Consider the following 57,193-nt stretch of genomic DNA (forward strand, 5'->3'; position numbering starts at 1 on the left):
TGCGTGTTGCTGAGCGAAGGTGGGCAGGAGTCGGCGCCGGCGCAATTGGGCGGCGAGCCGCAGGCTCGGGATTTTTCTGACCTGGTTTTCTCTCAGGGCAAACTCTTCACTCTGGAACGCCTGGGGCACCGCATCTGCCGTCGTCAGTCGGACAGTGGCGAGGTTGAGCGCTGCTGGTCGTTCGCCGCGGAGGCGTTGACCGAGGCGCGTCGCTACGACAGTCCGTTCGGCGTTGCCGAAGCCCTGGTGATCGATAAGGACGGCGCCTGGGTCGGCCTCGATAATGGTCGGCGTGCGCGCGGCGATGGCGAGCAGCGGCCGCTGGTCTGGCGTTTCGCCGCGCCCAAGGGTGGCTGGGGTAATACCCGGTGAGTGCGCAAACCCCTGGGCGGCGCGCCGGGCGGGTGATGCTGGTGCTGGCCTGGGGCGCCGGTCTGTTGCTGGCTACGCGGTTTTTCGGCGACTGGCAGGAAAGCCAGCGCAACCCTAATCGTGCGCCCGAGTCGGTACACGGTAGCGACTTCGTCGAGGTGCGCCTGGCCAGTAGCCGCCAGGGACATTATCGTGCCGACGGTCAGATCAACGGCGAGCCGGTGACCTTCCTGCTCGACACCGGCGCCACCCAGGTCGCGGTGCCGATCGAGCTGGCCCGGCGACTCGGCTTGCAGCCCGGCGCGCCAATCATCATCAGCACCGCCAACGGTCGCGCCACGGCCCATCGCACCGAGCTCAACCGCTTGCAGTTGGGCGATATCGTTCTCAAGGACGTGGCTGCCCTGATCGCCCCAGGCATGGGCGGCGATGAGGTGCTGCTGGGCATGAGCGCCCTGAAACAACTCGAATTTACCCAGCGCGACGGCAGCTTGATGTTGCGCCAATCCACTTTGCAATGAGGCCCGCATGAGCGAATCCCTCGATTTGAGCCTGGAGGGCGTTGAGCGCCGCTCCCTTGCCGACTTTACCGAGCAGGCTTATCTCAACTACTCCATGTACGTGATCATGGATCGCGCCCTGCCGCATATCGGCGATGGTCTCAAACCGGTACAGCGGCGCATCGTCTATGCCATGAGCGAACTGGGGCTGGACGCCGACTCCAAGCACAAGAAGTCGGCGCGCACCGTCGGCGACGTGCTCGGCAAGTTCCACCCGCACGGCGACTCGGCCTGCTATGAAGCCATGGTGTTGATGGCGCAGCCGTTCAGCTACCGCTACACCCTGGTCGACGGGCAGGGTAACTGGGGGGCGCCGGATGACCCGAAGTCCTTCGCCGCCATGCGCTACACCGAGGCGCGTCTGTCGCGCTACTCCGAGGTGTTGCTGACCGAACTGGGTCAGGGCACCGCCGATTGGGTGCCGAACTTCGATGGCACCCTCAACGAGCCGGCCGTGCTACCGGCGCGCCTGCCCAATCTGTTGTTGAACGGTACCACCGGCATCGCCGTGGGTATGGCTACCGACGTGCCGCCGCACAACCTGCGTGAAGTCGCCAGTGCCTGTGTGCGCCTGCTGGATGAGCCGAACGCTACGGTCGAGCAGCTTTGCGAGCATGTGCTCGGTCCCGACTATCCGACCGAAGCGGAGATCATCACCCCGCGTGCCGACCTGCTGAAAATCTATCAGACCGGCCGTGGCTCGGTGCGCATGCGCGCGGTCTATCGCATCGAAGACGGTGACATCGTGGTCACCGCGCTGCCGCACCAGGTCTCCGGGGCCAAGGTGCTGGAGCAGATCGCCGGGCAGATGCAGGCGAAGAAGCTACCGATGGTCGCCGACCTGCGCGACGAGTCGGACCACGAACACCCGTGCCGCATCGTCATCATCCCGCGCTCCAATCGGGTCGACGCGGCAGAGCTGATGCAGCACCTGTTCGCCACCACCGAGCTGGAGAGCTCGTACCGGGTGAACGTCAATATCATCGGTCTGGATGGCAAGCCGCAGGTGAAAGACCTGCGTACCCTGCTGGCCGAGTGGCTGACCTTCCGTATCGGTACCGTACGCCGACGTCTGCAGTTCCGCCTGGACAAGGTCGAGCGACGCCTGCATCTGTTGGAAGGCTTGCTGATCGCCTTCCTCAATCTGGATGAAGTGATCCATATCATCCGCACCGAGGAGCAGCCGAAAGCCGTGCTGATGGCGCGTTTCGGTCTCACTGACGACCAGGCCGACTACATACTCGATACCCGCTTGCGCCAGCTGGCGCGCCTGGAGGAAATGAAGATCCGCGGCGAGCAGGATGAGCTGGCCAAGGAGCAGGCACGACTGCAGGCACTGCTTGGCAGTGAGAGTAAGCTGCGCAAGCTGGTGCGTAGCGAAATTCTCGCCGATGCCGAGACCTACGGCGATGCCCGGCGCTCGCCGATAGTCGCGCGTGTCGAGGCGCGGGCACTCTCGGAAACCGAGTTACTGCCGACCGAGCCGGTTACTGTGGTGATTTCCGAGAAGGGCTGGGCGCGCTGCGCCAAGGGCCATGACATCGATGCCACGGGGCTGTCCTATAAAGCCGGTGACGGCTTCAAGGCTGCCGCTCCGGGGCGCTCCAACCAGTACGCGGTATTCATCGACTCGAGCGGGCGCAGTTACTCCCTGGCGGCTCACTCGCTACCTTCTGCGCGCGGGCAGGGCGAGCCGCTCAGCGGTCGCCTGACCCCGCCACCAGGTGCGACTTTCGAGTGCGTATTACTGCCGGATGATCAGGCATTGTTTGTTATCGCCTCCGACGCGGGCTATGGCTTCGTGGTCAAGGGCGAGGATTTGCAAGCCAAGAACAAGGCCGGCAAAGCGCTGCTGAGCCTGCCGGCGGGGGCCAAGGTGGTGCCGCCGAAGCCCTTGAACAATCGTGCCGAGGACTGGCTGGCGGCGGTAACCACCGAGGGGCGTCTGTTGCTGTTCAAAGTGGCCGATCTGCCGCAACTGAGCAAAGGCAAGGGCAACAAGATCATCGGCATTCCCGGTGAGCGGGTCGCCAATCGTGAGGAATACCTCAGCGACTTGGCGGTGTTGCCGGTCGGCGCGACCCTGGTGCTGCAAGCAGGTAAGCGCACGTTGTCGCTCAAGGCCGATGACCTGGAGCATTACAAAGGCGAGCGCGGTCGGCGTGGTAACAAGCTGCCGCGCGGCTTCCAGCGGGTCGACGGTCTGCTGGTCGAGCCGCTGGCATGAGGCTTGGCGCGTGCGTTGGTGCCTACAAGGCTGGAGTCCTAAGGCGGTTTGGCGGATGATAGTCGGCCGCGGGATGCGCCAGTGCGGCTGAGTGCGTCTGCTAACCCAGGTTTTACTGCCGGCAGTTAATGTCGGCTGGATGAGAGTAATGATTGCAGTGCGTCTTCCCTTGATTTTGTTGGCCGGCTTACTTGGTCTGGTCGGTTGTGCGCAGTACCAACCGGTACCGCTGTATCAGCTGGACAGTGGCAATTCAGAGGTGCCAGCTGATAAAGACGGGGTGGCGGTACTGCTGGGGCCGGTGACGGTGGCCGATTATCTGCAGCGTGAAGCCCTGCTGCAGCGTCAGGAAGATGGCCGTCTGACGACCACTACCGAGGCGCGCTGGGCTGGCAGTCTGGCCGCGGATATCGATCAGCAATTACTGCGCCAGCTGGCTTCGCGGCTGAACAGTCAACGCCTGCTGCTGGCTCCCGCCAGCCCAGGCTTCGTTCCGCAGATACAGGTTCAGCTGTCTATCACTCGTTTGGATTCTGGGCCACAGTTACCCGCAGTGCTCGAGGCGCAATGGCGTCTGCTGGGTAAAGGGGGGCAATTGCTCGACGGCCGGCTGGTGCGCAAGGAGGAGGCGCACCAGGGCACTATCACCGATCAAGTGCGAGCGCAGAGCCTGGTGATGCAGCAGCTGGTCGAGGAATTGGCGCTGGCGGTGGAAGAGTTCGGTAATGCCACCCCGGCGGTTGCAGCGGAACCGCGCAAGAAAGCGCCTGCTGCGCCGGTGCGGAAACCAGAAGCGCCGAAGATTCCGGTGGCGGAGCCGATCAGAATAGATGCCGAGGTTTTTCGCTTCTGATCGAGGCGTTCCGGCCTCGGTAGGGGCTAGCGCTGCTTACGACTGGCGTGAGCGCCGCGGCTGTTACCGCTTGTTGTTGGGAAGCCCGCCTGGTGCGGGCTTTTTCATGGGCGTCGAACTAAGGCGCAACGCAGGCGCTAAAAAGCCATCGATAAAGGGTTGAGGCTTCAATAGGGCGCCAGGGCATGAAGAAACGCTGAGGGCTCCACGGCCACAATCAGGCGACACCCAGGCCGCCATTGGTCAGGGCGTCCAGCAGGCTGTGGAAAGGGGGGGGCAGGTTGATCCGCGGGGCGGAAGTGAGCGGGCTGCAGCCGGGCGGGAGGCCGCTCGGCGCCGCGAGTAGTCCGCTCATGTCGACGAGCAGTCGCGAGTGACTGAAGCCTCGGCTGCCGAGCGCTAGCCCTAGGGCAGGCGCGGCAGTGGGTGGTTGATCAGTGTGGTCAAGACCGTGCGCGGTTATCGTGCATGCGCGCCAGTTGGCGCTCCAGCAGCGAGGGGTAGGGCTCTAGAAGACGTTCCACGCAGCTGGCGCCTTCCGGACTGGCAATGGCACGAATCCGGCTGCGCTGACGGACCAGAGGGTCCTCGCCGACGCCTCGGTCGAGCAGCAGCAGGTTACGGCTGTGCTGTGACAAGGCTAGGGCGCTCTGGGCGGTGTCGCTGAGCAGCAGGTCGCCCTGGCTCAGGTCGAGCAGTGCTTCGCCCTGAGTCAGGCCCAGTTGCAGCTGGAGAGTGATGCCGCTGTCGGCGACCTCGATTTGCAGGGCGTGGCCGAGTGCGCGCATCAGCTCGCCGCAGCAAATGGCGTGAGTCAGGTAATCCGCGCCGCTGTCCTGGCTATGGAACAGCATCAGGCTGCTGCCGTCACTCAGGGTGTGCAGTTCGCCTTGATACAGTGCTGCGGCCTGGTTCAGGCAGTCGCGGTAGCGCTGCAGCAAGTCCAGCAGGCGTGCCCGCGGCAGGCGGCGTAATTGCTCCTGAGCGCCGAGCTGGATGGCCAGTACGGCGCTGAACTGGGGGGCGATAGGGGCGTGCGGGGTGTCAGGCAGCGCCGTTGCATCATCGCGCAAGTCGGCGAATGGATCGTCGTCCTGCTCTTCGCTCATATGTGCTAGAGGTCGACGGGCCGGGCTGTCCTGCTCGGATTCATCGCTCAGGTCGTCGAGGTGTTCGTCGTGCAGGCCGCGGACCCTGAAGTCGGGCTCATCATCGTCCTGGCCTTGCAGATAGTCAGGTTCATCGTCGCCATAGTCCTCTTCGTCGTGGAAGTCTTCAGGCTCAGGTTCGATCTCGGGCTCGGGCTTTTCCGGCACCAGACGCGCTTGCAGTTGGCGCGCCAGGTCACCGATCTCGTCATGGCGTCCGGCGCCTGGGGCAGGGTCGTCCGGGTCGCGCAGCCATATGCGCAGCTGCATCAGCGGGGTGGAAATGTGTCGACCCAGGCGTAGGCTCAGGCTCAGTGTCAGTGCCAGCAAAATCAGGCTGAGAATACCCATGCTCTGCAGGCTGATGGTCATCGGCTGCTGAAACTGGCGCATGTCCAGGCTGATCCGCAACTGACCGGCGATGACCTCTTGAAAGGTGATCGGGATCGAGTACAACCCTTCGGTCTCTCCGAGCATGCTCTGGCTTGGGCGCGAGCCAGCTTCTGCGAGGATGCGGTTGTCCACGCTGTAAATCGCCGCATGGGCCACCAGCGGATTTTTCACCAGATTATTCAACAGCACATTCAGGCTGAGGATGTCGTTGGACACCAGCAGCTCGGTGGTCGAGGCGGCGGTCTGGGTTATCAGGCTGGTGCCGAGGGCTTCGGCTTGTTGCTGCATGGCTTGCTTGAACTGCATGCCAATCACCCAGGCGTAGATCACCAAAGCCATGGCAACCAGCAACAGACTATGGCTGGCGATGCGCAAAGCCAGTGGTACGCGGCGCTGGCGCAGGGCCTGAAACAGCAGGAGGAAGAAGTTGTCGGGCTTTACGGGGGTGGGCCGGTTCACAGAGCGCGGCTCATGTCGAGGAGTTGCCGCGCAGTATAGCGATCACCCTGCACAGGGCAAAGCGCTGTGCGTGCTCGTATAGCGGCGGAAATGGGTAGAATGTGCATCTTTTTACGGGTTCTGCTGAGTTCACTCGGCGGCGGAAAACAACTGAGGGTTCTGCACGGGCTGCGGCGTTGCAATTCGCTGCGCGACGGGTGGTCAATCCGCTGATTGATCACTAGCCAGAAACCGACTCCTGGAGGCTACGCATTGCGCGAAATTGTCCTGATCAACATCACCGGTGAAGACCGCCCGGGTCTGACTGCCGCCATCACGGGGGTGCTGGCCCAAGGTGGGGTGAATATCCTCGACATTGGCCAGGCCGTGATTCATGACACTCTGTCGTTCGGCATTCTGGTCGAGATTCCGGATACCGAGCGGGCTTCTTCGGTGCTCAAGGAGGTGCTGTTTACAGCCTACAAGCTGGACCAGCAGGTGCGCTTCACCCCGGTTGCCGAAGCGGATTACCAGCAATGGGTCAGTGCTCAGGGCAAGGCTCGGCATATCGTCACCCTGTTGACGCGTAAGGTAACCGCCGAGCAGTTGCAGCGAGTCAGCGCGATTACCGCCAAATATGCATTGAATATCGATCATATCGACCGTCTGTCCGGGCGTATGCCGCTGGATATGCCGGCGGAGCAGGGCAAGGGTTGTATCGAGTTTTCCGTGCGCGGGGAGCCCGCCGATCCGGCGGCGTTGCGCGCCGAATTCCTCAGCGTGGCCCAGGAGTTGAGCGTCGATATTGCCTTTCAGCGCGACTCGTTGTTTCGGCGTAATCGCCGCCTGGCGGTGTTCGACATGGACTCGACTCTGATCGAGGCCGAAGTGATCGATGAGTTGGCCAAGGCCGCTGGAGTGGGTGAGCAGGTTGCGGCCATCACCGAGCGGGCCATGCGTGGCGAATTGGACTTTGCGGCCAGCTTCAAAGAGCGTCTGGCCCTGCTCAAGGGGTTACCAGAAACGGTGCTGGCCGAGATCGGTGCGTCACTGAGGCTGACCGAAGGAGCGCAAACCCTGTTCAGCGAACTGCGACGCCTGGGCTATAAGACGGCGATCCTGTCGGGTGGCTTCACTTATTTTGCCAAGCAGTTGCAAGCCAGCCTGGGTATCGACTACGTATTTGCCAATGAACTGCAAATCGTCGACGGGCTGGTTACCGGTGTGGCAGTCGAGCCGATCGTCGACGCGCAGCGTAAGGCCGACCTGCTGTGCGAGTTGGCAGAAAAAGAAGGGCTGCGTCTGGAGCAGACCATTGCCGTCGGTGATGGCGCCAATGACCTGCCGATGCTGGCGATTGCAGGGTTGGGGGTGGCGTTCCGGGCCAAGCCCCTGGTCAAGCAGTCGGCGAAGCAGGCCATCTCGACCCTGGGCCTGGATGGCATCCTCTATCTGCTCGGTTTTCGTGATCGCGACGGCATGGAGTAACGAAGCATCGCACCAGTCGGTGTGACAGCTTGAGGTGTGCCCATGCAGCTTGCTCGGCTGGTAGTTAAGCCGGGCAGCGACATCCATTCGTTTCGCGCGCTATGCGCTACCCGCTAGGGCTTGATGGCCACCTTCAGCACACCGTCGCGCTGATTGGCGAATAGCTCATAAGCCGCACCAATATCCTCCAGTGGGTAGTGATGGGTGACCAGCGATCTCAGGTCGACACGCTGTGACTCGACCATATTCATCAGTCGGCGCATGCGTTCCTTGCCGCCGGGGCACAGCGAGGTCACGATTCTTTTGTCGCCCAGGCCGGCGTTGAAGGCGTCCAGAGGGATGCGCAGATCGGTAGAGTAGACGCCCAGGCTGGAAAGGGTGCCGCCCGGTTTGAGTACCCGCAGTGCGCTTTCGAAGGTGGTTTGCAGGCCGAGCGCCTCGATCGAGGCGTCCACGCCGCGGCCGCCGGTCAGGCGCATGACTTCATCCACCACGTCTACCTGTTCGAAGTTGAGGGCGACGTCGGCGCCCAACTGGCGGGCGATCTCAAGGCGCGCATCGACGCGGTCCACCACGATGATGCTGCTGGCGCCACGCAACTTGGCGCCTGCGGTGGCGCAGAGGCCGATCGGGCCTTGGGCGAAGACCACCACGATATCGCCGATCTTGATGTTGGCGGCCTCGGCACCGGCGAAGCCGGTGGACATGATGTCCGGACACATCAACACCTGTTCGTCGCTGAGTCCGTCCGGTACTGGTGCCAGATTAGCCTGAGCATCGGGCACCAGTACGTACTCCGCCTGAGTGCCGTCGATGCTGTTACCGAAGCGCCAGCCACCCATGGCTTTGTAGCCATGGCAGGAGCAGCCGCCATCCTGCGCCGCATGACCGTCCTGGCTGGCATAGGAGCTGAAGTTCGGGCAGATGGCGCCGGCGATCACTCGTTGCCCTTCGCGATAGCCTTGCACGTTACGCCCGATTTTCTCGATGATGCCCACCGGCTCGTGGCCGATGGTCAGGCCTGTGGCTACCGGATATTCACCTTTGAGAATGTGCACGTCGGTGCCGCAGATGGTGGTGGTCGTGATGCGTAGCAATGCGTCGTTCGGGCCGATCTCCGGGATGGGTTTGTCCTGTAATTCGATGCGACCGGGTTCGACGAATACAGCAGCTTTCATCATGCTCATGAGGAGTCTCCTGCTAGCTAGAGCGTCGAAATACTCTAACTCTGGCGTTCGTCAGGAGGATGACCTGGATCAAGGAAGGGTGGCGCTGGCTGGACGGTGCGATAAGAGGTAAGTGCGGCTGAGTGCACGGCATCCACGGTCAGCACCAGCCCGTTGACTGGCGCGAGGATGCAGGCCGGCTATTCGTCGCCGGTAGAGAAGTCGTAGTCCATCGACTGGCTGGGACCTTGCAGGTAGTGGCCCTGGATGTAATTGACCCCGGCTTGCCAGAGTGTAGCCAGCACGCTGGCGCTCTCGACAAAGGGCACGATAGTCAGTTTGGCCTGGGCGTGCAGGCTGGAGAGCAGGGTCTTCAAGGCTTCCTGGCTATCCGGCTGGGACAGGTCCTGGGAGAACGACGGGTCAATTTTGACGAAGTCGATCTCCAGGTGTTTCAAGGTGTTGAACGGATTAAGCGCGCAGCCGAACTGGGTGAGCGCCACCTTGCAGTGCAGCTCGTTCAAGCCTTGGGTCAGTGCCTTGGCCTGCTTCAGGTAGGTCAGGGCATCCTGCTCGCTGAACTGGAAGCCCAGTGAGTCGGAAGGTAGGCGTGCGGCCTTCAAGGCTACGCTGAGCCAGGGCAGCAGGGTTTGGTCCTGAAGGCTGACGCTGGAAAGGTGGACGAACAGCCGGGTGTTGTGGCCCTTGCTGCGATGATCGGCCAGCAGCTTGATCGAGTTGAGAATTACCCAGCGGTCGATCTTCTCGCCCAGCCCGGCTTCTTTGGCGGCGTGGAGGAACTCGTCTGGCGGCACCTCCTGGCCTTGCGGGTTGAGCAGGCGTAGCAGCACTTCGTAATGCTCATAGCTGTCGCCGCGCAAGCTGATGATCGGCTGGAATAGCAGGCGGAAGCTGTTGTGCTCGAGCGCCTGCTGCACCATGGCGACTATATTGCCGCGATTGGCGGCGGCAGCCAGTTCTTCGGCCGGATTGAACAGCTTCAGGGCATTACCCTCGCTGAGTTCGTCGGCGCTGCGCTGGGCGCGGTTGACCACTTCCTGGGCTTTCGCGGTCTTTTCGTTGAGGCCGGCGACGCCGATCGACAAGGTGGTCTGTGCCGTGCGGCCATTGATGTCGAACAGATGGCTGTCGACCTTCTTCAGCAGAGCGGCCAGGCTTGCCTCGGATTGTTCAGGCGTTTGCCCGGGCTGCAGCACGCAGAAGACATCGTCGCCGAAGCGGGCCAGTTGTGCATCGGCGGGGAAATGCGCGCGCAGCAGATTGGCCAGGTCGGTCAGCAGCAGGTCGATACCGGCCAGGCCAAACTCGGCGAGCAGGCGAGCGTAGTGGTCGACGCGGATGTAGGCCAGGCTGGCGGGCTGACCGGCGGTTACCGCGCGTTCTGCGGCGGTATCCAGCAGTTCGAGGAAGTAGTTGCGGTTGTACAGGCCGGTGACCAGGTCCTGGCTGCTGATTTCGCGCAGTTTCTCCTCCAGTTCGGCGTTATCGCTTTCTGCGCGGATCACCACCTGGATGCAGGGTTCGCCGTCGTAGGCGGCTGGCGAAAAGGTCATGCGTGCCTGGAATGTCTGGCCGCTGGCTTGGACACCAGTGCAGGCCAGCTCTGCGTTGCCCTCGGCGCTCTGATAGTTCTTCAGGAAACTCTTGAAATTGGCTTGGTCGGCGCTGGCGATCAGATCGATCATCGGCATGCCTTCGAGCTCGTCGGCGTCTTGGTAGTCGAACAGTTCGAGGTAGGCGCGGTTGGCGTAGATGTGCATGCCGTCATGCACGTAGGTGATGGCATCGACCGAGCTGTCGAGCAATAGCTGGCAGCGCTTCTCCGCTTCGCGCAGAGCCACTTCGGCAGCACGGCGGGCGCGGCGCTCTTCCAGATTGGCCAGCTCGCGCTTGGCGACCAATATCAGGCGCTCATCCTCGCCTTGCGGCAGAGCGTCCTGAGCACCCAGCATCAGGGCTTCGGTGATGCTGTTGGAGTCGTTGTCGGCGAGTAGCTGGATGACCGGGATGTCTTTGGCCTGGCGGCGAATGGCGCTGATCGCTTCGCTGGGGGCGAGCTGCTCGCTGCTGGGCGAGGCGATTAGCAGATCCCAGCTTTTCTGCAGCGCTTCAGCCAGGTCATCGCTCGACGTCAGTCGGTGTACGCGGGTCGCCTGGCCGGCGTTGCGAAACAGGCTAACGAGGCGCTCGGCCTCGTTCTGCGAGTCCTCGAGGATCAGTAGCCGAATGGTTTTTTTTTCGATGGCCATGATGGGAAGTTAGATCTGCGCCAAACGGGCGCTAAAAGGCGACAAAAGGTAATGAGCCGGCAATCTACAGCGACTTCCAGAGTGAGTCAAAGTCTTCCTCCCCTGCTGGGCTGAGGCTTTCCGGGGCTGTGACAGGCTTCCCGTGATCGCTTGGGGGTTGCTCGAAACTGCGGTAATCGAATTGATTGAAGCTGCCTGTACTGGTCTGGCGACGACTGAGTAGCGCGCGGCGCTCCGTACCGTTGAGATTGATCATGACCTTGTTGCCTTCCTGGAAGGGCAGGCGTGGGGTGATCAGGCTGGCCGGTCTGGACAGTGCACTGATCTCCGGCAGCAGCAGGGCGCGCAGGTACTGGCTGTTCTGTTCGGCTTTGCGGACCAGTTGCAAACCACAGGCTTGTGCGTGCGGGGCGATCAGTTCGATGCCTATCTGCGTGCCGCCGCCACGCACCTGACGAATCCAGCGGACCACGGCGACGCTCCAGCCTTGTTCCGGAGTGTCTTGAACGCCCAGCAGCTCGCCTGTTTGCAGCTGACTCGGCACCTCTTTCGGCCAGGACAGGCAGTAGCCCCCAGGGCTGTGGTTGATGATAGGCAGGGCGTAGGTCGGGTAGTCTTCGCGAGCGCTGGTGTTGTTCTGGGCTTGGTTTGCTATGGGCTTGCTGTACTCGATTTCTTCGAAAGGCAGGCCCTTCTCCCAGTCATTGGTTTTCTGTACGTCGAAAGCATTCGACCACACATCTGCAGCGCCGGTGTCGGGCTTGAAGACTGCAGCGCCGGTCGTCGCGGGGCGTTTGAGCGTTTCGTTGAAAGAGCGCCCGCTGGCCAGGAAAAAATGCAGGGCACTCATGCCGATGCACAGCGTCAGCGTGCCCTGGCCCTGGGTGCGTTGGAAGGTGCGTTCGGAAATATCCCCCCAGGCGGCGCCAAGGTGTTGCAGCATATCCAGGCTGAAGCCTTCGGGTACCAGCAGGCGCGAGCGTGCGGAGTCCTGTGCGGGCAGCAGCAAGTGCTCCTTGATGGCGTCAACCAGCGGTTGCGGGTCAATGCCCAGGGCGTTGTGCAATTCGTTGGACTGGAACAGCGAGGTATAGCGCGGCGGGGCATCCAGTTGTTGGGCCACCGCGAATAGGCTGGAGGGCAAGTTGGCGGCTTGTAGCTTGACCAGTTTGCTCCAGGGCTCCAGGGCCTGAGCCAGGCGGGCAATGCCATTCTGGCGCATCTGGTTGCAGCGGGCGCAGCCAAGCAACAGAGTCACCAGATAGCTTTGCTCAACGCTTAAGCCCTGAGCGTGTTGGGCCAGTGGGTCGCGGATCAGCAGAGTGTGCAATTCGTGCGTGCGGGCGATTTGGTAGAGCTGATGCAACTCCAGCCAAAGGCCTTCCGGTACAGGGCAGTACAACTGGCTGGCGCGTACCAGTGTGCCGCCCAGGCTGTGGGTGGCGCGTTGCAAGGCAATGGTCAGCAACTGGTTGCGTTCGCGTTTGGGCTGCGACACCACGCGGGCAATGATCAGTTTGTAGCCGACCGCCAGGTGGTGTTGTAGCGCCTGGCACAGGTTGGCGACTTTGCGCGGGCGGTCGTCGAGAACAATGGCCTGATTAAGGAAGTGTCGCTCCAGGTGCTGGCAGACGAAATGCACCTCAGGGCGGAGCAGTTCCAGCAGCTGCAAGCGATTATCCGAGGGAGTCTGCAGTTGGTTCAGTTCTATCAGCGCTTGGTAGAGCTGGCGGGCAGTTTCCCCGATATTGGCTTTTGGTATCCCTGCAATCCAACGCTTCAGGTCGCGCGGGCTGGCTTCGCAGAAAGACAGGCCCTGCTTGTCGGGTGTCGGTACCCGGAGTTGCAGGTGGGGACTCTGTTTATCCATCTAACTTGGATACTCCAACGCCAGCAGGACGGCGAGTCGTTCTAAATAGTAATGCAGGGCACTCTAGCAGCATCTTGGCGGGGCCGCAGCCGCGGACGTGACTAGCCGTCCACACTGTGACGAGCTGCTAACACTGCCGCTTTGGACCTTCAGCCCCCTTGAGCGTTCAGTCCCCGGCCCGCGCGAGATGAGTGCCAGCAAGGCATTTAGGCCAGATGACGTGGGCCCGGCCTAAGCCTTGCTCCTGCTGTGTGTCAATGGCTCTGGCTATTGCCAAGGCGCTGGCCCATCTGCACGCTGCTGTTGGCCATGAGTTCGTCGGCCCAGCGCACTTGGTTCGGGCCGAATAGCACGATGGCGGTTGAGCCGAGCTTGAAGCGGCCGAGCTCGGCGCCTTTTTCCAGGGTGATCGGTGCCCGTGCGGCTTCGTCATAACGGAAGGTTTTCAGGGCCCGCTTGGGCGGCGTGATCAAGCCGGCCCAGACGGTTTCGATTGAGGCGACGATCATGGCGCCGACCAATACCACGGCCATCGGGCCGCGTTCGGTGTCGAACAGGCAGACCACGCGCTCATTGCGGGCGAATAGTTCGGGAACGTTCTCGGCGGTGGTCTGGTTGACCGAGAACAATCGACCCGGTACGTAGACCATCTCTCTTAGCGTGCCGGTCAGCGGCATATGCACGCGGTGATAGTCCTTAGGCGACAGGTAAATGGTGGCGAACTCACCACCCATGAACGGACTGGCGCGCTCGGTATCACCACCGAGCAATTCGACCGCGCTGAAGCTTTGTCCCTTGGCCTGAAACACTCGGCCATGCTCGATTTGGCCCAGTTGGCTGACGGCTCCGTCGGCCGGGCAGAGAATGGCGTCGGGGGCCGGGTCCAGTGGGCGTACGCCGTCTTTCAGAGCACGGGTGAAGAAGGCGTTGAAGTGCTCGAAGCGGGTTGGCTCTTCGATCTGCGCCTCGCTCATATCGACTTGATAGTGCTTGGCGAACCAGGTGATCAGACAGTTCTTGATCCAGCCGACGCGACACTCGGCAGCGCAGCCGATCAGGCGCGATAGCAGATGATGCGGCAGCAGGTACTGGCTGAGGATAAATAGACGTTGTTTCATTGAGGTTCCTTAAGAGCCAGGGAGGCTGCTGAGAAGCAGGCGGGTGGCGGATTAGCGCTCGATCGGGGTGTCCGGGTGGTTGCCCCACTCGCCCCAGGAGCCGGCGTAGGCTTTAACGCGTGGGTAGCCGAGTGCTTTTGCCACCAAGTAGGTGAAGCCGGAACGGTGATGAGTTTGGCAGTGGGTGATGATTTCTTTGTCCGGGCTGATGCCGAGGCTGTCGAGCAGTGCGGGCATGTCCTGACGAATGCGCAGGGCGCGGGCCTGATCCATGCCGGCGGTCCACTCGAAGTTCACTGCGCCTGGGATATGCCCGGCTTTCGCCGCTAAGGCCTTTTCGCCTCGGTACTCCGCAGGCGAACGAGCGTCCCAGATTGCCAGGTCGGCCGCGCCCAGGCGGCTTTGCAGGTATTCGCGGGTCGCGGTGGGTGCGTCGCTCAGGGCAAGCGTCAGAGAGCCGTCGAGCGCTGCAGGCAGTTCGGTACTGAGCGGACGATCTTCGGCTGACCAGGCGTGCAGGCCGCCATTGAGGTAGTGATAGCGAGTATGGCCGATGACATCCAGCAGCCAGATAAAACGTCCGGCCCAGCCGCCGCCCTCGTCGTCATAGACCACATAAATGGCGTCCGGGTTGTGCCCCAGTTCGGCGAATAACTGCTCCAGTTGCGCCTGCTCCGGCAGCAGGCCGGGCGCTGGAGGCTGGCCCAGCTGGGTGCGTTTGGGGTCGACGAAGCGTGCGCCGGGAATGTGCCCTGCGGCATAGCGCGCAACGCTGGTCAGGTCGACCAGAATCAATTCGGGGGTATTCAGGCGGCTGGCCAGGTCGGCCGGCTCGATTACCAATGGCAACGCAGCGAAGGCAGTCATGCTGGGCCTCTTCATTCAAGGAAAGGGACGAATTGTAGCGGAAAGCCTACTGCTCGCGTTTGGCAAAACTGCTCAGGGCGCGCTCAATGCATTGTGCCGTTTTGCCGAAGGCTTGCAGGCTGGCTTCGTCGATCGGCGCGCCAGTCTGGTCGACGAGTACGATCATCATGACCCGGCCGTGACTGGCCAGTGAGCGGATCAGCAGATGTTCGCTAGGGAACAGTGCTTTCAGCGCACCGGGGAGCAGGGCAGAGAACTGAGCAATGTTTCCCGGGCTCAGGCGCAGCTGCCCTGGCTCGCTAAGCAGCCGCCGCAGTACCTGGCTGTGTTGCGGGTCGAGCCTCAGGCTGGTAGCCGACGGATCGAGGCCAATGTGTTGGTGGGTAACCAGGCGGCTGTGAGTACGGTCGGCCAAGAGCAGCAATACGCGTTGCATGCCGCACGCCTGCAATGCCTGGCTGGCGCAGGCCGTCAGGGCGGCGACGCTATTGAAGGCGGTCGGCTGAGCCAGCAGTTGCATGCAGTGCTGGCGCCACTCGCTGACTTCCTGGGCTTTCGCCGGGGGCGCTGACGGGGGCTGCAGGTGTCGAGCCTGCCAGGGCCAAAGCAGGGCTTCGGCGGGATGCCAGAGGTCGGGATCAAAGTGTTGGCGGGCGCTTTGTGCAGCGAATTGATGAACCTGCTGCTGCAGGGCGTCGAGTGGCAGTTGCAGGTATAGCGCGGTCAGGCGTTGCCAGCGCAGGCTGTGAGGCGTGTCCCAGGCGTTGTGGGCAGTCAGCGCCAGGAGGTTGGCCAGCAGGATGCTGTTGGCCGGTTGGGTCAGCCAGCGGCGCAGGTTGTTATCGGCGTCGAGAAACTGTTGCTGGTGCAGCGGTTGCGGATGGCGACTGGCAATGTGCAGTGCTTTGGCTAGTAGGCGGCGATCATTCAGCAGCAGGCGGTAACCCAGGATGATCCACTCTGGCAGACGCCAGTGTTCGGCCAGGGCCAGACAGAGTTCAAGCAGGGGTACGCCGAGTACGTCGTGTTCGACCTTGGCCGCTGGCTCGCCTTTTACCAGTACGCGTTGCTCCCACAGGTCGAGCAGCTCGGGGTGGCTGCTCAGCAGTGCCCAGACGGGCGTGAGAAACAGCAGGCTACCCCACTGAATTTCCTGCCAGAGCCGCGCCAGGCGCCCGGCGAACAGGCCATTGGCCTGTTGCGCGGCATGCTGGCTGATCAGCTGGATTTGTCGCAGCGCCTGGGGTATCTCGGCAGCCGGCATGCTGGGCTGCCGGTTCAGCAACTCTTCGACACGTTGCAAGCCCAATCGGCCGAGGGCCTTTTCCAGGTTCTCGGCGGGCTCGCTGAGGCCGGTGCTCTTGCGATTGGCTTCGCGCAATACGCTGAGCGCCAGGGCGGGGCTGCTCTGCATGAGCTCGGCAATATCGCGTAACGAGCGACGGCTGTCGCCCACGGCGCGTCGTACCAGCAGGAGGTTCTCGGCAGGCACTGGTAACAGCTGATTGCCAAGCTGGTTGAGCCAGGCATCGAGACTTCGGGGGAGGGGGGAACGCTTAGGCATGCGGGTTGAGCCAAACTAGCTTTTAACCTGAACTGGCTATAGTCTCGCGCATAACTTCCGATAAATAGAAGGGTTGTTTTGAAAAACCCTTACTACTGGCTCTAGCAAGTTCCCTTTTATGGCAAAAATCATCGGCATTATTGTTGTGTTCGCCAGCGTGCTTGGCGGCTTTATCTTGTCTGGCGGTCAATTCATGGCGCTGGTGCATCCCTTTGAAGTAATGATTATTGGCGGCGCCGCACTGGGGGGCTTCCTGCAATCTAATCCGGGCAGCATGTTCATGCATGTGCTCAAGAAGTCCTTGAGCATGTTCAGCTCGCGCTTCACTCATGCGTATTATCTCGACGTGTTGCGTTTGCTCTATGAGATTCTTAACAAGAGTCGCCGCGAGGGCATGATGGCCATCGAGGCCGATGTCGAGGATCCGTCAGCCAGCCCAATCTTCAGTAAGTACCCGGTCATTCTCAAAGACACGCGGATGACGGCTTATATTTGTGATTACCTGCGCGTCATGTCCTCCGGCAACATGGCACCGCACGAGCTGGAAGGGTTGTTCGACATGGAAATCGCCAGCCTCAAGGAGGAGCTGGAACATCCCGCTCATGCTGTGGCGAAGATCGCCGACGGTCTGCCGGCCATGGGGATCGTTGCGGCAGTACTGGGTATCGTCATTACCATGTCGATTCTTGCCGAGGCCGATAACGCACAGATCGGCGAGAAGGTGGGTACGGCTTTGGTCGGTACATTCCTCGGCATTCTTGCCTCTTACGGCTTTTTCGGGCCGCTCGCCACCAGCCTTGAGCATGATGCCAAGGAGGAGCTGAACGTGTACGAGTCGATCAAGGCCTGCCTGGTTGCTTCTGCATCCGGTATGCCGCCGTCGCTGGCCGTAGAGTTTGGACGCAAGGTGCTTTATCCCGCTCATCGGCCGAGCTTTAGTGAACTCGAGCAAGCCATGCGCGGTAGCTAAAGGTTATGGAGAATAACCAGCCGATTATTGTCAAGCGAGTCAAGAAGGTCGCCGCAGGCCATCATGGCGGGGCTTGGAAAATTGCGTTCGCCGACTTTGCCACGGCAATGATGGCATTCTTTATGGTGATGTGGCTGATGTCCGTGGCCACGCCGGAGCAGAAGAAGCTGATCTCCGGGTACTTCAAGGACCCTATCGGCTTCTCCGAGAGTGCCAGCCCTTATGTGATCGACCTCGGTGGTTCGCCCACCCCGGCGCCGGATCGCACGCTCAACCAGCCGGTCGACGACCAGACCGAAGGTGAACAGGTCGAGATCGAGCCAGCGCAGCTCGCCGCCGAACAGGCCGAAGCCATGGCTGAAGAGTTGGAGCGCGAGCGTCTCGAGTTGTTGCTGCAGGAGTTGCAGACCAAGGTTGAGGAAAATCCCCAGCTGCAGCGTTTCAAGGATCAGATTCTGTTCGATATCACCCAGGACGGTTTGCGCATCCAGATTGTCGATGCCGAGAATCGACCGATGTTCGACAGTGGCAGCGCGCGCTTGCAGCCCTACTTCGAGGACATTCTGCTGGCCTTGAGTGACACCATCAGGGCGGTGCCGAACAAGATCAGCATCAGTGGACATACCGACGCCAAGCCGTTTTCCGGGCGCGGCGACTTTGGTAACTGGGAGCTTTCCGCCGATCGGGCGAACGCCGCGCGGCGCGTGCTGGTTGCCGGTGGGTATGACGAAGAGCAGGTGGCGCGAGTCGTCGGCTATGCCTCGTCGGCGCTGTTCGACCGTGAGAATCCGCTCAACCCGGTTAATCGACGTATCGACATCACGGTGCTGACCAAGAAGGCCCAGCGCGCGATCGAGGGTGAGCAGGACGGTGCCGTTGAGTCGCCGCCCGGTGCGTCGAGTGGCGCCGCGGCAGAGTCGGCTTTACCGGGCGACCCGGCGAGTGGCGCGCCGATACAGTCGGATGAGCTGCGCGAGCGCTTGAATATCTTCGAGGATGGCGTGCTGCAGTTCGATCAGCCGAGCGAATAATTCGCCTGCGAAAGCACAAGGCCGCGATCAATCGCGGCCTTGTCGTTTCAGTTGCTGTTCGCGTGAGGCCTAGTAGTCGGCCTCGGGCAGGCTGGCGAGGATATGCCGGTAGCTGGCCATGCGTTGCGCCTGGATGCGCCCGTCTTCCAAGGCCTTGAGCAGCGCGCAGCCTGGCTCGCGGTCATGCTTGCAGTCGCGGAAGCGGCAATGGCCGAGCAGATCCTGGAATTCGATAAAACCCGCCTCGACATCTTCGCGGCTGACATGCACCAGGCCGAATTCGCGGATACCGGGGGAGTCGATCAGTTCGCCGCCACCGGGGAAGTGGAACAGTCGCGCGGTGGTGGTGGTGTGCGTGCCCTTGCCGGTCAGTTCCGACAAGGGGCCGACCCGGGTATCCACATCGGGCAGCAGGCTGTTGACCAGTGACGATTTGCCGACCCCGGACTGGCCGACGAACACGCTGACGTGACCGTCGAGTTGCTGCATCAGCTGTTGCATGCCGTCGCCCTGGTGAGCGGACACCTCCAGTAGGGGATAGCCCAGTTGGCGGTACACGCCGAGCAAGGCGTTCAGCGCTACGGCGTTCTGCTCATCGATCAGGTCGGCCTTGTTCAGCAGCAGTAGCGGGCGGATGCCGGCATGCTCGGCGGCCACCAGGTAACGGTCGATCAGGTTGGCGTGAGGTTCCGGCAGGGGGGCGAAGACGATCACGATCAGGTCGACATTGGCCGCCACCGGCTTCAGCTGGCCGCGGGTATCCGGGCGGCACAGTTCGGTATTGCGCGGCAGTTGCGCGACAATCACGCCAATGCCCTGATTGCCGGCGCGCCACACCACGCGATCACCGGTAACCATGGCCGGCAGGTTGGCGCGTAGGTGGCAGCGGAATACTTGCCCGGCCAGCTCACCATCCAGTGCTTCGACCTCGACCTGCACGCCGAAGTGGGCGATCACCAGACCGAGCTGTTCCGGGCCGAGGTCGCCGCCCTCAAGGATCTGCACGGCTTGCGACTCGCGCTTGGCCGCGCGGGCGGCTCGTTCGCCCTGAATTTTTTCGATGCGCCAGTTTTGCCGGCGGTTGAGTTGGCGTTTGGCCATGGGGGTTCCGAGGGTTGAGTAGCAATGAAAACTGGCGGCGAGTCTAGCACGCGCCTCGTGACGACTCGCATGCACTGCGGTAGTTGGCCGGCGAGCGGTTAAACTGCGCGACATGGCAAGCTGCTTTTGGAGTGCGGTGAATGGATGAGCGACGAGGATGATGCGGCAATTGCTTGGGCGTTATCCGGCGTTGCTGGCGTTGTCGGCCCAGTTGTGCGCGACCGTGCTGGTTGGCGTTCTGGTCTATCTGGCGGCGCAGTTCGGGGTCTGGCGCCCCAGTTGGTTGCTGGCTGGCGTGGCGCAAGGGCTGCTGGCCGCCAGCCTCGGTCAGTGCTTCGGTTTGTCGCGCTGGTGGTGGTGGCTGAACCTGGCGTTCGTCCCGGCGCTGCTCGCCCTGAGCGGGGCGCCGCTGTCGCCTTGGGTATTTTTCGGCGGGTTTCTGTTGGTGCTGTTGCTCAACTGGAACAGCTTCGGTGAGCAGGTGCCGCTGTACCTGAGCGGGACGAAATGCCGTCGGCAGTTGGCCGACCTGCTCACCCGGCAGGCGCCGGGCTTCAGCTTTGTCGATCTCGGCTGCGGACCGGCCGGTACTTTGTTGTGGCTGGCTCGCCAGTTTCCGCAGGCGCAGTTTGTCGGGGTGGAAACGGCGCCGCTGACGTTTGTCATCGCCTGGCTGCGCAGCGTGCCGCAGAGCAATTGTCGGATTCGCTACGAAAGCCTCTGGCGCACCGACCTGTCGGCGTTCGCGGTGGTCTATTGCTTCCTCTCGCCGGCGCCGATGGCCGCGTTGTGGGACAAAGCGCGGGGGCAGATGGCGGCCGGTAGCTGGTTGATCAGCAATAGCTTCGAGGTGCCGGGTGTGCCGGCGGATCAACAGGTCGAGTTGCGCGACTGGCGCCAGTCGCGGCTGTTGCTCTGGCGCATGCCAGGCTAACGACAGGCGCATCGGCGAATGAATTATTCGCTAAACTGCCCGTTCTAGCCGAGGAGCGCATCATGCAAAACCCACTGAACTTGATCTGGATCGACCTGGAAATGACCGGTCTGGATCCAGATAAAGACGTCATCATCGAAATGGCCACCATAGTCACCGACAGTGACCTCAATGTGTTGGCCGAAGGTCCGGTGATTGCTGTACACCAGAGCGATGCGCTGCTGGCCGGCATGGATGAGTGGTGCACCCGCACCCACGGTGAGAGTGGTCTGACCCAGCGGGTGCGCGATAGCAAGGTCAGTGTGGCCGAAGCCGAGGCGCAGACCCTGGCCTTTCTCGAGCAGTGGGTGCCCAAAGGCAAGTCGCCGATTTGCGGCAATAGCATCGGTCAGGATCGACGCTTCCTGTATCGCTACATGCCGAGCCTGGAAGCCTATTTCCACTATCGCAACCTGGACGTCTCGACCCTGAAAATCCTCACTGAGCGCTGGGCGCCCAAGCTCAAGGAAGGCTTCCAGAAGAAGGGCACGCACCTGGCGCTGGACGATATCCGCGAGTCGATCGCCGAGCTGGTGTACTACCGTGAACACTTCCTCAAGGTCTGAGGGCGCTGCAGGCTATGCGCCGCCCCGCTTGGCGTGACGCGCGAGCGCCCATTCGACGTGCTCACGCACCAAAGCCGAGGGGTGCTCGCGGCGAGCCTTGAGCGCCTCGAGCACCGGAATGCTCGACGGTGCGTTGCCCAGACCTACCGCCAGGTTGCGCAGCCAGCGCTCATAGCCGGCGCGGCGCAGCGGCGAGCCTTCGGTGCGGCTGAGAAACTCCTCCTCGCTCCAGCGAAACAGCGCGGCCAGTTCGGCGTTGTCCAGGCTGTGGCGCGGCTGAAAGTCGCCTTGCTCGGTAGGGCGGGCGAAACGATTCCACGGGCAAACCAGCTGGCAGTCGTCGCAGCCGAACACCCGATTGCCGATCGGCGCGCGCAGCTCCTCGGGGATTGATCCTTTCAGCTCGATGGTCAGGTAGGAGATGCAGCGCCGCGCATCCAGTAGATAAGGGCCGACGAAGGCGGCGGTCGGGCAGATGTCCAGACATGCCGTGCAGCGGCCGCAGTGCTCACTGGCGTGCGGCGCATCGACGGGCAGGGGAATGTCGACGAACAGCTCGCCGAGAAAGAAGTAACTGCCGGCCTGGCGATTGAGCACCAGGGTGTTTTTGCCGATCCAGCCGAGCCCGGCTTGTTCGGCGATGGCCTTTTCCAGCACCGGGGCGCTGTCGACGAAGGCACGGTAGCCGAATGGGCCGATGTGTTGCTGAATGCGTTCGGCCAGCTGCTGCAGGCGCTTGCGGATCAGTTTGTGATAGTCGCGGCCGAGAGCGTAGCGCGACACATAGGCTTTCTCCGGCTCGCTCAGGCGTTGCGCCATCTGCGTATCGCCGGGCAGGTAATCCATCCGTAGCGAGACCACACGCAGTGTGCCCGGCACCAGTTGCTCCGGGTGCGAGCGCTTGCTGCCGTGGGCGGCCATGTAGTCCATCTCGCCCTGATAGCCGGCGGCCAGCCAGCGCTGCAGGTGCGCCTCGTGCTCGGCGAGATCCAGTCCGGCGATGCCGACCTGCTGAAAGCCCAGCTCGCGGCCCCAGTCCTTGATCGACTGGGCGAGGGTGGCGAGAGCGGTGTGGTCGAGCGTACTGGGGGACATGTTGAGCGGGAAACCGGAGCGGAGGTGGGTATAATTCTGCCAGACATCGGAGCCCACGCATGCCGCATTCTCCCGACAATCTTCCCCTTGCCCTGTATAGCGCCGCCCAGGTGCGCGAACTCGACGCCCGGCTGATCGCCGCCGGTACGCCAGGCTTCGAGCTGATGCGCCGCGCCGCCCATGCCATCTGGCGCGCGCTGCGCCGGCGTTGGCCTGAGGCCGGAGCGCTTACGGTGCTGGCGGGACGTGGCAACAACGCCGGCGATGGCTACCTGGTCGCCGCGTTGGCGCTGCGCGCCGGGTGGCGGGTAACGCTGCTGGCGGTGGGTGACGCCGAGCAGCTGCAGGGCGATGCCGCATTGGCGCGGGACGAAGCGCTGGCTGCCGGGGTGGCGGTGCAAGCATGGACTGAGTGCGCGGCGCTCGACGGCGTGGTGGTCGATGCGCTGCTCGGCACAGGCTTGCACGGCGTGGTGCGCGAGCCCTATGCCCAGGTCATTCGCCTGCTCAATGCCAGTGGGCTGCCGGTGCTGGCGGTGGATGTACCCTCGGGCCTGTGCGCCGACAGCGGTCAGGTCCTCGGCGTCGCAGTGCGCGCACAACTGACGCTGACGCTGATCGGTTTGAAGCTGGGCTTATTCACCGGCGTAGCGGCGGACTGGGTCGGCGAGTTGCAATTTGATGATCTGCAGGCCGATCCGCAGCTGGTCATACAGCAGGCATGTATGGCGCAGCGCCTGGCTGGAGGCAATCTGCCGTGCCTGCCGCGACGCTCGCGTAGCGTGCATAAGGGCCAGTTGGGCCATGTGTTGGTGGTCGGCGGTGAGCGTGGTTTCGCCGGGGCCGCCTTGCTCGCGGCGCAGAGCGCACTGCGCAGTGGTGCCGGCATGGTGTCGCTGGCGACCCGGGCCGAGCACCTGGCCGCCGCGCAAGCGCGTATCCCCGAAGTGATGAGCGTTGGCCTGGCTTCAGCCAACCAGCTGCTGGCGCTTGGGCAGTCGGCGACCGTCTGGGTGGTCGGCCCTGGCCTGGGGCAGGGCGCGTGGGGGCGTAGCCTGTTGTCGGTCGCGGCGATTAGCGCGGCGCCGCAGGTGTGGGACGCCGATGCCTTGAATATGCTGGCGGCGGGTGCGGTCGACATGCCGAGCAATGGCGTGATCACCCCGCACCCTGGCGAGGCCGCACGCCTACTGGGGATCACCTCGGCCGAGGTCCAGGCCGACCGGCCGAGCGCGGCGCGCGCGCTCGCTCAGCGTTATCAGGCAGTATGCGTGCTGAAGGGTGCGGGCAGCCTGATCGCCGATCCGGCGGGGCAGTTGCTGCTGTGTGATCGTGGCCATCCCGTTATGGCGGGTGCGGGCTTGGGTGATGTCCTGGCCGGATTGATTGGTGCGCTGTTAGCCCAGGGGCTGCCGGCATTTGCCGCCGCGACTCTGGGCGTTTGGTTGCATGCGAGTGCCGGTGAGCGACTGGCTGAACAAGGGTGTGGGTTGGCGGCCAGTGATTTGTGCGCTGCCATTCGTCAGTTATTGCAGGAGCAGTCGGTTTGTCTGAAGTAGAGCTGTATGCCGCCGATGAGTCGGCGATGCTGGAGTTGGGCGCGCGTATCGCGCAGGTGAGTGACGGGCGTGGCATCATCTACCTGCATGGCGACCTGGGGGCTGGCAAAACCACCCTGTCGCGCGGGATTATTCGCGGTCTGGGGCACGTTGGTGCGGTAAAAAGCCCGACCTTTACCCTGGTCGAGCCTTATGAAATAGGCAGTGTCCGGGCCTTTCATTTCGACCTGTACCGGCTGGTCGACCCGGAGGAGTTGGAGTACCTGGGGATTCGCGACTACTTCGAGGGCGATGCGCTGTGCTTGGTCGAGTGGCCACAACGCGGTGCCGGTTTTTTGCCAAAGGCTGACCTGGACATTACCATTACTGCGCAAGCGCCTGGACGCTTGCTGCGAGTACGCGGGCAGACTGTGTGCGGTGAGACCTGGTGTGCCGCTTTGGCCACCGGAGCATGAGTTAAATAATGGGGTTGGCTATGCGCATAAGCGCGCGTTTCATCGCGGTTGGAGTGGTATTGGCGGCGTTCGCTGCCGAGGTTGTCGCCGCTTCGGATGTGCGCAGTGTGCGATTGTGGCGTGCGCCGGATAACACGCGACTGGTGTTCGATCTGTCCGGGCCAGTCCAGCACAGCGTCTTCACCCTCAGCGCGCCGGATCGCATCGTGATCGATGTCAGGGGGGGCAAGCTCGCCACTCAACTCGATCAGCTGGTCTTGAGCAATACACCGATTACCGCCGTGCGCTCGGCGCAACGCACGGCCGAAGACCTGCGGGTGGTGATCGACCTGTCGGCGTCGGTGACGCCGAAAAGTTTTACCCTGGCGCCCAACCAGCAGTATGGCCACCGTCTGGTGGTCGACCTGTTCGACCAGGAAGCGGGGGCCCCCAGCCTGCCGGCGACCACAGTCGCCAGTGCCCCCGTTGTGCCCGTTACTCCGACCCAGGCGCCGCCTAAGCTAACCCCGGTGCCCAGCAGCAAGCGCGATATCGTCATCGCCATCGATGCGGGGCATGGTGGCGAGGACCCGGGCGCGCTGTCCCCAGTCAAGGGACAGTATGAGAAGCATGTGACCCTGGCCCTGGCCAAGGAACTGCAGCGCCAGATCAGTGCGGAGAAGGGTTTTCGGGGCGAGCTGGTGCGTACCGGTGACTATTTCATTCCGTTGCGCAAACGTACCGAGATTGCCCGCAAGAAGGGCGCCGATCTGTTTGTCTCGATTCACGCCGATGCGGCGCCACGTGCCGCGGCTTTTGGTGCCTCGGTGTACGCCTTGTCGGACCGTGGCGCGACCTCGGAAACCGCGCGCTGGCTGGCCGATACGGAAAACCAGTCGGACCTGATCGGGGGAGCCGGTAATGTCAGTCTGGATGACAAGGATCGGATGTTGGCGGGGGTGTTGTTGGACCTGTCGATGACCGCTTCGCTGTCGTCCAGCCTGAATGTCGGGCAAAAGGTGTTGAGCAATATCGGCCGGATCACTCCTCTGCATAAGCGACGGGTCGAGCAGGCCGGTTTCATGGTGTTGAAGTCGCCGGATATTCCCTCGATCCTAGTCGAGACCGGATTTATTTCCAACCCTAATGAAGCACGGAAGCTGGCCTCGGCCAGCCATCAGCAGGTCCTGGCCCGCTCGATTCAGGCAGGGGTGCGTCAGTTCTTTCAGCAGAATCCGCCGCCAGGCACCTATATCGCGTGGATGCGCGACAACGGCAAGATCGCCCAGGGGCCGCGTGATCATCTAGTCAGTCCCGGTGAAAGCCTGGCGCTGATCGCCCAGCGTTATCAGGTCAGCCTGGGCGCCCTGCGTCGCGCTAATTCGTTGAGCTCTGACTTGATCAAGGTGGGTCAGACCCTGCAGATTCCGGCCACCACCTTAGCGGTGCAGCCATGAGTGACAGTGCGCGCATTCAGTTACTCAGTCCGCGGCTGGCCAACCAGATCGCCGCCGGTGAGGTGGTCGAACGCCCGGCGTCGGTGATCAAGGAGTTGCTGGAAAACAGTCTGGATTCCGGCGCCAAACGTATCGAGGTGGATGTCGAGCAAGGCGGCGTCAAGCTACTGCGCGTGCGTGACGACGGCAGTGGCATTCCGGCCGACGATCTGCCGCTGGCTCTGGCGCGACATGCCACCAGCAAAATCCGTGAGCTGGAAGACCTCGAGCAGGTACTGAGCCTGGGCTTTCGCGGCGAAGCCTTGGCGTCGATCAGCTCGGTTGCCCGGCTGACCATGACCTCGCGTACCGCCGACGCCGAACAGGCCTGGCAAGTGGAGACTGAAGGGCGCGACATGCAGCCGCGGGTACAGCCCGCTGCCCATCCGGTTGGCACCTCGGTCGAGGTGCGTGACCTGTTCTTCAATACCCCGGCACGGCGCAAGTTTCTCAAGAGCGAAAAAACCGAATTCGATCACCTGCAGGAAGTCATCAAGCGCCTGGCCTTGGCGCGTTTCGATGTGGCCTTTCATCTGCGCCATAACGGCAAGACCGTGCTGGGGCTGCACGAAGCAAACGATGAGATCAGTCGCGGGCGTCGCGTCGCCTCGGTGTGTAGCGCGGGCTTTCTGGAGCAGGCACTGCCTATCGAGATCGAACGTAACGGCTTGCGCTTGTGGGGTTGGGTCGGCTTGCCGACCTTCTCTCGCAGTCAGGCGGACCTGCAGTATTTCTACGTGAATGGACGCATGGTGCGCGACAAGCTGGTCGCACATGCCGTGCGTCAGGCCTATCGCGATGTGCTGTTCAATGGTCGGCATCCGACCTTCGTGCTGTTTCTCGATATCGATCCGTCGGTGGTCGACGTCAACGTGCACCCGACCAAGCACGAAGTGCGTTTCCGCGACGGGCGGATGGTGCACGATTTTCTCTATGGCACCTTGCACCGCGCGCTGGGTGATGTGCGCCCGGAAGACCAGTTGGCGGCTCCTGCGGCGGCTACCGAGATGGTTCGGGCGACTGGCCCTGCTGCCGGGGAGTTCGGCCCGCAAGGCGAAATCGGCCTGGCCGCCAGTGTGCTGGAGCGCACACCGCCTGAGTCGGTCTGGCGCTCGGCCGGTGCCGGCTATCAGGCGCCCCGGCCCGGTGCGGCGTTGCCGACAGCCGAGGCTCAGGGGGCGTACCGTGAGTTTTTCTCGCCGCTGACCTCTTCGCCTGGGGCGGTTCCTGCGAGCTTGCCTGAGGCGCAGGGCGATATACCGCCGCTGGGCTATGCCATTGCCCAGCTGAAAGGCGTGTACATCCTCGCCGAGAATGTTCAGGGCTTGGTCGTGGTCGACATGCATGCGGCCCATGAGCGGATCACCTATGAGCGCCTGAAAGTCGCCATGGCCAGTGAGGGGCTGCGGGGCCAGCCGCTGTTGGTGCCCGAATCCGTTGCGGTTAGTCAGCGCGAAGCGGACTGCGCCGAAGAGCATGGCTGCTGGTTTCAGAAGCTCGGCTTCGAGTTGCAGCGGCTGGGACCGGAAAGTCTGGCGATTCGGCAGATTCCAGCATTGCTCAAGCAAGCCGAAGCGACCCAGTTGGTGCGCGACGTGCTGGCAGATTTGCTTGAGTACGGCACCAGTGATCGCATTCAGGCGCACCTCAACGAATTGCTCGGCACCATGGCCTGTCACGGCGCGATACGCGCCAATCGGCGTTTGGCGCTGCCGGAAATGAATGCCTTGCTGCGGGATATGGAGAGCACCGAGCGCAGTGGTCAGTGCAATCATGGTCGTCCGACCTGGACGCAGATGGGCATGGACGACCTTGATAAGCTGTTCCTGCGTGGCCGTTAAGGGGGCGGGGCGGGCCCGCATTAGCGCCGTTCAGCGAGTCCTCGAGCATGGCTGAGCGCTTGCCTCCGGCGATTTTCCTCATGGGGCCTACCGCTGCCGGTAAGACCGACCTGGCCCTGGAGTTGGCGCGGGTGCTGCCGTGCGAGCTGATCAGCGTCGACTCGGCGTTGGTCTATCGCGGCATGGACATCGGCACAGCCAAGCCCGATAAGGCGGTGCTGGCGGAGTTTCCCCATCGTTTGATCGATATTCGTGACCCGTCTGAAGGCTACTCGGTCGCCGAGTTTCGGGTCGATGCGCTGGCGGCGATGGCGGAGATCACCGCCCGGGGGCGTATTCCGCTGCTGGTCGGCGGCACCATGTTGTATTACAAGACATTGCTTGATGGTCTGGCCGATATGCCCAGTGCCGACCCGCAAGTACGCGCAGAGCTGGAGGCGCGTGCCCTGGCTGAGGGCTGGGATGCCCTGCATCGCGAGTTGCAGGCGGTCGATCCTGAGTCGGCGGCGCGAATTCATCCCAACGACCCGCAGCGCCTGACCCGTGCTCTTGAAGTGTATCGGCTCAGCGGCGTGAGCATGACCGCTCACCGCCAGCGCCAGGCGGCGCAAAAGTCTATTGGCGCGAGCCCGGGAGCAGGTCAGCTCCCCTATACTGTCGCGCACTTGGCCATCGCTCCGGCGCAGCGCCAGGTGTTGCATGCACGAATTGCGCAAAGATTTCAGCTGATGCTGGAACAGGGCTTTGTCGACGAGGTCGAACGGCTGCGTCAGAGAAGTGACTTGCACGCGGGGCTGCCGTCTATACGGGCGGTGGGTTATCGCCAGGTCTGGGAATACTTGGAAGGAAATCTGAGTGAGGCGCAGATGCAGGAGCGTGGGATCATTGCCACGCGCCAGCTGGCCAAGCGACAGTTCACCTGGTTGCGCAGTTGGGCCGACTTGCATTGGTTGGATAGCCTGGCCTGTGACAATCTGCCGCGCGCCTTGAAATACTTGGCGTCGGTCTCCATATTGACCTGAGACCTTGCCGTTGGCCGTCTATCCTTGGGGGTAAGACGACTTAAAGCCGTTTGTTGGTTTACTAAAACTATTTATTTTTGATCCTTAAAGGAGTGCGGCACATGTCAAAAGGGCATTCGCTACAAGACCCTTACCTCAATACCCTGCGTAAGGAACGCGTCCCGGTTTCCATTTACCTGGTCAATGGCATCAAGCTGCAAGGCCAGATCGAGTCCTTCGATCAGTTCGTGATTCTGCTGAAAAACACGGTCAGCCAAATGGTTTACAAACACGCTATTTCCACTGTGGTGCCGAGCCGTCCGGTGCGCCTGCCGAGTGCCGAGAGCGAGCAAGCTGAAGCCGAACCTGGTAACGCCTGATTTAGGAGGCTGCATTGTTCTTCGAGCGTCATGAAGGTGGGGAGCGGGCCATTCTGGTTCATCTGGACGGCCAAGACTCCGAGGCGCGCGAAGACCCGCAAGAATTTCAGGAGCTGGCCCTCTCGGCCGGCGCCGATGCGGTGGCCTTTCTCAGTGTGCCGAGCAATCGCCTAACGGCGAAGTACCTGATCGGCAGTGGCAAGGTCGAAGAGTTACGAGACCAGGTCAAGCTTCTTGAAGCTGATCTGGTCATCTTCAATTACGTCCTCACGCCGAGTCAGGAGCGCAACCTCGAGCGCGTATTCGAGTGTCGAGTGCTGGACCGTACCGGCCTGATTCTCGATATCTTCGCCCAGCGCGCGCGTACTCACGAAGGTAAGTTGCAGGTCGAACTGGCTCAGTTGGATCATATGAGCACTCGGCTGGTGCGCGGTTGGACCCACCTGGAGCGGCAGAAGGGTGGTATAGGCTTGCGCGGTCCGGGTGAAACCCAGCTGGAAACTGACCGTCGTCTTTTGCGTGTGCGCATCCGCCAGATCAAGCAGAAACTGGAAAAGGTGCGTAGCCAGCGCGAGCAGGCGCGCCGTGGGCGCAAGCGCGCGGACATCCCTTCGGTCTCTCTGGTCGGTTATACCAACGCCGGCAAGTCAACCCTGTTCAATGCACTGACTCGCTCGGAGGTCTATGCTGCCGACCAGCTGTTCGCCACGCTCGACCCGACCCTGCGTCGGTTGGAACTGGATGATCTGGGGCCGGTGGTGTTGGCCGATACTGTGGGGTTTATTCGGCATTTGCCGCATAAGTTGGTCGAGGCTTTTCGCGCGACGCTTGAAGAATCGAGCAACTCGGACCTGCTGCTGCATGTGATCGATGCCCATGAGCCTGAGCGTATGGCGCAGATCGAGCAGGTGATGGCAGTGCTGGGTGAAATCGGTGCCGATGAGTTGCCGGTGCTTGAGGTGTATAACAAGCTGGACTTGCTCGAAGGCGTCGAGCCGCAAATTCAGCGGAATGCCGAGGGCAAGCCGCAGCGGGTGTGGCTGTCAGCACGGGATGGGCGGGGTTTGCCATTGCTGGAGCAGGCGATTGCCGAGTTGTTGGGGCATGACTTGTTTGTCGGCACGTTACACTTGCCGCAGCAGTTGGCGCGGTTGCGTGCGCAGTTTTTCGCGTTGGGTGTAGTGCAGAGCGAGGGGCATGCCGAAGATGGCAGCAGCCTGCTGGCGGTGCGCTTGCCTCGCGTGGAGTTGAATCGGCTGGTCAGTCGGGAAGGGCTGAAGCCGCTGGAATTTATCGAGCAACACACTTTGCAATAAAGCCTGTTGCAGTGGTTTCGCCGCTGACGGTGGGCATTCGGTAGCATTAGCGGGCGCGCCGTGGGTGCGTCTTTGCTTTATCAGTATGGAGAGCGCTATGGCTTGGAATGAGCCGGGTGGCAACTCGAACAATCAGGATCCTTGGGGTGGGCGCCGTGGCGGCGATCGCAAGGGGCCGCCGGATCTCGACGAGGCCTTCCGCAAGCTGCAGGAAAGCCTGAATGGGCTGTTCGGTGGCAGTAAGAAACGTGGCAGTGACGATGGCGCTGGCAAGGGTGGTGGCTTCGGCTTGCTATTCGTTGGCTTGGGCTTGTTGGCCGCCATATGGCTGTACAGTGCGATCTATGTGGTCGATGAGCAGGAGCAGGCGGTGGTGCTGCGTTTCGGTAAGTATTACGAAACCGTTGGGCCGGGCCTGAATATCTACTTCCCGCCGATCGATCGTAAATTCCAGGAGAACGTCACTCGTGAGCGTGCTTACAGCAAGCAAGGGCAGATGCTCACCGAGGACGAGAACATCATCGAAGTGCCACTGACCGTGCAGTACAAGATCAGTAACTTGCAGGACTTCGTGCTCAACGTCGATCAGCCGGAGATGAGTCTGCAGCATGCGACCGACAGTGCCGTGCGCCATGTGGTGGGTTCCACCGAGATGGATCAGGTGTTGACCGAGGGTCGTGAGCTGATGGCCAGTGAGGTCAAGGAGCGCTTGCAGCGTTTCCTCGATACCTACCGCACCGGCATTGCCGTGACTCAGGTGAACTTGCAAAGTGCGGCTGCACCGCGCGAAGTGCAAGAGGCCTTCGATGACGTGATTCGTGCGCGAGAAGACGAGCAGCGTGAGAAGAACCAGGCCGAAACCTATGCCAATGGTGTGGTGCCTGAGGCGCGTGGCCAAGCTCAGCGTTTGCTCGAGGATGCCAGTGGTTATCGCGATGAAGTGGTCTCGCGTGCTCAGGGTGAGGCGGATCGTTTCACTGCGCTGGTAGCTGAGTACCGCAAGGCGCCGGAAGTGACGCGTGAGCGTCTGTATCTGGACACCATGCAGGAGCTAATGAGCAATACCAGCAAGGTGTTGGTGACCGGTGAGAAGGGGCAGAACAACTTGCTCTATCTGCCGCTGGATAAAATGATCGATGGCCGCAGCAGCACTGCCTCTGGTGCAGTCTCTGGTGCTGGTGCTAGCGATCTGGGCGCGCGGGTGAGCAGTGATCCGCGACAGTCCGGGCTACGTTCGAGGGAGAGCCGCTGATGAGCAATAAATCGCTGATCGCCCTGATAGTTGGCGTGGTGCTGGCGCTGGTCGCCTGGAACAGCTTCTATATCGTGGCGCAAACCGAGCGCGCGGTGCTATTGCAGTTCGGCCGTATCGTTGAGCCTGATGTGCAGCCGGGCCTGCATGTGAAAATCCCGTACGTTAACCAGGTGCGCAAGTTCGATGGACGCCTGCTGACGCTCGATGCGTCCAGTTCGCGCTTCCTGACCTTGGAGAAGAAGGCGCTGATGGTCGACGCATTCGCCAAGTGGCGAGTGAAGGATGCCGAGAGCTATTACACGGCGACCTCCGGGATCAAACAGATTGCCGACGAGCGCCTGTCGCGTCGTCTGGAAGCCTCGCTGCGCGACCAGTTCGGTAAGCGTACGCTGCATGAGTCGGTGTCTGGTGAGCGCGACGCCTTGATGGCAGATGTGACTGCTTCGCTGAACCGTGCTGCCCAGCGGGAGCTGGGTATCGAGGTGATGGATGTGCGGGTCAAGGGTATCGACCTGCCGAAAGAAGTGAACCGCAGTGTCTTCGATCGCATGGGTTCTGAGCGTGAGCGTGAGGCGCGTGAGCATCGGGCCAAGGGCAGGGAATTGGCCGAGGGGATTCGTGCCGATGCGGATCGTCAGCGGCGCGTGTTGTTGGCAGAAGCTTACCGTCAGGCTGAAGAGCTGCGCGGTGAGGGCGATGCTCAGGCCGCGGCAATTTATGCCGGGGCTTATGGTCAGGATCAAGAGTTTTACTCTTTCTACCGCAGCTTGAAGGCTTATCGTGAAAGCTTCGCGGACAAGAGTGATGTGCTGGTACTCGACCCCAACAGCGACTTCTTCCGTTATCTGGAAAAGTCCAAGCCCTGAGTCGAGCCCCGGCGGGCGCTAGCCGTCCGCCGGGGTGACCGTCGCAGAAAACGTGGTATGATGCGGCAGCCGGGATAATCCCGGCTTTTTTGCGTCTGTGGGAATCATGTGGCAGGAACTGAGCATTGCGATTTGTTTAGTGTTAGTGCTGGAAGGCATCCTGCCCTTTCTCTACCCACGCCGTTGGCGTGGGGTGATCGAACAGCTGGTACGGCTGTCGGATCGACAGCTACGTCTGATGGGGCTGGCCAGCATGCTGCTGGGTACGGCTCTCCTTTATCTGCTTCACTGATGGCTTGTGCCGCCCGGATCAAGAGGGGAATGGCGAAATGGCAACGGTAGACCGCTGGCTACTGCCAGATGGCATCGAAGAAGTACTGCCGCCGGAAGCGGCGCGCATCGAAGTGGCGCGTCGCGAGATGCTGGATCTATTTCAGCGCTGGGGCTATGAGTTCGTGGTGACGCCGCACATCGAATATCTGGAATCACTGCTGACTGGTGCGGGCAGGGATTTGGATCTGCGCACCTTCAAGGTGACTGATCCGCTGTCCGGCCGGCAAATGGGCTTTCGCGCAGACATCACGCCGCAGGTGGCGCGTATCGATGCGCATACCTTGCGGCGCGAAGGGCCGAGTCGGTTGTGCTATGCCGGTAGCGTATTGCACGCTCAGCCGCGCGCGCTGACCACCTCGCGCAGCCCTATCCAGCTGGGCGCTGAGTTGTATGGTGATGCCAGCCCGGCCAGCGATGTCGAGGTCATCAGTCTGCTTGTGGACATGCTCGAGCTGGCGATAGTGCCGGACGTGCATATGGACCTTGGGCATGTTGGTATCTATCGCGGCCTGGCACGTGAGGCTGGGTTGTCCAGTGAGGTCGAGCAGCAGTTGTTCGATGCGCTGCAGCGCAAGGCCATGGATGAGATCACGGCACTGACCGAGTCGCTGCCAGCGCCGCTGAGCAAGATGCTGCGCGCCTTGGCCGAGCTCTGTGGTGGCCGTGAAGTGCTGGATCTGGCCCAGGCCTGTCTGGTTGAGGCGCCGGATGACGTGCATGCCGCGCTGGATGATTTGCTGGCGATTGCCGATGCGCTGAGTCTGCGTTACCCGGAGTTGCCGCTGTACTTTGATCTGGGCGAGTTGCGTGGCTATCACTACCACACGGGTGTGGTGTTCGCGGCGTTCGTGCCGAGTGTCGGCCAGTCGATTGCCCAGGGCGGTCGTTATGATGACATCGGCGCCGATTTCGGTCGCGCACGCCCGGCGACGGGGTTTTCTACTGATTTGAAAACCCTGGTCAGTCTGGGGCGGATGCAGTTGGTGGAGCCGTCGGCCGGTATCTGGGCGCCGGACAATCATGATGTCTATCTGTGGCAGGCGGTGCAGCAACTGCGCGGCGAAGGCTCGCGGGTCGTCCAGGCATTGCCTGGGCAAGCGTTGGCTGATGCGCATGAGGCGGGCTGTGATCGCCAGTTGTTGTTGAGCGATGGCCGTTGGCAGGTGGCGCCGCTGGCGTCCTGAATTGTTTCCGTCGGCTGCGGCCGACATCAAGCTTGCGCGAAGAGGACAAGTGTTATGGGTAAGAATGTCGTAGTCCTGGGCACCCAGTGGGGCGATGAGGGCAAGGGTAAGATCGTCGACCTGCTGACCGAACAGGCTGCAGCCGTTGTGCGTTATCAGGGTGGTCACAATGCCGGTCATACCCTGGTGATCAACGGCGAGAAAACCGTTCTGCACCTGATTCCCTCGGGCATCCTGCGCGAAAACGTCCAGTGCCTGATCGGTAATGGCGTGGTGGTTGCGCCCGATGCTCTGATGCGCGAGATCATCAAGCTGGAAGAGAAAGGTGTGCCGGTGCGCGAGCGCCTGCGGATCAGCCCTTCTTGCCCGCTGATCCTGTCCTATCACGTCGCTCTTGATCAGGCGCGCGAGAAGGCCCGTGGCGACGCGAAGATCGGCACCACCGGTCGGGGCATTGGTCCGGCGTATGAGGATAAGGTTGCGCGCCGCGGGCTGCGCATTGGTGACTTGTTCCATCGTGAGCGTTTTGCCGCCAAGCTCGGTGAATTGCTGGATTACCACAACTTCGTGCTGCAGAACTATTACAAGGAGCCGGCGATCGACTTCCAGAAAACTCTGGATGAGTGCATGGAGTACGCCGAGCTGCTCAAGCCGATGATGGCCGATGTCACCGCGGTGTTACACGACCTGCGTCGTGCCGAGAAGGACATCATGTTCGAGGGTGCCCAGGGTTCGCTGCTGGATATCGATCACGGGACCTATCCCTATGTCACCAGCTCCAACACCACTGCTGGTGGTATCGCTACGGGCTCGGGTTTTGGTCCGCTGTACCTGGATTACATCCTCGGTATTACCAAGGCCTACACCACTCGCGTCGGCTCGGGCCCATTCCCGACTGAATTGTTCGATGAGACCGGTGTCTTCCTCGCCAAGCGTGGCCACGAGTTTGGCGCCACTACTGGCCGCGCCCGTCGTTGTGGTTGGTTTGATGCGGTGATCCTGCGTCGTGCCATCGAGATCAACAGCATCTCCGGTCTGTGCCTTACCAAGCTCGACGTGCTCGATGGTCTTGAAACCATTCGCATCTGTGTCGGATACAAAGACCAGAATGGCGACGTGTTGGTCGATGCGCCGACCGATGCCGACAGCTACCTGGGTTTGCAGCCGGTGTACGAAGACGTGCCGGGCTGGAGCGAGTCGACACTGGGTGCCAAGAGTCTGGACGAGCTGCCGCCTGCTGCGCGTGCCTATATCAAGCGTGTGGAGGAGTTGGTGGGGGCGCCCATCGACATCGTTTCCACTGGCCCGGATCGCGAGGAAACCATCGTGCTGCGTCATCCGTTTGCCTGATCGATAGTTGTGCGTATGGACAAAGGGTCGCCATGAGCGACCCTTTGTCGTTTTCTGGTCTCGCAAAGTCATTGGTTGTTGTGTGGGGCTTAATAAATCCTTGAGTCCGCCGTTATAGCTCGTACGGTCGTTAGGAGTATTTGCTGTGTCTGCCATTCTTTCGTTGTTGCACAGTCGCTTGCTGCGGCCAGTCTTCTTGGCCTTGGGTGTCGCATTGCTGTTGCAGGTGCTCGTGGCGGTTGTATTGACGCGTGGGACGGTTGCGACCCTGGTCGCTGACCTGGGGGCCGGGCTGCGGGCCGATATCCGGCGCCTGGAGGAAGAGTTGGGGCAAGCTGGGCGTGAGGTGAAGGGCAGTCTTGAAGGTCTTTCCGTGCGGACTCAGGCGCAGCTGGCAGAAGGCCTTTCGGCGCGATTGTCGGAGGAGCAGGCGCAGTTGCGTGGGGTGTTGGAGGCTAATCTCCAGAGTTCGGCGGACGATCTGGCGCAGCTGCTTGCGGCCGTCGCACCCAAGGCGGTCTGGGATAATGATGCGCCGGCGTTAACCGAGTTGGTGAGGGTGGCTCATCGCAATCCAGCGGTGCTCTTTGCTGTGTATTTCGATGCCGAGGGCAAGCGTCTGACGCGGCACTTGAATCGCCAGGATGCGCGGGTGAAGGCGCTGCAGGCCAAGGGCGAGGGGCGCGGTGCGCTGGCTAAGGTGCTCCAGGCTGCTTCCGCAGATCCCGGTGTCTATCTCGCTGAGGCGTCAATCAGTCCGATGGGCGAGGAGATCGGTAGAGTGCTGCTGGGGGTGTCGACGGTCGCGGTGGATGAGGAGTTGACCGCGCTGGATCAGCGTTTTGCGGCGTTGATCGATGGCAGTGGTCGATTGGTCTCCGAGAGTTTGAGTGGGGCGGCGGCGGACAGTAGTGCGGCATTGGCGGCGCGGTTGAATGCGGCGCGCGAGGCGGCTGGCGGTATGGAGCAAAGCAGTCGGGTGGTGGTGGAGCGCGCCGCTGCGGACTTGCGTTGGAGTATCAGTCTGGGCTTGGCGCTGGTCGGGCTGGCGATTTTGTTGGTATTGGCGCTGGTGTTGGGGCGTCGGGTGGTCAGCAAGCTGCATACACTGATTGCGGTGCTGAATGACTGGGCGGCGGGCGAGGGTGATTTGACGCGTCGGGTTGAGTTGGACAGCCGGGATGAAATTGGCGACATGGCGGCGGCAGTCAATCGTTTCGTGGCCAAGCTACAGCCTATCGTGCGTGAGGCGGGAGAGGTGGCTGTACGCACGGGGCACGAAATTGCTCATCTGGCTTCGCGCAGTGCGGCGGCTGAGGCCGCGGCCGGGCGCCAGCGCGACGAGGTGGCCGGCAGCCTGCAGGACTTGGCGCTGATGGCGGACGAGGCACAGGCGGAAAGCCAGGCCATGCAGGAGGCCTTGCGGCGGGTGGCGGCGATCCGTCAGGCGGCTCAAGACAATGCGGCGATTGCGGCGCGAGTGGGTGGTTCGATCGAGGAGTTGGTGCTGCGCGTCGAAACCGGCACTGGAGTGATTGAGCGGCTGGCGCGGCAAAGTGAGCAGATCGAGGTGGTGTTGACGGTGATTCATGGTATTGCCGAGCAAACCAACCTACTGGCGTTGAACGCAGCCATCGAGGCGGCACGGGCGGGCGAGAGTGGTCGCGGTTTTGCAGTGGTGGCCGACGAGGTGCGCGCGCTGGCAAGCAAGACCCAGCAGTCGACTGGGGATATTCAGGCGCATATCGAGGGGTTGCAAAAGGGGGCGCGGGAGGCGGTTGCTGCCATAGGTCAGGCGGCGCAGCAGGCGAATCAGGGCTTGGCGGCGTTGCGTGAAAGCGATCTGGTGCAGCAGTCTGTCCAGGCTGCGGTGGAGGAGGTGCATGGTGCAATTAATGCCGCAACTCTGGCTGCGGCCCATCAGGCCGAGGGGGCGGGTGCGGTGCGTGGGCGGGTCGAGGTGATTCATGCCGAGGCTCAGCGCGCGGCCGAGGCGGTGGCGGCGACTGCGAGTAGTGGTCGGGAGCTCGATGGTCTGGCTGCTCAGCTAAAGGCTAGCTTGGGTCAGTTCCGCGTTTAACGGTGGCGTGGTGGAGGGCTCGGTGGCGACTTGTGCGCTGGGCCTTGTGTGTTAGCTGCTAGTTGTGCGTCGCTGTGATAAATGCCCTATTTTCAGGCAATAAAAAACCGAGCGCTTGGCTCGGTTTTTTGAATTGGTGCCCAGGAGAAGACTCGAACTTCCACGACCGTAAGGTCACCAGCACCTGAAGCTGGCGTGTCTACCAATTTCACCACCTGGGCGTAGATTGCAAATTATGTTCGTTTGCTATCAACTACAACTACGTTTGCCGTCGTTGTGGCGCGCATAATACGGATCGACTTTTTACTTGTAAACCCCTGGGGTTAAAAAATTTTATTCCGTGTGTCGGGCTGACCCAAGCAGTGGTTTCGCGCTTCAATAGGCATATGGAAAACCGACTTTATATAGAAAAGGTGAACTCTCTCTAATGGCCGATTGGCAATCCCTCGATCCCGAGGCCGCTCGTGAAGCGGAAAAATATGAAAACCCCATTCCGAGTCGCGAGCTGATTCTGCAGCACCTCGCCGAGCGTGGCTCCGCTGCAAATCGCGAGCAGCTGGTCGAAGAGCTCGGCTTGGTCAGCGACGAGCAGGTCGAGGCCTTGCGCCGCCGCTTGCGGGCTATGGAGCGTGACGGTCAGCTGATTTATACCCGGCGCGGCACTTATGCCCCGGTGGACAAGCTCGATCTGATCCTTGGGCGCGTCAGCGGCCATCGCGATGGTTTCGGTTTCCTGATTCCCGACGATGGCAGTGATGACCTGTTCCTCAGCCCGGCGCAGATGCGTCTGGTGTTCGATGGCGATCGGGCTTTGGCGCGCGTTTCTGGTCTCGATCGACGTGGCCGTCGTGAGGGGGCGATTGTCGAAGTGATCTCTCGTGGCCATGAAAGTATCGTGGGTCGTTACTACGAAGAGAGCGGTATCGGCTTCGTGGTTGCCGACAACCCGAAGATTCAGCAGGAAGTTCTGGTAACGCCTGGGCGCAATAACGGGGCTAAGCAAGGGCAGTTCGTCGAGGTAAAAATTACCCACTGGCCGACTCCGCGATTCCAACCACAGGGCGATGTGCTCGAGGTGGTCGGCAACTACATGGCGCCGGGCATGGAGATCGATGTGGCGCTGCGCAGCTATGATCTGCCGCATGTGTGGCCCGACGCGGTGGTCAAGGAGGCCCACAAGCTCAAGCCGGAAGTCGAGGAGAAGGACAAGGAGAAACGCGTCGACTTGCGTCATCTGCCTTTCGTGACCATCGACGGCGAAGATGCCCGCGACTTCGACGATGCGGTTTATTGCGAGAAGAGTGGCGGTAGCTGGCGCCTGTTTTCGGGTGGCTGGAAACTCTACGTGGCCATCGCCGATGTATCGCATTACGTGAAAATTGGTTCGGCCCTGGACGACGAGGCGCAGGTGCGTGGTAACTCGGTGTATTTCCCCGAGCGGGTCATTCCGATGTTGCCGGAGGAGTTGTCCAACGGCTTGTGCTCGCTCAATCCGCAGGTGGATAGGCTGGCCATGGTCTGCGAGATGACCATCTCGAAGACCGGCAAGATGACCGATTACCAGTTCTATGAGGCGGTAATCCATTCCCATGCACGGCTGACCTACAACAAGGTCAGTGCCATGCTCGAGCAGCCGAAGAGCAGTGAGGGCAAGGCGTTGCGCGGCGAGTACAGCGAGGTGTTGCCGCACCTCAAACAGCTCTATTCGCTGTATCAGGTGCTGCTGTCTGCGCGGCATGAGCGCGGCGCCATCGATTTCGAGACCCAGGAAACGCGGATCATCTTCGGTGCCGATCGCAAGATCGCCGAGATCCGACCCACTCAGCGCAACGATGCACACAAGTTGATCGAGGAGTGCATGTTGGCTGCCAACGTGGCCACCGCGGCATTCATGCAGAAACATGAGATCCCGGCGCTGTACCGCGTGCATGACGGCCCGCCGCCCGAGCGTCTGGAGAAGCTCAAGGCGTTTCTCGCGGAGCTGGGCTTGTCGCTGCACCGCGGTAAAGCCAAAGACGGCCCGTCGCCCAAGGATTATCAGGCCCTGCTGGAAACTATTCGCGAGCGCCCGGATTATCACCTGATTCAGACGGTGATGCTGCGCTCGCTCAGTCAGGCGGTGTATAGCGCCGACAACCAAGGTCACTTCGGTCTGAACTACGAAGCCTATGCCCACTTCACCTCGCCGATTCGGCGCTACCCTGACTTGCTGATCCATCGGGCGATTCGCAGCGTGATCCGCTCCAAGCGCGACACACCGCATGTGCAGCGGGCTGGTGCCGCGAGCATGCCGAAGGCACGCATTTATCCTTACGATGAGCCGGCGCTGGAGCAGCTCGGTGAGCAGTGTTCGATGTCCGAGCGGCGCGCCGATGAGGCGACTCGCGACGTGGTGAACTGGCTGAAGTGCGAGTTCATGAAGGACCGTGTCGGTGAAACCTTCCCGGGCGTGATCACCGCCGTTACCGGTTTTGGTCTCTTCGTCGAGCTGAAGGATATTTACGTCGAAGGTTTGGTGCACGTCACTGCGCTACCGGGCGATTACTACCACTTCGACCCTGTACATCACCGCCTCGCAGGCGAGCGCAGCGGTCGCAATTTCCGACTGGGCGACAGTGTCGAAGTGAAGGTCATGCGCGTCGATCTGGATGAGCGCAAGATCGACTTCGAAATGGCCCAGAGCGTGATCGACGCGCCGGTCGGCCGCAAAGGTCGCGGTGCCGAGCCAGCGGCTCCGTCTGGTCGTGCGCGGGCAGGCAAGGCCACTGCGGCAAAGGGCGACCCGCACTACGGTAATGCCGATGTGAGGAAGAGTCGCGAGGTCAAGCAGGCGCTACTCGCCGAGTCCAAGGGCAAGGGGCGTGGCGGCAAGGGCGAGGCGGCTAAGCCAGCGAGTAAAGATGGCAAGCCGAGCAAGCACCGCAAGGGGCCGGCCAAGGCCGGTGCAGCCTCTACAGGCAGCACGGGTGGTCCACGCAAGCGTAAGGCGAAATCATGAGTCAGTTGGAAAAGATCTATGGCCTGCATGCTGTAGAAGCGCTGTTGCGTCACCACCCGAAGCGGGTCAAGCAGGTGTGGTTGGCCGAGGGGCGTAATGACCCCCGGGTGCAGACCTTGGTCGAGTTGGCATCCCAGGCGCGGGTGTCGGTCGGTCAGTGTGAGCGTCGTGAAATGGACGTGTGGGTCGAGGGGGTGCACCAGGGCGTGGTGGCTGATGTCACGCCGAGCCAGGTGTGGGGCGAGGCGATGCTCGAAGAGCTGCTCGATCGTGCCGAAGGAGTGCCGCTGCTATTGGTGTTGGATGGCGTGACCGACCCGCACAATCTCGGCGCCTGTTTGCGTACCGCTGATGCCGCTGGGGCTCTGGCGGTGATCGTGCCGAAAGACAAGTCCGCCACGCTCAACGCTACCGTGCGCAAGGTCGCCTGTGGGGCCGCCGAAGTCATACCGCTGGTGGCGGTGACCAACCTGGCGCGCAGTCTGGAAAAACTCCAGCAGCGTGGTCTGTGGGTGGTCGGCACGGCAGGTGAGGCTGAGCAGGAGCTGTATCAGCAGGACCTGACCGGACCGACAGTGCTGATCATGGGCGCCGAAGGCAAGGGCATGCGCCGACTGACGCGCGAGCACTGCGACTACCTGGTCAAACTGCCAATGGCCGGCAGTGTTAGCAGCCTCAATGTCTCGGTGGCCACTGGGGTCTGTCTGTTCGAGGCTTTGCGTCAGCGCCAGGGTAAAGTGCGCGCCTGATCCGCGCGGCCCCTGCTCAGGGGCGCGACAAGTTGGCAAGACTCGGCGGGGCTACCTGCCGAGTCTCGCGATCTGCAAGCTGGCCCCGTATTTGGCCGGTTGTTCAAATAATCACCAGTTCGCCTTGCGTAGGCTAGGGTGCTTCTCTAGAATGGCGCCCCTTGTCGCGACGGCAGGTGCTCTTGTGCCCTCCGTCTGGCAAGACACACAGTGTCATTCACTCCTTGTCTGACCACAGCAAGTGGCAGGCTACAACCCGTAAGGAGCATTTATGCGTCATTACGAAATCATCTTTCTGGTTCACCCGGACCAGAGCGAGCAAGTCGGCGGCATGGTTGAGCGTTACACCAAGCTGATCGAAGAAGACGGCGGCAAAATCCACCGTCTGGAAGATTGGGGCCGTCGTCAGCTGGCTTACGCCATCAACAACGTCCACAAGGCCCACTACGTGATGCTCAACGTAGAGTGCACCGGCAAAGCCCTGGCTGAGCTGGAAGACAACTTCCGTTACAACGATGCGGTGATCCGTAATCTGGTCATCCGTCGCGACGAAGCCGTTATCGAGCAGTCTGAAATGCTCAAGGCTGAGGAAAATCGTAGCGAGCGCCGCGAGCGTCGTGACCGTCCTGAGCACACTGATTCCGCCGATGGCGATAGCAGTGATAACAGCGACGCCAGCGATAACGCTGACGAGTAATCCACGGACCTATTGAGGAGCCACTCTCATGGCACGTTTTTTCCGTCGTCGTAAGTTCTGCCGTTTCACCGCTGAAAACGTGAAGGAGATCGATTACAAAGATCTCAACACCTTGAAAGCTTATGTATCTGAAACCGGCAAGATCGTTCCTAGCCGTATCACCGGTACCAAGGCTCGTTATCAGCGTCAGCTGGCTACCGCTATCAAGCGCGCCCGCTTCCTGGCCCTGCTGCCCTACACCGACAGCCACGGCCACTGAGACCGGATGCTCGACAAGTAGTAAGGGATAAATCGCATGCGCGCCTTAGCTGAATTCATTATGCGCGGCCGTATGCAGGCCACTCTTGTGGTGGTCGTTTCTGCGGCATTGCCGCTGTTGTTCTGGTTAAGTGCCGCCGCCGGAAGCTTAGTGCTCCTGCGGCGTGGTTTGAGTGATGCCCTGGGCATCCTCGTTTGGGCCCTGCTGCCGGCTATTGGCTGGTGGTATTTCGGTGAGCCGCGCACCCTGTTGGTGTTGCTCGGTGCGCTGGGGCTGGCGTTGTTGTTGCGCGCCAGCCAGTCCTGGAATCGCGTGCTGCTGTGCAGCGTGGCCTTGGGTCTGGTGTATGGGGTGGTTTTGGGTGCGGTGTTCCGCGAACCCATCGCGGCAATGGCAGGTGAGCTGCAAAAGCTCCTGCCGCAAATGCTCGATGGGGTTCACCAGCAGATGTCGGTGAACGAGCGAGTGCGCCTGGATAGCCTGATTGCACCGGTGCTGACCGGTTTGATAGCGGCATTGTTGCAGATAGTCAGCCTGCTCAGCCTGATGTTGGGGCGTTATTGGCAGGCGCTGTTGTATAACCCCGGTGGTTTCGGGCGCGAGTTTCGCGCGTTGAGGCTACCGCCGGCACCGGCGATGTTGCTGCTGGTTGGCATGCTGATCGGTCCCAATCTGGGGCCTGAGCTGGCCATGTTGACTCCGCTGTGCAGTGTGCCGCTGGTGTTCGCTGGCATCGCCCTGTTGCACGGGCTGGTGGCACAAAAGCGACTGGCCAAGTTCTGGTTGGTTGGGTTGTACATCACGCTGCTGCTGTTTATGCAGCTGACGTATCCGTTACTGGTGGTTTTGGCCATTGTCGACAGCCTGTTTGATTTTCGTGGTCGCTTCGAGCGCAAGCATGGCTCTGGCCCCGCGAACGGTGAAGGTTAAAAGTTAAGAGGTTATTACCAAATGGAACTGATCCTGCTGGAAAAAATCGCCAATCTGGGCAACCTGGGCGACAAAGTGAACGTTAAGGCTGGTTACGGCCGTAACTTCCTGCTGCCGAAAGGCAAAGCCACCGCTGCTACCGCTGCGAACGTTGCTGCGTTCGAAACGCGTCGCGCCGAGCTGGAGAAATTGGCTGCCGAGAAGAAAGCATCTGCTGAAACTCGCGCTGCTCAATTGGCAGAGCTGGAAGTGACCATCACCGCAACCGCTGGTGACGAAGGCAAGCTGTTCGGCTCTATCGGTACTCACGACATCGCTGACGCCCTGACCGCCTCCGGCGTGGAAGTGGCCAAAGCTGAAGTGCGTCTGCCGAACGGTACCATCCGTCAGGTTGGCGAGTACGACGTAGCGGTGCACCTGCACTCCGACGTTGAAGCGACCGTACGGGTCGTTGTGGTAGCTGCCTAAGTAGCCGCCAAACGGGCTTGCGCTTAGGTGCAAGCCCGCTAACATCGGGCACGACATTGCGTAAGCGATGCCGTGCCCTTTGTTTTTCAACTCCAGAATTTTCTCCAGAGCCTTATGAACGACATCAGCATTCCCGAGCAATATGACCTGGAAACCTCAGCCCTGAAGGTGCCGCCGCACTCGATAGAGGCCGAGCAGGCCGTGCTCGGTGGCCTGATGTTGGACAACAATGCCTGGGAGCGTGTGCTCGATCAGGTTTCCGATGGCGATTTCTATCGGCATGATCATCGCCTGGTGTTTCGCGCCATCTACAAACTGGCCGAGCGCAACCAGCCGTTCGACGTGGTGACCCTGTCCGAGCAGCTGGACAAGGAAGGCCAGTTGTCCCAGGTCGGCGGTTTGGCCTACCTTGGCGAACTGGCCAAGAACACCCCGTCGGTCGCCAACATCAAGGCCTATGCGCAGATCATTCGCGAGCGCGCCACCCTGCGCCAGTTGATCGGCATCAGCAGTGAAATCGCCGACAGTGCCTATGCGCCGCAAGGGCGAACCGGTGAAGAGATCCTCGACGAGGCTGAGCGGCTGATCTTCCAGATTGCCGAGGCGCGGCCGAAGACCGGCGGTCCGGTGGGTATCAACGATATCCTGGTCAAGGCCATCGACCGCATCGACACCCTGTTCAACTCGGGGGATGCGATTACCGGTCTGTCCACCGGCTTCACCGATCTGGACGCGCAGACCAGCGGCCTGCAGCCGGCAGACCTGGTGATCGTCGCCGGTCGTCCTTCCATGGGTAAGACCACCTTCGCCATGAATCTGGTGGAAAACGCCGTGCTGCGCAGCGACAAGGCGGTAGTGGTGTACTCGCTGGAGATGCCGGCGGACTCCATCGTGATGCGGATGCTCGCCTCGCTGGGGCGGATCGATCAGACCAAGGTGCGTGCCGGCCGTCTGGACGACGATGATTGGCCGCGGCTGACCTCTGCGGTCAATCTGCTCAACGACCGTAAGCTGTTCATCGACGATACCGCAGGCATCTCGCCGTCGGAGATGCGTGCGCGCACCCGGCGTCTGGCTCGTGAGCACGGTGAGATCGCCATGATCATGGTCGACTACCTGCAGTTGATGCAGATTCCCGGTTCCAGCAGCGAAAGCCGAGTCAACGAAATCTCGGAGATTTCCCGCTCGCTGAAAGCCCTGGCCAAGGAGTTCAACTGCCCGGTGATCGCCCTGTCGCAGCTCAACCGCTCCCTGGAGCAACGTCCCAACAAGCGTCCGATCAACTCTGACTTGCGTGAGTCGGGGGCCATCGAGCAGGACGCCGACATCATCATGTTCGTTTACCGGGACGAGGTGTATCACCCGGAAACCGAACTCAAGGGTGTCGCCGAAATCATCATCGGCAAGCAGCGTAATGGCCCTATCGGCACCTCGCGGCTAGCCTTTCTCGGCAAGTACTCGCGCTTCGAGAACCTGGCGCCGGGTAGTTATCAGTTCGACGACGAGTAAGCGCTTGGCGGCGGTGCCCGCCTGGGTGGATTGAGGGGCTCAGGACTTGTAGGTCGGGGTCAGCTGATCGGCGCAGACATGGCGTGCGAGATAGTCCTCCAGGCGTTGGCCGGCTACGGTTTCGAAGGTCTCGCCGCTGTCGTCCAGGGTCTGCACCCGGTCGACGCGGAAGTTGCGAAAGTCATCGCGCAATTCGCACCAGCCGCACAAGGTCCAGACCTGCCCCCAGAAAAAAAGACCCAAGGGGCGGATGTGGCGCTGGCTGCTCTCGCCGTTTTCGTCGCGGTAGCTGATCAGCAGCTTATGCCGCTGCCGGATGGCCTGGCGCAGCTCGCCGAGCCAGTGCACGGGCAGCGGGCGGGTCTCCGGGGCGAGCATCTGGTTGCGGTTGAGTTCATCGCGCAGGGCTTGCGGCAAGACTCCGTGGATCTTGGCCAGCGCCGACTCGGCGGCCCGCTGCAACTGCGGGTCGGCCCAGGCCTTGACCATGCGCGCGCCGATCAGCAGGGCTTCGATCTCCTCGCGTTCGAACATTAGCGGCGGCAGGTCCATGGGCTGGCGCAGTACATAGCCGACGCCGGCCTCGCCCTCCAGCGGTACGCCGGAGAGCGAGAGGTCCTGGATGTCGCGGTAGATGGTGCGCACCGACACCTGTAGGCGTTCGGCCAGCCATTGGGCAGTGGTCAGGCGGCGACTACGCAGGAACTGCACGATCTGGAACAGCCGGTCAGCGCGTCTCATGCTCCCTCTTGGCGGTCTCGGTGGTCGGGCGAGCAATGGCACGCCCGGGGTGGCAGATTCAGGACATGCTGTGCAGGCCCACCTCATTGCCTTCGCTGTCTTTTATCACAGCGATGAAGCCGTGTGGGGCGATGGACATCTTGCCCTGGATGATGACGCCTCCTGCCGCCGGAACCCGGTTCACCACGGCATCCAATTGCCCTTCGACATTAAGGTAGACCCGGGTGCCGCCGATGCCGCTCTGTTGCTCGGCAGAATCGCTCAGGCAACCGCCGACTCCGCTTTCCGGGGCATGGGGAAACAGCGCCACGCGCCCGCCCATGCTCTCCATCACCTCCAGCGGCCGCGCCAGAGTCTGCTCATAAAAACGACGGGCGCGCTCGAAGTCGCCGACGAACAGTTCAAACCAGTTGATCGCATTCATTTTCTCTCTCCTTGACGATGGGTTTTGGCAGCAGACACCGGCAGCAGTTGGCGGCGCGTTTCAGTCTGCTGAGGCCACTCTAAGGCAGGGCTGCTGACAGCTTACTGTCAGTAGTCTGCAGCGCCTGTCGGCGGCGATGGGGTAGGTCGGCGCCAGGCGTCGCGGCATGAGTCGCGCCCGTGCCCGCGGCGCTGGCTCGGCGCTGTGGCGACCGAATGCCTGGCGTTTGCAGCCTGAGGGGCGAGGTTTAAGATGGTCGCCCCTCCAGCATACGAGCCCGAGCCATGCGCCCGCTTGTCGCCAGCATCGACCTGTCCGCCATCCGCCATAACTACGCCGTCGCCAAACGCTGCGCGCCCGGTCGCCAGGCCTTTGCCGTGGTCAAGGCGAATGCCTACGGGCATGGTGCTCGTGAGGTGGTGGCGGCGCTGCACGATGAGGTCGACGGTTTTGCCGTGGCCAGTCTGGAGGAGGCTGCCGAGGTGCGCGCGTTGCACGGCGAGGCGCGGATTCTATTGCTCGAAGGCTGTTTCGCTGCGCAGGAGTACCAGGTGGCCGCGCAGCTCGGCCTGGACGTGGTGCTGCACAATGCGCCGCAAGTGCAGCAGTTGTTGGTCGCACGCCTCGGGCGGCCCTTGAGCGTCTGGCTGAAACTGGACAGCGGAATGCATCGCCTGGGCTTCAGCGAGGCGGCTGTGCGTGAGTGGCATGGGCGTCTGCAGGGCGCGACGCAGGTTGCCGAGCTGAACCTGCTAAGCCATTTCGCTTGCGCCGACGAGCGCGGTCATCCACTCACCGAGCAGCAGGTAGAACGCTTTATCGGCCTGCTCGATCTGGATTTTGCCCAGCGCTCACTGGCCAATTCGGCGGCGATTCTGACTATCCCGGCGGCGCACATGGATTGGTTGCGCCCGGGCATCATGCTCTATGGGGCGAGCCCCTTCAGCGAGCTGAGTGCCGAAGTGCTCGGGCTCAGGTCGGTCATGAGCCTCACGGCGGAGCTGATCGCCATCCGCGAGATCAATGTTGGCGAGGCTGTGGGTTACGGCGCCAGTTGGGTTGCGGCGCGGCCATCGCGCATTGGCACGGTGAGCTGTGGCTATGCCGACGGTTACCCGCGTCATGCGCCAGTTGGGACGTTGATGTTGGTTAATGGTCAGCGTTTGCCATTGGTTGGGCGGGTGTCGATGGACATGCTGGCGGTGGACCTCACGGAGCAGCCCGGCGCTCAGGTGGGGGATGCGGTGCAATTATGGGGTGCGCAACTGCCGGTGGATGAGGTGGCGCGGGCCGCCGGTACCATCGGTTACGAATTGCTGAGCAAGGTGACCCAGCGCGTGCCGCGTCGCTATATCAACGGCTGATCTGTGGGGCAGTGGTCTCAGAGCCCACTGGTGACCTTGATCACGTCCAGGTGCAGGCGTGTGCTGCTGCTCAGTTCGCCATCCTCGCCGCAGACTGCCGCGCCTGAACGGCCGCGCGCCTTGACCTTGTACAGGGTTTCGTCGGCGGTCTTGTAAAGGTCGGTGAACTGCATGGCGTGCTGGGGGTAGAGTGCCACGCCGATGCTGATGGTCACGCTAAGCCGTTCGGCGCCATACATAACCGGTTGCGCCAGCTGGGCGAGCAGGCGTTCGGTAATTTCGCGGGCATGCGCCTCGGCATCGGTGCCGCTGATCAGTACGGCAAATTCGTCGCCCCCCAGGCGGGCCACGGTGTCGCCGCCCCGCACATGCTCGCGCAAACGCTCGGCGATCACTTGCAGCATCAGGTCGCCGGCGTCGTGGCCGTGCTTGTCATTGATCGGTTTGAAATGATCGAGGTCGATCAGCATCAGTGCCACGCTTTCGTGGTGGCGCGCGGCGTTGGCCAGCGCCGTTTCGGTGCGCTGGACCAGGTAGCGGCGGTTGGGCAGCTCGGTCAAGGGATCATGAAAGGCCGCGTATTCCAGCTCCTGTTCGCGTAGCGACAGTCGCGCATTGGCCGCCGCTAGTTCGGCGGTGCGTCGTGTCACCGCCTCCTGTAGCTCGTCACTGCTGGCCTGGATCTGAGTCAGGCGGGCGGTTTTTTCGCGGTCAGCCTGCCGCACGGCCGCGACTCTTTCCTGCCTGAGTATCTGAATGCGATAGGCCAGGGCGAAGGAGAACAGGATCGATTCTGCCGCCACCGCAAGGGGGAACACATAGGCGTTCCAGGTAGCGGGCTGCACCAGGCCGGTGGTGCGCATCAGTGCCAGACTGATACTGCCGAGGATCAAGCCGTAGCCGCTGAGGTACAAAAGGGCAGGAAAATAGCCCTGACGCCAGCGGGTCAGCGCCGAGCCCAGCGCCGCGGGGATGCTGGACAGCGAAAGCAGGGCGATGATCCAGGCAGCGAGGCTGCGCTGGCCGAAGGCCTCCAGGCTGATGGCGATGACGTAACAGATGCAGGCGAAGCTCAGTAGGTAATGAGCCCAGCGCACGTGCTGGCGAGTCTGCAGCAAGGTCTGGGTGAAGCGGCTGGCGCAGAGCCCCCAGACCGAGGGAAGGGTGATGCGGTCCAGCCAGAAGGGCACCGGTCCCTGCGGCCAAAGGTACTGGAAGCCATGACCGCTCATGCTGAGGATCATCAGCAGGGCGCCGGCGGTGGTCAGCACGTACCAGAAATAGGCGGAGTCGCGCAGGCTGAAGAAGATGAACAGGTTGTAGAGCAGGAGGGCGGCGATCATGCCGTAGACCACTCCCAGGCCAAGGTTTTCCTGGCTTGCCAGCTGGTTCAGATCATCCAGTTGCCAGGTCTTGAGTGGGAAGGAGTTGCCGGCCGGATCATAGCTGCGCAGGTAGATGGTCAGGGGTTCGCTGCCCAGCGTGGGTAGTTTGAACAGCATGCGCCTATAGGGATGATCGCGTCCCTGGGCAAAGCCGGTCCGCTCTCCAGACTGGCGTGCCTGCCAGCCGGCCTGGCCGTCCGCCAGGTACAGCTGCAAGTCGAGTGGCGTCACCGCGCCGACTTCCAGCCACCATTGTGCGGGGGCGTCGGGGGTGCGCTGCAGGCTGACTTTTATCCACCAAGGGTTGCGGCTCTGGCCGACAGTGGCGCGGCCGTTGGCCGGCTGGAAGCGGCGTTGCACTGCAGGGTCGGCCATGTCGGCGATGCTCAGCTGGCCGCCATCGTCCTCCAGTAACTCGATCTGCCCATTCAGGGACAGGCCACTGCTGCTGTGGGTTAGCGTAATGGGGGTGGCGCTGGCCAATTCGGCCGTGCCTGCCAGGCTCAGCAGTAAAATGATTGAGGCGACAAACCGCTGCACCGCACGTACTCCTTGTCCCTACTACCGCTCGGTCGATGCTGTTGTGGCTCGGAGTATAGCCATAGATGACCATGTTGATCACAATATGTGTGGGCGCGTGCACTGGCCGTTCGGCCCCGTAAAACCCAGCGGCATGGTCGGATTTGGTCAAATTTTGTGCTATATTCCGCCCCCGTTTAAACACTAGAAACCTCGGTCCTCGCCATGCAAGCAGCCAAGCCGTTATTCGACTATCCAAAATACTGGGCCGAGTGCTTCGGGCCGGCGCCTTTCCTGCCGATGAGCCGGGAAGAGATGGACCAGTTGGGCTGGGACAGCTGCGACATCATCATCGTCACCGGTGATGCCTACGTCGATCATCCGTCCTTCGGCATGGCCATTATCGGCCGCTTGCTGGAATCCCAGGGCTTTCGCGTAGGCATCATCGCCCAGCCGAACTGGCAGTCGAAAGACGACTTCATGAAGCTCGGCGAGCCGAACCTGTTCTTCGGCGTCGCGGCCGGCAACATGGACTCGATGATCAACCGCTATACGGCCGACAAGAAGATCCGTTCCGACGATGCCTACACCCCAGGTGGCCTGGCCGGCAGTCGTCCGGATCGCGCCAGCCTGGTCTACAGCCAGCGCTGCAAGGAAGCCTACAAGCATGTGCCGATTGTCCTCGGCGGCATCGAAGCCTCGCTGCGCCGTATCGCCCACTATGACTACTGGCAGGACCGGGTGCGCAACTCGATCCTGATCGACGCCTGCGCCGACATTCTGCTGTATGGCAACGCCGAACGGGCGATTGTCGAGGTCGCCCAGCGCTTGTCCTACGGCCACAAGATCGAAGACATCACCGACGTGCGCGGCACCGCTTTCATTCGCCGTGACACCCCGAAAGACTGGTACGAAGTCGACTCCACGCGGATCGACCGTCCAGGCAAGATCGACAAGATCATCAACCCCTACGTGAATACCCAGGACACCCAGGCCTGCGCCATCGAACAGGAAAAGGGTGTGGGTGCGGTCGAAGACCCGAACGAGGCCCAGGTCGTGCAGATTCTGGCCAGCCCGCGGATGACTCGCGACAAGACCGTGATTCGTCTGCCCTCGGTGGAGAAAGTCCGTGGTGACGCGGTGCTCTACGCTCACGCCAACCGCGTGCTGCACCTGGAAACCAACCCGGGCAACGCTCGTGCCCTGGTGCAGAAGCATGGTGAGGTGGACGTCTGGTTCAACCCGCCTCCCATTCCCATGACCACCGAAGAAATGGACTATGTGTTCGGCATGCCCTACGCGCGGGTGCCGCATCCGGCGTATGGCAAGGCGAAGATCCCAGCCTACGAGATGATTCGTTTCTCGGTGAACATCATGCGCGGCTGCTTCGGCGGCTGTACCTTCTGCTCGATCACCGAGCACGAAGGGCGGATCATTCAGAACCGCTCGGAAGAGTCGATCATTCGTGAGATCGAAGAGATCCGCGACAAGGTGCCGGGCTTTACCGGGGTGATTTCCGACCTGGGCGGGCCGACCGCGAACATGTACCGCATCGCCTGCAAGAGCCCGGAAATCGAATCCGCGTGCCGCAAGCCATCCTGCGTGTTCCCCGGCATTTGCCCGAACCTGAACACCGATCATTCCTCCTTGATCCAGCTGTATCGCAGCGCCCGCGCCTTGCCGGGAGTGAAGAAAATTCTGATCGCCTCCGGTCTGCGCTACGACCTCGCCGTCGAGTCCCCGGAGTACGTGAAAGAGCTGGTTACCCACCACGTCGGTGGTTACCTGAAGATCGCCCCGGAACACACCGAGGAAGGTCCGCTCAACCAGATGATGAAGCCGGGCATAGGCAGCTACGACAAGTTCAAGCGGATGTTCGAGAAGTACACCAAGGAAGCCGGCAAAGAGCAGTACCTGATTCCGTATTTCATCGCCGCGCACCCGGGTACCACCGACGAAGACATGATGAACCTGGCCCTGTGGCTCAAGGGCAACGGTTTCCGCGCCGACCAGGTGCAGGCGTTCTACCCCTCGCCGATGGCCACTGCCACCGCCATGTACCACTCGGGCAAGAACCCGCTGCGCAAGGTGACCTACAAGAGCGATGCCGTGCAGATCGTCAAGAGCGAGGCACAGCGGCGCCTGCACAAGGCTTTCCTGCGTTATCACGATCCGAAGGGCTGGCCGATGCTGCGTGAAGCGCTGGAGCGCATGGGCCGTGCCGACTTGATCGGTCCGGGCAAGAACCAGTTGATTCCGTTGCATCAACCGGCCACCGACAGCTACCAGAGTGCCCGGCGCAAGAACTCCACGCCGGCCGGCAGCCATAAAGTGGCCAAGGAAAAGACCACCAAGATCCTCACCCAGCACAGCGGTCTGCCGCCGCGTGGCAGCGATGGCGGCAATCCTTGGGACAAGCGCGAGGAAGCTAAGGCCGCGGCCTTTGCCAGGAACCAGCAAGCGGCGAAAGAACGCCACGATGCCAGCAAAGGTAAAGGCAAGAAACCGGCTAAGCGTCCGGCCGTGCCACGCTAACCGCAGGCTCCCTGTGAGCGGTCTTGGCCGCGAAAGCGCTCCCATGGTTGCGTAGCCCGGATGCAATCCGGGCCTTTCACCACTCCCGGATTGCATCCGGGCTAGGTGCTTCAGCCGTAGCGCTTCTGCGCTTCGATGGCCAGGCCGCTGCCGATGCTGCCGAAGTTGTTGCCTTCAACATGCCGGGCATTCGGCAGCATCGCCGCCACGCTCTGGCGCAACGCCGGAATGCTGCTGGAGCCGCCGGTGAAGAACACCGTATCGACCTGCTCGACAGTCACCCCGGCATTGCCCAGTAGCTGCCCGACGCTGGCGCGGATGCGCTGCAGCAACGGTTCGATGGCGTTCTCGAACAACTCGCGGGTCAGCTCGGCGACCAGGCCCGGCTCGATGCGCCGCAGCTCAATCGGTCGCATGCTGGTTTCGGTCAGGGCAATCTTGCTGTCTTCCACCTGCATCGCCAGCCAGTGTCCGGCGCGCTGCTCGATCAGCTTGAACAGGCGGTCGATGCCGGTCGGGTCGACGATGTCGTAACGCATGCTCTGCAGCGCCAGCTGCGACTTCTGTGCATACACTGCGTTGATGGTGTGCCAGGTGGCCAGGTTGAGGTGCGTGCTGGTCGGCATCGGCGCGTCGCTCTTCATCCGGCTGCCGTAGCCGAACAGCGGCATCACCCCCTGCAGGCTGAGTTGTTTGTCGAAGTCGGTGCCGCCGATATGCACACCGCCGGTGGCGAGGATGTCGTCCTGCCGCTCGGCCACTGCGCGGCGTTCGGGCGACAGGCGCACCAGGGAGAAGTCCGAGGTGCCGCCACCGATGTCGACGATCAACACCAGCTCTTCACGGTCGATGCCACTTTCATAATCGAAGGCGGCGGCAATCGGCTCGTACTGGAAGGACACGTCCTTGAAACCGAGTTTGTGCGCCACCGCGACCAGGGTGTTCTGGGCTTCCTGATCGGCGAGCGGATCGTCGTCGACGAAGAACACCGGACGGCCCAGCACCACTTCCTCGAACGGGCGCTCGGCAACGGCTTCGGCGCGTTGCTTGAGTTGACCGATAAACAGCCCGAGCAGGTCCTTGAACGGCATGGCGCTGCCCAGCACCGTGGTCTCGCTCTTCAGCAGTTTGGAGCCCAGCAGGCTTTTCAGCGAGCGCATCAGGCGGCCTTCGTAGCCTTCCAGATATTCGTGCAGGGCCAGGCGGCCATACACCGGGCGGCGCTCTTCGAAATTGAAGAACAGCACCGACGGCAGGGTGATCTTGCCGTCTTCCAGGGCGATCAGCGAGTCTACGCCCGGGCGTTGCCAGCCGACGGTGGAGTTGGAGGTGCCGAAGTCGATGCCGCAAGCGCGGGCGGGAGTGGAGAAAGGCATGCTGCGCACGGTTCCTGAAAAAATTACCGGGAGAAATTTTTGACGTCGCGTAGCGACGGCCCGGAGGCTGGCCGCCACGGGTGGAATGGCCACAAAAACGCCGGGAGCGTTTTTGCGCGCAAGCCCCGAAGGGGTGAAGCACATGGATGTGCTGAGCACAAAAAACGGCCGCGCATTCTATGCGAGCTGGCGGGGGAATGCTGCCTCGATTGCCTGTCGTCGCGACGGATGACCGCGTGGCTCAGTTAAGACTAAGGGTGATTGCGGCCAGCGCCACGTAACGTCCGGTCTTGGCCAGGCCGACGATCAGCAAAAAACGCCAGCAGGGTTCGCGCATAACGCCAGCCACCAGGGTCAGCGGATCGCCGACGATCGGCAGCCAGCTGAGCAGCAGCGACCAATGCCCGTAGCGGGCATACCAGCCCTGCGCCTGCTCCAGCTTGCGCGGGCTGACCGGGAACCAGCGCTTGTGGCGGAAGTGTTCGAGGGAGCGGCCGAGCAGCCAGTTGACCAGGGCGCCGAGCACATTGCCGGCGCTGGCCACGGTGAGCAACGCCCACAATGGGTAGCTGTCGCTCAATAGCAGTGCGACCAGCAGGGTCTCGGACTGCAAAGGCAGCAGGGTCGCAGCGCCGAATGCCGAGAGGAACAGGCCTAGGTAGGCGGAGAGCGTCAGCACGCAGGGAAAACCTAGAAAGGGCGAGGCACGCCGGTTGTCGCGACGCGCGGTCGGGGAGTGACGGGGCCGCCATTATTGCTCGGCGTTAGCCATGATCTCTTCCAGCTTGAGGCCGGTCAGGCCATGGATGGTGCGCCACAGGTAATAGAAGATCGCCATCAGCATCAGCATCGAGGGGATCGCGATCATCGGATAGCTGAGCAGGTTCATGCGGCCCAACTCGGCATTGAAGGCTTCGGTGCCGGCCGGGCTGGTGACGATCCACTTGGCCAGCACGTAGTTCATCACCGAGGAGAAGAAGAAGGTCCCGCTCAACCAGTAGGTGGCCGTCAGCAGGCGGGCCTCGAACAGTTCGGTATGGCCACCTTGTTCCAGACGCTGATGGATTTTGTCGACGTTGAGCACCGACTTGTTGAACAGCAGGGTGCGGATCAGCGGGTGGCGGGTGCGCGTCGACACCAGCACAGCGATACCGATCAGTCCGGGAATCGCCGCTTCCTTGATCGCCAGCCAGCGGGTGTCCAGGTGCAGCAGACCGATCCCGCCGGTGAGCAGTACGCTGATCAGGCCAAGCAGAGCAATGAAGTTGAATTTGCGGTACTTGATCAGCTCGAAGGCGCCCCAGCCGAGGGGGAAGGCCAGGGCCAGGAGCAAAGCACCGTCGGCACCGAGGTTCGCCTCGCCGCTGAGCTTCATCAGAATCAGTGACGGAATCAGGATGCTGATCAGTAAATCGACCATCGGGCGGGGCTTGTGCGTTGCCGGGGTGTTCTGGGTGGTCTCGGTCATGTCATTCATAGTGCAGAGGGGAACGTCGATGATCGCCTGCCTGGGCCTCGGCCGCCAGTCCAACTGTCGGCTGGACTGTGACAAAGTTGTACACCCCGACGATTAGCGGCCTTTAAACTTCGCGGATTGGCGCAATGGCTTGAGGGCTCGGCGGTTGCGGAGAGCATTCGAGTGCAGGTCCTGGCTCTAGCTTTATGATGTTAAAGTGCTACTGCGCGGTGTGGCGATCGTCTGATCGCAGGAGAGCTATCTATGCAATTTCTCAAGGCTGTTAGATGGTTCGGGCCGGTGCTTGCGCTGTGCAGCCTGCTGGCTGGCCAGGCTTGGGCGAAGGAGTGCATCGGTGTGGTGCCGGCCAGTGCTCAGCTGTTCTGGTCGCAGGTAAAGACCGGCGCCCTGCAGGCGGGCCTGGATGCGGACATAGAGATCTATTTTCGTGGGCCGATCCGCGAGGGCAGTGTCGAGGTGCAGGTGCAACTGATCGACAAGATTGTCGCGCGCGGTTGCAAGGCGCTGGTCGTTGCGCCGAGTGGCACTGAAATCATCGCCAAAGTACAGGCGCTCAAGGCCCGTGGTATTCCGACCATCTACATCGATCGGGATGTCGGCGGTGCCGAGGTGCAGGCGGTGATCGCCACCAATAACTATCGGGCGGGCCAGCTGGCCGGGCAGCATCTCGGGCAGGCGCTGCGTGGCAAGGGGCGGGTCGGCGTGATTCAGATGAGCCCTGCGGTTACCTCGACCAGCGAGCGGCGGCGAGGTTTTATTCAGGCCGTGAGGGAGGCGGGACTGACTATTGTGTTCGATCAGCCCCTGGGCAGTAACCCCGAAACGACTTTCAAGGTGCTGCGCGATCAGTTGCCGAATCTCGATGCGCTGTTTACCCCCAATGGCCCTACCACCCGCGAAACCCATGCCGCGCTGCTACGCCTGCAGGCGACCGATCAGCTGTTGCATGTGGGTTTCGATACCGGCCGGGTACTGCTGGATGCGCTCCGCGCCGGGCAAATAGACGCACTGGTGGTGCAGCAGCCCTACGCCATGGGTTACCAGGGGGTGCGGATGGCCGAGCGCGCGATGCGCGAGCAACAGATGACGACACCTCGGCGGCAGATCGAGTTGGATGCCGTGCTGGTGACTCGAGAGCGCCTCGATAGCCCAGAGGTCCAGGCGTTATTGTCGATGCCGGAAAAGCACTAAAGCGCAGAACGCTTGGGGACGATTTGCGCGGAGTCACAGGGAGTCCTTGGCGTCGGTTGCAAGAACTGCGGCGTTAAGTGGCGGGGTCGGCGGAGTCTGCGCTTGTGGGCCTGACTGGTTCAGTGCGGCTGGGGAATTTGCTAAGCTAGCTAACTACTCGATCAGCCCTATTCGGCTTGCGCCGCAAGCCTTGGAACCCCCCATGCAAAGAACCTCCCATCACGACCTGCGTCGTGCTTTTCGTGCCCTGTTGGCGTCCGACGCCTGTTATCACACCGCTTCGGTGTTCGACCCCATGTCCGCGCGGATTGCCGGCGATCTGGGTTTCGAGGTGGGGATCCTTGGCGGTTCGGTGGCTTCCTTGCAGGTGTTGGCCGCCCCGGATTTCGCTCTGATCAGCCTCAGCGAATTCGTCGAGCAGGCCACCCGCATCGGTCGGGTCAGCCGCTTGCCAGTCATCGCCGACGCCGATCACGGCTACGGCAATGCGCTCAACGTGATGCGTACTGTGGTCGAGCTTGAGCGTGCCGGTATTTCTGCACTGACCCTCGAAGACACCCTGCTGCCAGCCCAGTTCGGGCGCAAATCCACCGATCTGATTTCCGTGGAAGAGGGCGTTGGCAAGATTCGTGCGGCGCTGGAAGCCCGTGTCGATGCGGCGCTGGCGATCATCGCCCGCACCCATGCCGGCGTGCTGCCGGTGGATGAAGTGATCCGCCGCACCCAGGCCTATCAGGCGGCCGGCGCCGATGGTATCTGCATCGTCGGTGTCGAAGATTTCGAGCATCTGCAGCAGATCGCAGAGGGCCTGAGCATCCCGCTGATGCTGGTCACCTATGGCAACCCCAAGCTGCGCGACAACGCCCGCCTGGCCAGCCTCGGCGTGCGTATTGTGGTCAACGGGCATGCCGCCTACTTCGCCGCGATCAAGGCCACTTACGACTGCCTGCGCGAACAGCGCCAGGCCGTGGCCAACGAACTCAGCGCGTCCGAGTTGGCGCACAAATACACTCAGCCCGAGGACTATCTGATCTGGGCCGAGGAGTTCATGAACGTGAAGGAATAAACGTCTAGAACACGGTGCGACCCGCGGGCAGCGTCGAGCAGTTCGTCGCGACCAGCACGCGTCCAGCTTGCAAAAAGAGCCTCGACGGCCCATATCTATCGCTATTCAGCGAGCGACGATGGAGGTCGAAATGGCCGGTGGTTGGGCAAGTGACGGTGCGGTGCAAGACCAGATCGACAGCAGCATCGAGGACGCCATCCAGCGCGCCCGTAGCCAGCTGCCGAGCGGCGAGAGCCTGACTCACTGCGAGGAGTGCGATGCGCCGATACCTCTGGCGCGCCGTGAAGCGATCAAAGGCGTGCGCTTGTGCGTAGCCTGTCAATCCGAACTGGATAAACAG

At 61.9% G+C, this 57,193-nt stretch carries 50 protein-coding genes, 1 tRNA gene and 1 pseudogene (2 of these 52 cut by a window edge); 35 read left to right on the forward strand and 17 right to left on the reverse strand.

The window, feature by feature from the left end:
- The 4 genes from TMS3_RS05675 to TMS3_RS05690 form a co-directional block, all read left to right on the forward strand.
- Positions 1–372, forward strand: partial view of an esterase-like activity of phytase family protein gene (locus TMS3_RS05675; RefSeq protein WP_025164290.1) — the end only. Its footprint begins 612 nt before the window's first position; the window shows 372 of its 984 coding nt (coding positions 613–984); its start codon lies off the left edge, out of view; its stop codon occupies positions 370–372.
- A complete protein-coding gene (locus tag TMS3_RS05680) occupies positions 369–893 on the forward strand; it encodes a retropepsin-like aspartic protease family protein (protein WP_025164291.1) in 525 nt (174 codons plus the stop codon). Before TMS3_RS05675 ends, TMS3_RS05680 begins: the two co-directional genes overlap by 4 nt.
- A gap of 7 nt (positions 894–900) precedes the next feature.
- Positions 901–3,159, forward strand: coding sequence for a DNA topoisomerase IV subunit A (gene parC / locus TMS3_RS05685; RefSeq protein WP_025164292.1), 2,259 nt, complete (start codon positions 901–903; stop codon positions 3,157–3,159).
- A 148-nt stretch (positions 3,160–3,307) separates the two neighbouring features.
- Entirely contained in the window at positions 3,308–4,012 is a 705-nt protein-coding gene (locus TMS3_RS05690; RefSeq protein ID WP_025164293.1) for a PqiC family protein, read from the forward strand.
- Between the two features lie 217 nt (positions 4,013–4,229).
- Here TMS3_RS05690 and TMS3_RS25415 read toward each other — a convergent pair whose 3' ends face one another.
- Both TMS3_RS25415 and TMS3_RS05695 read right to left on the reverse strand, forming a co-directional pair.
- On the reverse strand, positions 4,230–4,367 hold the full coding sequence (locus TMS3_RS25415; RefSeq protein ID WP_200929597.1) for a hypothetical protein: 138 nt from the start codon (positions 4,365–4,367) through the stop codon (positions 4,230–4,232).
- Between the two features lie 88 nt (positions 4,368–4,455).
- Positions 4,456–6,012: an AhpA/YtjB family protein gene (locus tag TMS3_RS05695; RefSeq protein WP_025164294.1), complete on the reverse strand. Its 1,557-nt coding sequence runs from the start codon at positions 6,010–6,012 to the stop codon at positions 4,456–4,458.
- 252 nt (positions 6,013–6,264) lie between these two features.
- Here TMS3_RS05695 and serB point away from each other — a divergent pair, with 252 nt between their 5' ends.
- Positions 6,265–7,479, forward strand: a complete 1,215-nt coding sequence (serB, locus tag TMS3_RS05700; RefSeq protein WP_025164295.1) for a phosphoserine phosphatase SerB — start codon at positions 6,265–6,267, stop codon at positions 7,477–7,479.
- Positions 7,480–7,592: 113 nt separating this feature from the next.
- On the opposite strand, the gene TMS3_RS05705 is transcribed toward serB, so the two are convergent.
- The 6 genes from TMS3_RS05705 to TMS3_RS05730 form a co-directional block, all read right to left on the reverse strand.
- Positions 7,593–8,666 (reverse strand): NAD(P)-dependent alcohol dehydrogenase, encoded by a 1,074-nt coding sequence (locus tag TMS3_RS05705; RefSeq protein ID WP_025164296.1) that lies wholly within the window; start codon positions 8,664–8,666, stop codon positions 7,593–7,595.
- Between the two features lie 179 nt (positions 8,667–8,845).
- Complete coding sequence (locus TMS3_RS05710) at positions 8,846–10,915, reverse strand: EAL domain-containing response regulator (protein WP_025164297.1); 2,070 nt, start codon at positions 10,913–10,915, stop codon at positions 8,846–8,848.
- Positions 10,916–10,979: 64 nt separating this feature from the next.
- Positions 10,980–12,785 (reverse strand): hypothetical protein, encoded by a 1,806-nt coding sequence (locus tag TMS3_RS05715; protein WP_025164298.1) that lies wholly within the window; start codon positions 12,783–12,785, stop codon positions 10,980–10,982.
- A gap of 254 nt (positions 12,786–13,039) precedes the next feature.
- Entirely contained in the window at positions 13,040–13,903 is an 864-nt protein-coding gene (asd, locus tag TMS3_RS25420) for an archaetidylserine decarboxylase (protein WP_025164299.1), read from the reverse strand.
- Positions 13,904–13,954: 51 nt separating this feature from the next.
- Entirely contained in the window at positions 13,955–14,770 is an 816-nt protein-coding gene (locus TMS3_RS25425; protein ID WP_025164300.1) for a rhodanese-like domain-containing protein, read from the reverse strand.
- A gap of 46 nt (positions 14,771–14,816) precedes the next feature.
- Entirely contained in the window at positions 14,817–16,334 is a 1,518-nt protein-coding gene (locus tag TMS3_RS05730; protein ID WP_025164301.1) for an HDOD domain-containing protein, read from the reverse strand.
- Between the two features lie 118 nt (positions 16,335–16,452).
- On the opposite strand from TMS3_RS05730, the gene motA reads away from it, so the two are divergent.
- Positions 16,453–17,304 (forward strand): flagellar motor stator protein MotA, encoded by an 852-nt coding sequence (gene motA, locus TMS3_RS05735; RefSeq protein WP_025164302.1) that lies wholly within the window; start codon positions 16,453–16,455, stop codon positions 17,302–17,304.
- Positions 17,305–17,309: 5 nt separating this feature from the next.
- On the forward strand, positions 17,310–18,335 hold the full coding sequence (gene motB / locus TMS3_RS05740) for a flagellar motor protein MotB (protein WP_025164303.1): 1,026 nt from the start codon (positions 17,310–17,312) through the stop codon (positions 18,333–18,335).
- Positions 18,336–18,404: 69 nt separating this feature from the next.
- Here the strand turns inward: motB and rsgA are convergent, their stop codons facing one another.
- Positions 18,405–19,436, reverse strand: coding sequence for a small ribosomal subunit biogenesis GTPase RsgA (gene rsgA, locus TMS3_RS05745; RefSeq protein ID WP_025164304.1), 1,032 nt, complete (start codon positions 19,434–19,436; stop codon positions 18,405–18,407).
- A 157-nt stretch (positions 19,437–19,593) separates the two neighbouring features.
- On the opposite strand from rsgA, the gene TMS3_RS05750 reads away from it, so the two are divergent.
- On the forward strand, positions 19,594–20,370 hold the full coding sequence (locus tag TMS3_RS05750) for a class I SAM-dependent methyltransferase (protein WP_025164305.1): 777 nt from the start codon (positions 19,594–19,596) through the stop codon (positions 20,368–20,370).
- Between the two features lie 62 nt (positions 20,371–20,432).
- Positions 20,433–20,975: an oligoribonuclease gene (orn, locus tag TMS3_RS05755; RefSeq protein WP_025164306.1), complete on the forward strand. Its 543-nt coding sequence runs from the start codon at positions 20,433–20,435 to the stop codon at positions 20,973–20,975.
- A gap of 12 nt (positions 20,976–20,987) precedes the next feature.
- On the opposite strand, the gene queG is transcribed toward orn, so the two are convergent.
- Complete coding sequence (gene queG / locus TMS3_RS05760; RefSeq protein WP_200929598.1) at positions 20,988–22,070, reverse strand: tRNA epoxyqueuosine(34) reductase QueG; 1,083 nt, start codon at positions 22,068–22,070, stop codon at positions 20,988–20,990.
- Positions 22,071–22,129: 59 nt separating this feature from the next.
- Between queG and TMS3_RS05765 the strand changes: the two genes are divergently transcribed.
- The 14 genes and pseudogenes from TMS3_RS05765 to TMS3_RS25900 all read left to right on the forward strand — a co-directional run bounded on the left by TMS3_RS05765 (position 22,130) and on the right by TMS3_RS25900 (position 37,165).
- Entirely contained in the window at positions 22,130–23,629 is a 1,500-nt protein-coding gene (locus TMS3_RS05765) for a bifunctional ADP-dependent NAD(P)H-hydrate dehydratase/NAD(P)H-hydrate epimerase (protein ID WP_025164308.1), read from the forward strand.
- Positions 23,617–24,084 (forward strand): tRNA (adenosine(37)-N6)-threonylcarbamoyltransferase complex ATPase subunit type 1 TsaE, encoded by a 468-nt coding sequence (gene tsaE / locus TMS3_RS05770; RefSeq protein WP_025164768.1) that lies wholly within the window; start codon positions 23,617–23,619, stop codon positions 24,082–24,084. The genes TMS3_RS05765 and tsaE overlap by 13 nt, the downstream gene beginning before the upstream one ends.
- Before the next feature lie 8 nt (positions 24,085–24,092).
- On the forward strand, positions 24,093–25,520 hold the full coding sequence (locus TMS3_RS05775; RefSeq protein ID WP_407691597.1) for an N-acetylmuramoyl-L-alanine amidase: 1,428 nt from the start codon (positions 24,093–24,095) through the stop codon (positions 25,518–25,520).
- Complete coding sequence (gene mutL / locus TMS3_RS05780; RefSeq protein WP_025164310.1) at positions 25,517–27,400, forward strand: DNA mismatch repair endonuclease MutL; 1,884 nt, start codon at positions 25,517–25,519, stop codon at positions 27,398–27,400. The genes TMS3_RS05775 and mutL overlap by 4 nt, the downstream gene beginning before the upstream one ends.
- A gap of 47 nt (positions 27,401–27,447) precedes the next feature.
- A complete protein-coding gene (miaA, locus tag TMS3_RS05785; protein WP_025164311.1) occupies positions 27,448–28,422 on the forward strand; it encodes a tRNA (adenosine(37)-N6)-dimethylallyltransferase MiaA in 975 nt (324 codons plus the stop codon).
- Between the two features lie 101 nt (positions 28,423–28,523).
- Complete coding sequence (gene hfq, locus TMS3_RS05790) at positions 28,524–28,781, forward strand: RNA chaperone Hfq (protein ID WP_025164312.1); 258 nt, start codon at positions 28,524–28,526, stop codon at positions 28,779–28,781.
- 14 nt (positions 28,782–28,795) lie between these two features.
- Positions 28,796–30,097, forward strand: a complete 1,302-nt coding sequence (gene hflX, locus TMS3_RS05795; RefSeq protein WP_025164313.1) for a ribosome rescue GTPase HflX — start codon at positions 28,796–28,798, stop codon at positions 30,095–30,097.
- A gap of 97 nt (positions 30,098–30,194) precedes the next feature.
- Positions 30,195–31,349 (forward strand): FtsH protease activity modulator HflK, encoded by a 1,155-nt coding sequence (gene hflK, locus TMS3_RS05800; protein WP_025164314.1) that lies wholly within the window; start codon positions 30,195–30,197, stop codon positions 31,347–31,349.
- Entirely contained in the window at positions 31,349–32,218 is an 870-nt protein-coding gene (gene hflC, locus TMS3_RS05805) for a protease modulator HflC (RefSeq protein ID WP_025164315.1), read from the forward strand. Before hflK ends, hflC begins: the two co-directional genes overlap by 1 nt.
- A gap of 106 nt (positions 32,219–32,324) precedes the next feature.
- Positions 32,325–32,510, forward strand: coding sequence for a DUF2065 domain-containing protein (locus TMS3_RS05810; protein WP_025164316.1), 186 nt, complete (start codon positions 32,325–32,327; stop codon positions 32,508–32,510).
- Positions 32,511–32,547: 37 nt separating this feature from the next.
- Complete coding sequence (locus tag TMS3_RS05815; protein WP_025164317.1) at positions 32,548–33,735, forward strand: ATP phosphoribosyltransferase regulatory subunit; 1,188 nt, start codon at positions 32,548–32,550, stop codon at positions 33,733–33,735.
- Positions 33,736–33,789: 54 nt separating this feature from the next.
- Positions 33,790–35,085, forward strand: a complete 1,296-nt coding sequence (locus tag TMS3_RS05820; protein WP_025164318.1) for an adenylosuccinate synthase — start codon at positions 33,790–33,792, stop codon at positions 35,083–35,085.
- A gap of 961 nt (positions 35,086–36,046) precedes the next feature.
- Positions 36,047–36,307: pseudogene (locus tag TMS3_RS25895) on the forward strand (HAMP domain-containing protein); the annotation flags it as partial.
- Positions 36,281–37,165 (forward strand): methyl-accepting chemotaxis protein, encoded by an 885-nt coding sequence (locus tag TMS3_RS25900; protein WP_407691603.1) that lies wholly within the window; start codon positions 36,281–36,283, stop codon positions 37,163–37,165. The pseudogene TMS3_RS25895 and the gene TMS3_RS25900, both read left to right, overlap by 27 nt.
- A 134-nt stretch (positions 37,166–37,299) precedes the next feature.
- Here the strand turns inward: TMS3_RS25900 and TMS3_RS05830 are convergent.
- A tRNA-Leu gene (locus tag TMS3_RS05830) sits at positions 37,300–37,386 on the reverse strand.
- Positions 37,387–37,592: 206 nt separating this feature from the next.
- Between TMS3_RS05830 and rnr the strand changes: the two genes are divergently transcribed.
- The 7 genes from rnr to dnaB all read left to right on the forward strand — a co-directional run bounded on the left by rnr (position 37,593) and on the right by dnaB (position 44,775).
- On the forward strand, positions 37,593–40,163 hold the full coding sequence (gene rnr / locus TMS3_RS05835; protein WP_025164320.1) for a ribonuclease R: 2,571 nt from the start codon (positions 37,593–37,595) through the stop codon (positions 40,161–40,163).
- Positions 40,160–40,912: a 23S rRNA (guanosine(2251)-2'-O)-methyltransferase RlmB gene (rlmB, locus tag TMS3_RS05840; protein WP_025164321.1), complete on the forward strand. Its 753-nt coding sequence runs from the start codon at positions 40,160–40,162 to the stop codon at positions 40,910–40,912. The genes rnr and rlmB overlap by 4 nt, the downstream gene beginning before the upstream one ends.
- A gap of 271 nt (positions 40,913–41,183) precedes the next feature.
- Positions 41,184–41,609, forward strand: coding sequence for a 30S ribosomal protein S6 (gene rpsF / locus TMS3_RS05845; RefSeq protein ID WP_025164322.1), 426 nt, complete (start codon positions 41,184–41,186; stop codon positions 41,607–41,609).
- A 28-nt stretch (positions 41,610–41,637) separates the two neighbouring features.
- A complete protein-coding gene (gene rpsR, locus TMS3_RS05850; protein ID WP_025164323.1) occupies positions 41,638–41,868 on the forward strand; it encodes a 30S ribosomal protein S18 in 231 nt (76 codons plus the stop codon).
- A 36-nt stretch (positions 41,869–41,904) separates the two neighbouring features.
- Complete coding sequence (locus TMS3_RS05855) at positions 41,905–42,798, forward strand: YybS family protein (RefSeq protein ID WP_025164324.1); 894 nt, start codon at positions 41,905–41,907, stop codon at positions 42,796–42,798.
- Between the two features lie 21 nt (positions 42,799–42,819).
- Complete coding sequence (gene rplI / locus TMS3_RS05860; protein ID WP_025164325.1) at positions 42,820–43,266, forward strand: 50S ribosomal protein L9; 447 nt, start codon at positions 42,820–42,822, stop codon at positions 43,264–43,266.
- Between the two features lie 114 nt (positions 43,267–43,380).
- Positions 43,381–44,775 carry a replicative DNA helicase gene (dnaB, locus tag TMS3_RS05865; protein WP_025164326.1) on the forward strand — a complete coding sequence of 465 codons (1,395 nt, stop codon included), beginning with the start codon at positions 43,381–43,383 and terminating at the stop codon, positions 44,773–44,775.
- 39 nt (positions 44,776–44,814) lie between these two features.
- Here the strand turns inward: dnaB and TMS3_RS05870 are convergent, their stop codons facing one another.
- Positions 44,815–45,516 carry a helix-turn-helix transcriptional regulator gene (locus TMS3_RS05870; protein ID WP_025164327.1) on the reverse strand — a complete coding sequence of 234 codons (702 nt, stop codon included), beginning with the start codon at positions 45,514–45,516 and terminating at the stop codon, positions 44,815–44,817.
- Positions 45,517–45,574: 58 nt separating this feature from the next.
- Positions 45,575–45,940 (reverse strand): VOC family protein, encoded by a 366-nt coding sequence (locus tag TMS3_RS05875; protein WP_025164328.1) that lies wholly within the window; start codon positions 45,938–45,940, stop codon positions 45,575–45,577.
- A 284-nt stretch (positions 45,941–46,224) separates the two neighbouring features.
- Here TMS3_RS05875 and alr point away from each other — a divergent pair, with 284 nt between their 5' ends.
- On the forward strand, positions 46,225–47,304 hold the full coding sequence (gene alr, locus TMS3_RS05880; RefSeq protein ID WP_025164329.1) for an alanine racemase: 1,080 nt from the start codon (positions 46,225–46,227) through the stop codon (positions 47,302–47,304).
- Positions 47,305–47,321: 17 nt separating this feature from the next.
- On the opposite strand, the gene TMS3_RS05885 is transcribed toward alr, so the two are convergent.
- Complete coding sequence (locus tag TMS3_RS05885; RefSeq protein ID WP_025164330.1) at positions 47,322–49,229, reverse strand: diguanylate cyclase; 1,908 nt, start codon at positions 49,227–49,229, stop codon at positions 47,322–47,324.
- Between the two features lie 204 nt (positions 49,230–49,433).
- Here TMS3_RS05885 and TMS3_RS05890 point away from each other — a divergent pair, with 204 nt between their 5' ends.
- A complete protein-coding gene (locus TMS3_RS05890; protein WP_025164331.1) occupies positions 49,434–51,743 on the forward strand; it encodes a YgiQ family radical SAM protein in 2,310 nt (769 codons plus the stop codon).
- A 110-nt stretch (positions 51,744–51,853) separates the two neighbouring features.
- On the opposite strand, the gene TMS3_RS05895 is transcribed toward TMS3_RS05890, so the two are convergent.
- The 3 genes from TMS3_RS05895 to TMS3_RS05905 form a co-directional block, all read right to left on the reverse strand.
- Positions 51,854–53,119 (reverse strand): Hsp70 family protein, encoded by a 1,266-nt coding sequence (locus tag TMS3_RS05895; protein WP_025164332.1) that lies wholly within the window; start codon positions 53,117–53,119, stop codon positions 51,854–51,856.
- A gap of 241 nt (positions 53,120–53,360) precedes the next feature.
- Complete coding sequence (locus tag TMS3_RS05900; RefSeq protein ID WP_029866143.1) at positions 53,361–53,798, reverse strand: YqaA family protein; 438 nt, start codon at positions 53,796–53,798, stop codon at positions 53,361–53,363.
- A 72-nt stretch (positions 53,799–53,870) separates the two neighbouring features.
- Complete coding sequence (locus tag TMS3_RS05905; protein ID WP_029866144.1) at positions 53,871–54,587, reverse strand: VC0807 family protein; 717 nt, start codon at positions 54,585–54,587, stop codon at positions 53,871–53,873.
- A gap of 252 nt (positions 54,588–54,839) precedes the next feature.
- On the opposite strand from TMS3_RS05905, the gene TMS3_RS05910 reads away from it, so the two are divergent.
- The 3 genes from TMS3_RS05910 to TMS3_RS05920 all read left to right on the forward strand — a co-directional run.
- Positions 54,840–55,787: a substrate-binding domain-containing protein gene (locus TMS3_RS05910; RefSeq protein ID WP_025164333.1), complete on the forward strand. Its 948-nt coding sequence runs from the start codon at positions 54,840–54,842 to the stop codon at positions 55,785–55,787.
- A gap of 202 nt (positions 55,788–55,989) precedes the next feature.
- A complete protein-coding gene (locus TMS3_RS05915; protein WP_025164334.1) occupies positions 55,990–56,853 on the forward strand; it encodes an isocitrate lyase/PEP mutase family protein in 864 nt (287 codons plus the stop codon).
- A gap of 130 nt (positions 56,854–56,983) precedes the next feature.
- Positions 56,984–57,193, forward strand: partial view of a DksA/TraR family C4-type zinc finger protein gene (locus tag TMS3_RS05920; RefSeq protein ID WP_025164335.1) — the 5' portion only. Its footprint extends 57 nt past the window's final position; 210 of the gene's 267 nt are visible here — the first part of the coding sequence; the start codon lies at positions 56,984–56,986; its stop codon lies beyond the right edge, outside the window.

The sequence above is a fragment of the Pseudomonas taeanensis MS-3 genome, assembly GCF_000498575.2.
Taxonomy (GTDB): Bacteria; Pseudomonadota; Gammaproteobacteria; order Pseudomonadales; family Pseudomonadaceae; genus Aquipseudomonas; species Aquipseudomonas taeanensis.

Bases quoted from the DNA above. Each gene is read 5' to 3' on its own strand.
- TMS3_RS25415 (WP_200929597.1), bottom strand. From the start codon at position 4,367: ATGAGCGGACTACTCGCGGCGCCGAGCGGCCTCCCGCCCGGCTGCAGC.
- motA (WP_025164302.1), top strand. From the start codon at position 16,453: ATGGCAAAAATCATCGGCATTATTGTTGTGTTCGCCAGCGTGCTTGGC.
- dnaB (WP_025164326.1), top strand. From the start codon at position 43,381: ATGAACGACATCAGCATTCCCGAGCAATATGACCTGGAAACCTCAGCC.
- rpsF (WP_025164322.1), top strand. From the start codon at position 41,184: ATGCGTCATTACGAAATCATCTTTCTGGTTCACCCGGACCAGAGCGAG.
- TMS3_RS05750 (WP_025164305.1), top strand. From the start codon at position 19,594: ATGATGCGGCAATTGCTTGGGCGTTATCCGGCGTTGCTGGCGTTGTCG.
- TMS3_RS05690 (WP_025164293.1), top strand. From the start codon at position 3,308: ATGATTGCAGTGCGTCTTCCCTTGATTTTGTTGGCCGGCTTACTTGGT.
- TMS3_RS05815 (WP_025164317.1), top strand. From the start codon at position 32,548: ATGGCAACGGTAGACCGCTGGCTACTGCCAGATGGCATCGAAGAAGTA.
- TMS3_RS05895 (WP_025164332.1), bottom strand. From the start codon at position 53,119: ATGCCTTTCTCCACTCCCGCCCGCGCTTGCGGCATCGACTTCGGCACC.
- TMS3_RS05810 (WP_025164316.1), top strand. From the start codon at position 32,325: ATGTGGCAGGAACTGAGCATTGCGATTTGTTTAGTGTTAGTGCTGGAA.
- TMS3_RS05775 (WP_407691597.1), top strand. From the start codon at position 24,093: ATGGGGTTGGCTATGCGCATAAGCGCGCGTTTCATCGCGGTTGGAGTG.
- miaA (WP_025164311.1), top strand. From the start codon at position 27,448: ATGGCTGAGCGCTTGCCTCCGGCGATTTTCCTCATGGGGCCTACCGCT.
- TMS3_RS05875 (WP_025164328.1), bottom strand. From the start codon at position 45,940: ATGAATGCGATCAACTGGTTTGAACTGTTCGTCGGCGACTTCGAGCGC.
- motB (WP_025164303.1), top strand. From the start codon at position 17,310: ATGGAGAATAACCAGCCGATTATTGTCAAGCGAGTCAAGAAGGTCGCC.
- alr (WP_025164329.1), top strand. From the start codon at position 46,225: ATGCGCCCGCTTGTCGCCAGCATCGACCTGTCCGCCATCCGCCATAAC.
- TMS3_RS25425 (WP_025164300.1), bottom strand. From the start codon at position 14,770: ATGACTGCCTTCGCTGCGTTGCCATTGGTAATCGAGCCGGCCGACCTG.
- asd (WP_025164299.1), bottom strand. From the start codon at position 13,903: ATGAAACAACGTCTATTTATCCTCAGCCAGTACCTGCTGCCGCATCAT.
- TMS3_RS05710 (WP_025164297.1), bottom strand. From the start codon at position 10,915: ATGGCCATCGAAAAAAAAACCATTCGGCTACTGATCCTCGAGGACTCG.
- hflC (WP_025164315.1), top strand. From the start codon at position 31,349: ATGAGCAATAAATCGCTGATCGCCCTGATAGTTGGCGTGGTGCTGGCG.
- rpsR (WP_025164323.1), top strand. From the start codon at position 41,638: ATGGCACGTTTTTTCCGTCGTCGTAAGTTCTGCCGTTTCACCGCTGAA.
- rlmB (WP_025164321.1), top strand. From the start codon at position 40,160: ATGAGTCAGTTGGAAAAGATCTATGGCCTGCATGCTGTAGAAGCGCTG.
- rsgA (WP_025164304.1), bottom strand. From the start codon at position 19,436: ATGGCCAAACGCCAACTCAACCGCCGGCAAAACTGGCGCATCGAAAAA.
- rplI (WP_025164325.1), top strand. From the start codon at position 42,820: ATGGAACTGATCCTGCTGGAAAAAATCGCCAATCTGGGCAACCTGGGC.
- queG (WP_200929598.1), bottom strand. From the start codon at position 22,070: ATGTCCCCCAGTACGCTCGACCACACCGCTCTCGCCACCCTCGCCCAG.
- TMS3_RS25900 (WP_407691603.1), top strand. From the start codon at position 36,281: ATGGCGGCGGCAGTCAATCGTTTCGTGGCCAAGCTACAGCCTATCGTG.
- TMS3_RS05910 (WP_025164333.1), top strand. From the start codon at position 54,840: ATGCAATTTCTCAAGGCTGTTAGATGGTTCGGGCCGGTGCTTGCGCTG.
- hfq (WP_025164312.1), top strand. From the start codon at position 28,524: ATGTCAAAAGGGCATTCGCTACAAGACCCTTACCTCAATACCCTGCGT.
- TMS3_RS05855 (WP_025164324.1), top strand. From the start codon at position 41,905: ATGCGCGCCTTAGCTGAATTCATTATGCGCGGCCGTATGCAGGCCACT.
- parC (WP_025164292.1), top strand. From the start codon at position 901: ATGAGCGAATCCCTCGATTTGAGCCTGGAGGGCGTTGAGCGCCGCTCC.
- TMS3_RS05715 (WP_025164298.1), bottom strand. From the start codon at position 12,785: ATGGATAAACAGAGTCCCCACCTGCAACTCCGGGTACCGACACCCGAC.
- hflK (WP_025164314.1), top strand. From the start codon at position 30,195: ATGGCTTGGAATGAGCCGGGTGGCAACTCGAACAATCAGGATCCTTGG.
- mutL (WP_025164310.1), top strand. From the start codon at position 25,517: ATGAGTGACAGTGCGCGCATTCAGTTACTCAGTCCGCGGCTGGCCAAC.
- TMS3_RS05820 (WP_025164318.1), top strand. From the start codon at position 33,790: ATGGGTAAGAATGTCGTAGTCCTGGGCACCCAGTGGGGCGATGAGGGC.
- TMS3_RS05705 (WP_025164296.1), bottom strand. From the start codon at position 8,666: ATGAGCATGATGAAAGCTGCTGTATTCGTCGAACCCGGTCGCATCGAA.
- TMS3_RS05870 (WP_025164327.1), bottom strand. From the start codon at position 45,516: ATGAGACGCGCTGACCGGCTGTTCCAGATCGTGCAGTTCCTGCGTAGT.
- TMS3_RS05905 (WP_029866144.1), bottom strand. From the start codon at position 54,587: ATGACCGAGACCACCCAGAACACCCCGGCAACGCACAAGCCCCGCCCG.
- TMS3_RS05915 (WP_025164334.1), top strand. From the start codon at position 55,990: ATGCAAAGAACCTCCCATCACGACCTGCGTCGTGCTTTTCGTGCCCTG.
- TMS3_RS05730 (WP_025164301.1), bottom strand. From the start codon at position 16,334: ATGCCTAAGCGTTCCCCCCTCCCCCGAAGTCTCGATGCCTGGCTCAAC.
- rnr (WP_025164320.1), top strand. From the start codon at position 37,593: ATGGCCGATTGGCAATCCCTCGATCCCGAGGCCGCTCGTGAAGCGGAA.
- TMS3_RS05890 (WP_025164331.1), top strand. From the start codon at position 49,434: ATGCAAGCAGCCAAGCCGTTATTCGACTATCCAAAATACTGGGCCGAG.
- TMS3_RS05765 (WP_025164308.1), top strand. From the start codon at position 22,130: ATGCCGCATTCTCCCGACAATCTTCCCCTTGCCCTGTATAGCGCCGCC.
- orn (WP_025164306.1), top strand. From the start codon at position 20,433: ATGCAAAACCCACTGAACTTGATCTGGATCGACCTGGAAATGACCGGT.